We start from the raw sequence: 43,480 nt of genomic DNA on the forward strand, positions 1-43,480 counted from the left end.
GGGCCGGACCGGGTGCCGTCCGGCTGCCCGGTCCGGATGATCCGGATCATCGCGCGCACCGCCCGGTAGGCGAACACGACCGCGACGACCAGGAAGATCACGCTGATCGTCCCCAGGACGATCTGCAAGGGGCCCATCGAATTCCCTCCCGGACGCCGGTCGACGTCCGTTTGATCCGCCGCCCGCCGGCAGGGCGGGAGGGCGCTTCCCGCGGTTGGCACCATAGCTGCCGCGACGGCAGGCTACTCGCCGGTAACCCGCCCCGTCGGGGTCGCTCGCCCGCTGCCTCGGGCGCGGCCGGTCCGGGCGCTCCCGACGCCGGCCCCGCGTGCGCGGGGTCGCCGTGAACCCGCGGTCGGAGGGGCCGCGGACCACAGCAGCGCGCCGTCGGTCCTCGATCCGTGCCCACCTGCCGCCGAGGTCCGCCTCGACGACCCGCACGACCCGGATGCCGAGCGCCCGCAAGTCGTCCTCGAGTCGCTCCTCGTCCCAGAGGACGCGCTCCGGCGTGCGCCCGCCCCAGGGGTCCCGGTACTCGACCTGCCATCGAACTCCACCGCGACGGCGGCGTCCTCGAACCAGGCGTCGCCGACGGCCAGCAGCCGCCCGTCGGCGCAGATCTCGACCTGCAGCTCCGGGGTCGGCAGCCCGGTGCCGGCGTTGCACAGCCGGCCCCGGGTCTCCAGTGACGACCCGGCCCGCGGCAGTGGGCGCGGTCCCGTCGGCGGATCTGTGGACGGCGGCGCCTCCTTCGCGCTGTGGCAGCCATCCGCGTGCTGTGCGGCGGGGGTGGCTGCAACGACCCGAGGGAGGTCCGCGGGACGGCGGGGCAGCCGGATGTCATCCGGGGGCCCGGGAACACTCCGGGCGGGGCTGCCGTTAGGCTGGGCAGGAAAGTTGAGTGCACCCCGCGCAAGTCGGGTACTCGACTCCCCGAGACACCACGGAACACCCCGGCACACAGGAAGAGAGGCCAGCCCCATGGCTCGAGCGGTCGGTATCGACCTCGGCACCACCAACTCCGTCGTCACCGTCCTCGAGGGCGGCGAGCCGACGGTCATCGCCAACTCCGAGGGCTCCCGCACCACTCCCTCGGTCGTCGCCTTCGCCAAGAATGGCGAGGTCCTCGTCGGCCAGTCGGCGAAGAACCAGGCGGTCACCAACGTCGACCGCACCATCCGCTCCGTGAAGCGGCACATGGGCACCGACTGGAAGTCGCCGGAGATCGACGGCAAGCGTTACACGCCCCAGGAGATCAGCGCCCGCATCCTGCAGAAGCTCAAGCGGGACGCCGAGACCTACCTGGGTGAGACCGTGACCGACGCGGTCATCACCGTCCCGGCCTACTTCGAGGACGCCCAGCGCCAGGCCACGAAGGAGGCCGGCGAGATCGCGGGCCTCAACGTCCTGCGCATCGTCAACGAGCCGACCGCGGCCGCGCTGGCCTACGGCCTGGACAAGGGCGAGACCGAGCAGACGATCCTCGTCTTCGACCTCGGTGGTGGCACCTTCGACGTCTCCCTGCTGGAGATCGGTGAGGGCGTCATCGAGGTGAAGGCCACCGCCGGTGACAACCACCTCGGCGGCGACGACTGGGACGAGCGGATCGTCAAGCACCTGGTGCAGACGTTCAACGCGTCCAACGGCATCGACCTGTCCAAGGACAAGCTGGCCATGCAGCGGCTCCGCGAGGCTGCTGAGAAGGCCAAGATCGAGCTGTCCGGCGCGCAGTCGACCAACGTCAACCTGCCCTACATCACCGCCGGCGCCGAGGGCCCGCTGCACCTCGACGTCACGATGACCCGCGCCGAGTTCCAGCGGATGACCCAGGACCTGCTCGACCGCACCAAGGCGCCGTTCAACCAGGTCATCCGGGACGCCGGCATCACCGTCGGCCAGATCGACCACGTCGTCCTCGTCGGCGGCTCGACCCGCATGCCGGCCGTCACCGACCTGGTCCGCGAGCTGACCGGCGGCAAGGAGCCCAACAAGGGCGTCAACCCCGACGAGGTCGTCGCCGTCGGCGCCGCGCTGCAGGCCGGCGTCCTCAAGGGCGAGGTCAAGGACGTCCTGCTGCTCGACGTCACCCCGCTGTCCCTGGGCATCGAGACCAAGGGCGGGATCATGACCAAGCTCATCGAGCGCAACACCACGATCCCGACCAAGCGCTCCGAGATCTTCACGACGGCCGACGACAACCAGCCGTCGGTGCAGATCCAGGTCTTCCAGGGCGAGCGCGAGATGGCCGCCTACAACAAGAAGCTCGGCATGTTCGAGCTGACGGGTCTGCCGCCGGCGCCGCGCGGCGTGCCGCAGATCGAGGTCGGCTTCGACATCGACGCCAACGGCATCGTGCACGTCACCGCCAAGGACCTCGGCACGGGCAAGGAGCAGTCGATGACCATCACCGGTGGCTCGGCCCTCCCCAAGGACGACATCGAGCGGATGATGCGCGACGCCGAGGCCCACGCCGAGGAGGACAAGCGCCGCCGCGAGGAGGCCGAGACCCGCAACCTGGCCGAGTCGCTGCAGTACCAGACCGAGAAGTTCCTGGCCGAGAACGGCGAGAAGATCCCGGCCGACAAGAAGGAGGAGCTCGGCGAGGCCCTCACCGAGCTGCGCTCGGCTCTCGGCGGCTCGGACATCGCGGCGATCAAGGCCGCGCAGGAGAAGGTCGCCCGCGTCTCGCAGGAGGTCGGCGGGGCGCTGTACGCGCAGCAGGCCGAGGCGCAGAACGCGGCCGGCGCGGCCGGTGCGACCGGCGCGGGAACCCCGGGTGACGCCGGTGCGTCCGGTACGACGACGGGTGACGACGACGTCGTCGACGCCGAGATCGTCGACGAGGACAACGACCGCCGATGACATCGACGACCGACGCTCGCGGAGGTCGACAGTGACACAGAGGGAAGAGGAGCCGCGGGTCGTCATCCGTGACAAGCGGCGCATCGACCCGATCAGCGGCACCGTACGGGAGCCGGCCGGCGAGCAGCCGGCCGGCGCCCGCACGGGCGCACCCGGACCGACCTCGACCGCGCCGGGCCCGGCGCAAGGGGAGCAGATGAGCGAGCAGGAGACCGTCGCCGGCCAGCAGCCGGCCCCGGCGGACGACGACCTTCCCCGCCAGCTGGCGGAGCGGACGGAGGACCTCCAGCGGGTCACCGCCGAGTACGCCAACTACCGCCGGCGGGTGGACCGCGACCGTCAGCTCGTGGTCGACCAGGCCGCCGAGCGGTTCGCCACGCAGCTGTTCCCGATCGTCGACGACATCGAGCGGGCGCGGGACCACGGCGACCTGACCGGTGCCTTCAAGGTGGTCGCCGACCGCGTCCTGGGCCTGCTCGACGGCCTGGGCGTGGAGGCGTTCGGCAAGGCAGGCGACCCGTTCGACCCCTCGCTGCACGAGGCGGTCATGCACGACACCTCGGCCGACGTCGACGTCCCCACGGCCACCACCGTGCTGCGGCAGGGCTTCCGCCGTGGCGACCGGGTGCTGCGGACGGCGATGGTCGCGGTCACCGACCCCGAGCACCCGGGACCCGCCGTCTCGCCCGACGGTGCGGCGGCCGAGGCGGCCGAGGCGGCCCCGGCGCAGCCGGGCGACGGCGCACCGGCGTCCGACTGATGCAGGAAGGGGGCGCCCGATGAGCACCCGGGACTTCATCGAGAAGGACTACTACGCCGCTCTCGGCGTCTCCCAGGACGCCGACGCGGCAGCGATCAAGAAGGCCTACCGCCAGCTGGCGCGCGACCTCCACCCGGACAAGAACCCCGGCAACGCCGAGGCCGAGTCCCGGTTCAAGGAGGTCTCGGAGGCCTACGACGTGCTCTCCGACCCGAAGCGGCGGGCCGAGTACGACGAGGCCCGCCGGCTGTTCGGTGCGGGTGGGGCCGGTGCGCGGGCCGGCTTCCCCGGGGGCTTCCCCGGCGGGGGCGGCGGCGGTCAGCCGTTCGACCTGGGCGACCTGTTCGGCTCCTCCGGCGGCGGGCGCTCGGGCACCGGCGGTCTCGGCGACCTGTTCGGCGGGCTGTTCGGCGGCGGCGGGGGAGCGGGCTCGGCGCGGGCCCGCAGCCAGGCCGCGTCCGGGCCGGCCCGCGGACAGGACGTCGAGACCGAGGCGACGCTGTCGTTCGAGGAGGCCGTCCTCGGCGTGACCGTGCCGCTGCGCATGCAGAGCCCCGGCACGTGCCCGACGTGCGCCGGCAGCGGCGCGCGGCCGGGCACCTCGCCGCACACCTGCCCGGTGTGCCAGGGGGCCGGGGTCACCAGCCGCAGCCAGGGCGCGTTCGCGTTCTCCGAGCCGTGCCGCAACTGCCGCGGCACCGGCACGGTGATCGACGACCCGTGCCCGACCTGCGCCGGCAACGGCGTGACCACGCAGACCCGCACCATCACGGTGCGGATCCCGGCCGGGGTCAAGGACGGCCAGCGCATCCGGCTGGCCGGCAAGGGTGCGCCCGGGCGGCGCGGCGGGCCGGCGGGCGACCTGTTCGTCGTCGTCCACGTGTCCGACCACGACCTGTTCGGCCGCAAGGGCAACGACCTCACGATCACCGTGCCGATCACCTTCCCCGAGGCGACCCTCGGCACCACGCTGACCGTGCCCACGCTGGACGGGAACGTCTCGCTGAAGGTCCCGCCGGGCACGGCCAGCGGTCAGACGCTGCGCGTGCGCGGCCGGGGCGTGCACGGCAAGGGCCGGGCCGGCGACCTGCTGGTGACCGTCGAGGTGGCCGTGCCCAAGCGGCTGTCGCCGGCGGCCGAGGACGCGGTCAAGGTGCTCGACGCCGAGCTCGGTGACCCGCGGCCGCAGATCACCGCGGCGGTCAAGGGGGGTGCCCGGTGACCGCGCCGCCGAACGGGGGCCGCGAGCGGCAGGAGACCGGCCGGTCCGTGGCCGAGGACGCGCCGGTGTTCGTCATCTCCGTGGCCGCCGAGCTCGCCGGCATGCACGCGCAGACCCTGCGTCAGTACGACCGGCTGGGGCTGGTCCGCCCCGGGCGCACCCCCGGTGGCGGCCGGCGGTACAGCCCGCGCGACGTCGCCCTCCTGCGGGAGGTCCAGCGCCTCTCGCAGGAGGACGGCGTCAACCTGGCCGGCATCAAGCGGATCATCGACCTCGAGTCGCAGGTGGAGGCGCTCCAGCAGCGGGTGCAGGAGCTGCTCACCGAACTCGAGCTCGCCGAGGCCCGGCGGATCGCCGCGGAGGCCGCCGTCCAGGCCGGATACGGTCGTGACCTGGTGCCGCTGCGGCCCTCGACCTCGGCGCTGGTCGTCTGGCGCCCCCGGGAGGAACGGTGACCTCACTGGACCCGCACGACGCGATCGTGCGCGTGGAGCGGGAGATCGGCCTCCTGCTGCGCCGCTCCCGGGCCATCTCCGCCCGACTCTCCCGGGAGCTGCACCCCGACCTGGACGGCGCGGCCTACGGCCTGCTCGCCCTCCTGTACGACACCGGCCCCCTGAGGGCCAGTGACCTGGTGGCCCGGCTCGGGCTGGACAAGAGCACGGTGAGCCGTCAGGTCGCCTCGCTGGTCGACCTGGGGCTGGTGACCCGCGAGGCCGACCCGGCCGACGGCCGCGCGCAGGTGCTGCGCACCTCGGAGGAGGGCACGGCGCGGCTCACCCGCATCCGGGAGGCGCGCCGGGCTCGCTGGGAGGCCGACCTGGCCCACTGGCCGAGCGAGGACATCGCGCTGCTCGGCGACCTCCTGGCGCGCCTCAACCGCCTCGGCGAGGCGCGGGACGACGCCGAGACCCGGGAGAGCGCCGTCCGGCGCTGACCGCGTCCCCCTCCCACCCCGGACCCGCGGGTCGGCCTCGCCGCCGACCGCGGGTCCGTGTCGTTCGCGTCGGTGTTCCGTTCGTCACGAGAAGTTGCTGGAAGCAACCATCTAATCGTATGGTTGCAGTCTGCACATACTTCCCGTGGCGAGGAACCCCGTGCCCATCACCCCCGAGACCTGCGACCGGCTGACCGCCGGCGTGTCGCGCATCGTCCGCAGCGGCCGTCACCTGAGCGCCCGCGCCGTCGACGGCGCCCACGGCGACCTGCCGTCCTCCGGCTGGGCGCTGCTCGCGCCCCTGGAGCAGGACGGCGAGCAGCGCTGCAGCGCCCTCGCCGCGCGTGCCGGCATCGACGTCTCCGTGGCCAGCCGGCAACTGGCCGCCCTGGAGCGCGCCGGCTGCGTCGAGCGCCGTCCCGACCCCGACGACGGGCGGGCGAGCCTGCTGCACCTGACCGACGCCGGTGCCGCCGCCCTCGCCGGCAGCCGCGCGGTGCGCTCGCAGTGGGCGACGACCGCGCTGGCCGGCTGGGACGAGGACGACGCGCAGCGGCTCACCGACCTCCTCGACCGCCTCGCGACCGAGCTCGAGCGGTCGGTCGCCGCGTCCTCGGGCCGGGTGGCGTCGTGACCGTCCCCCTCGCCGGCGCCTCGCCCTCCCTCCCCGCCCTCGAACCGTCCAGGAGAAGCGTGACCACCACCCTCGAGCCCTCGGCGGCCGTCCGTCCCGCCGTCGCGACGGCTCCCGTCGAGCAGCAGGGGCGGATGTCCCACCGGCAGATCCTCGAGGCGCTCTCGGGGATGTTGCTGGCGATGTTCGTGGCGTTCCTGTCCTCGACCGTCGTCTCCAACGCGCTGCCGACGATCATCACCGACCTGCGCGGCACCCAGGGGCAGTACACCTGGGTGGTCACGGCGACCCTGCTGGCGAGCACCGCGAGCACGCCGATCTGGGGCAAGCTCAGCGACCTGTTCAGCAAGAAGCTGCTGATCCAGATCTCGATCGTGGTCTTCATCGTCGGCTCGATGCTGGCCGGGCTGGCGCAGTCGGTGGACACGCTCATCGCCTGGCGGGTGCTGCAGGGTCTCGGGCTCGGCGGCATCCAGGCGCTCGTGCAGATCGCGATGGCCGCGATGATCAGCCCCCGGGAGCGCGGCCGGTACTCGGGCCTCATCGGCGCGGTGATGGCGGTGGCCACCGTCGGCGGTCCGCTGATCGGCGGCGTCCTCGTCGACACCGAGTGGCTGGGCTGGCGGTCGGTGTTCTACGTCGGCGTCCCGTTCGCCGTCGTCGCCCTGGTCCTGCTGCAGCGGACCCTGCACCTGCCGGTCACCAAGCGCGCGGTCCGCATCGACTACCTCGGCGCGACCTTCCTGACCGCCGGCGTCTCCGCGCTGTTGATCTGGGTCACCCTGGCGGGCGGGAGCTTCGCCTGGTGGTCGGGCGAGTCGGCGCTGCTCGTGGCCGGCGGGCTGCTGGCCATCGCGGCCTTCGTCGTGACCGAGCTGCGCGCCGCGGAGCCGATCGTCCCGCTCCGGCTGTTCCGCGACCGGACGACGACGCTGGCGATCGTCGCCAGCATCGCGATCGGTGTGGCGATGTTCGGCTCGTCGGTCTTCCTCGGGCAGTACCTGCAGATCTCCCGCGGCCATTCGCCCACGGCGGCCGGCCTGCTGACCATCCCGATGGTGGCCGGGCTGCTGCTCTCCTCGACCGTCTCGGGCCTCCTCATCACCCGCTCCGGGCGGTGGAAGCGCTTCCTGGTCGCCGGCTCGCTGCTGGTGGTCGGCGGGTTCGGGCTGCTGGCGACGGTCGACCACGAGACCGACATGGTGCTGCTCGGCGTCTTCCTCTTCGTGCTCGGCGTCGGCATCGGCATGACGATGCAGAATCTCGTGCTGGCGGTGCAGAACACCGTCGCGGCCCGCGACCTCGGCGCGGCCAGCTCGGCGGTGGCCTTCTTCCGCAGCCTGGGCGGCACGATCGGCGTCTCGGTCCTCGGTGCGGTGCTCAGCTCCCGCGTCGGTGACCTGATCGCACAGGGCCTGGCCGGCGTCCCCGGCGCCGCGCAGGCCGCCGGGTCCGGCGACGTCGGGCTGGCCGACCTCGCCGACGCCCCGCCGGCGATCCGCTCGCTGATCCAGGTCTCCTACGGCGACGCGACCGGTCGGGTGTTCCTCATCTCCGCCGTCATCTCGGTCGTGGCGGTGCTGGCCATCCTCTTCATCCGCGAGGTGGCACTGCGCACCGAGAGCGGCGACGAGCGGCTGCGCGGCGGCCGCTGAAGACCGCGCACGCACGTCGACGGCCCGCCCCTCACGCAGAGGGGCGGGCCGCCAGGCCCCCTGCAGGGCCCGCCGCGAGCGTGCGAGCGGTGGGGGCAGGGGGTCCTTCTACTACTCGAGCGCCGCGTCGAGGGTGACCTCGTCGACGCCGGCCAGCGCCTTGCTCACCGGGCAGCCGACCTTGGCGGCCTGGGCGGCCTTCTCGAAGCCGGCGGCGTCGAGGCCCTCCACCTCACCGCGGACGGTGAGGGCGATCTTCGTGATGTGCGGTCCGCCGTCCTTCTGGCCCAGCGTGACCTCGGCGGTGATCTCCAGGGCCTGCGGGGTGCCGCCGGCCTTGCCGATCTCGTTGGACAGCGCCATCGCGAAGCAGGACGAGTGGGCCGCGGCGATCAGCTCCTCGGGGCTGGTCGTGCCGCCGGCGTCCTCGGCCGCGCGCTTCGGGAACGAGACCTCGTAGGTGCCGACCTTCGAGCTGGACAGCTCGACCTGGCCGGACCCCTCCTGCAGGGTGCCGTTCCAGGCGGTGCGAGCGGTGCGGGCGGGCATGTCGTCCCTCCTCCTCGTGCGGGTCGTCGAGGAGCGGCTACCCGGGTCGGTCGGGCGCAACCACCCTGGTCAGTTGGTGCTGACGCGCTCGGTGACCAGGTTGAGCTTGGCCCGCAGGTCGGCGAACTCCTCGCGGTCGAGGTCGAGCGCACAGATGATCTCCCCGGAGATCGACTCGGCGCGGTCCCGCAGGGTCCGGCCGGCGTCGGTCAGGGCGATGGAGACCGAGCGCTCGTCCTCCACCCGCCGGTGACGGGTCACCAGGCCGGCGGCGGTGAGCCGCTTGAGCAGGGGGGAGAGCGTGCCGCTGTCGAGGGACAGGCGCGCGCCGAGCTGCCCGACGGTCTGGTTGTCGGTCTCCCAGAGCAGCATCATGACGAGGTACTGGGGGTAGGTCAGCCCGATCGCGTCGAGGAGCGGGCGGTAACGCGCCGTCATCGCCCGGGAGGCGGCGTAGAGCGCGAAACACAGCTGGTCCTCGAGGACAGCGCTCGGTGCCGGCAGTCGGGTCACGCCGGCGAGTCTAGGCCGTCCACCGAGGTCGCTACCCAGGGTTGCCCCCGGGATGACCTCGGCGGAGGGGAGCCGCCCGGCTCCTGCGGTGAGGACGCGCAGCGAGGTTGAGTGGAACAGACTCAACTCCGCGTACGTTGGACGAGGCGACAACCCCGGCCGGGACCACCGGCCCCTCCCGGAGAGGACCGTCCCCACCGACCATGCAGAGCAAGCTCACCACCCGTTCGCAGGAGGCGATCGCGGCCGCCCAGCGGCTGGCGGTCGACCGCGGCCAGGCGGCCCTCGAGCCGCTGCACCTGCTCGTCGCCCTCCTCGAGCAGTCCGACGGCATCGCCGGCCCGCTGCTCAAGGCCGTGGGAGCCGACGCTGCCGACGTCCGCGCCAAGGCCGAGGCCGCCATCCGGCGGCTGCCCAGCGTCAGCGGTGCGACCGTGCCCGCGCCCTCGCCGTCCCGCGAGCTGCTGCGGGTGCTCAACGCCGCCGGTGAGCAGGCCAGCGCCCTGGGCGACGAGTACGTCTCCACCGAGCACCTCCTGGTCGGCCTCGCCGAGGTCGAGGGGGAGGCCGCCATGGTGCTGAAGAGCGCCGGCGCCACCCGCGACGCGCTCCTGGCCGCCTTCCGCACCGTGCGCGGCAACCGCAGGGTCACCTCGCCCGATCCGGAGGGCACCTTCCAGGCGCTGGAGAAGTACGCCGTCGACCTGACCGCGCGGGCTCGCGAGGGCAAGATCGACCCGGTCGTCGGCCGCGACACCGAGATCCGCCGGGTCGTGCAGGTGCTGTCCCGGCGCACCAAGAACAACCCGGTGCTCATCGGCGAGCCCGGCGTCGGCAAGACGGCGATCGTCGAGGGCCTCGCGCAGCGGATCGTGGCCGGCGACGTCCCCGAGAGCCTCAAGGGCAAGCGACTCATGGCGCTGGACCTGGCCTCGATGGTCGCCGGCGCGAAGTACCGCGGTGAGTTCGAGGAGCGGCTGAAGGCCGTCCTCCAGGAGATCACCGAGTCCGAGGGCGAGATCGTCACGTTCATCGACGAGCTGCACACGATCGTCGGTGCGGGCGCGACCGGCGACTCCGCGATGGACGCCGGCAACATGATCAAGCCGATGCTGGCCCGCGGCGAGCTCCGGATGGTCGGCGCGACCACGCTCGACGAGTACCGCGAGCACATCGAGAAGGACCCGGCGCTCGAGCGGCGCTTCCAGCAGGTCTTCGTCGGCGAGCCGAGCGTCGAGGACACCATCGGCATCCTCCGCGGCCTCAAGGAGCGCTACGAGGTGCACCACGGTGTCCGGATCACCGACGCCGCCATCGTCGCCGCCGCCACCCTGTCGGACCGGTACGTCACGGCCCGGTTCCTGCCGGACAAGGCGATCGACCTGGTCGACGAGGCCGCCAGCCGGCTGCGGATGGAGATCGACAGCCGGCCGGTCGAGGTCGACGAGGTGGAGCGCGCCGTCCGCCGGCTGGAGATCGAGGAGATGGCGCTGGCCAAGGAGGACGACCCGTCGTCCGTCCAGCGGCTGGCGGCGCTGCGCGCCGACCTGGCCGACAAGCGCCAGCAGCTCGACGAGCTGACCGCCCGCTGGCAGCAGGACAAGAACGCGATCGTCCGCATCCAGCAGATCAAGGAGGAGCTGGAGCGGGCGCGCCTGGAGGCCGAGCGGGCCGAGCGGGACGGCGAGCTGGCCAAGGCCGCCGAGCTGCGCTACGGCCGGCTGCCGCAGCTGGAGAAGGCGCTGGCCGACGCCGAGGCGTCGGTCGCGAGCGGCGACTCGATGCTCAAGGAGGAGGTCGGCCCCGACGACATCGCCGAGGTCGTCCAGGCCTGGACCGGCATCCCCGCGGGCCGGCTGCTCGAGGGGGAGACCCAGAAGCTGCTGCGGATGGAGGAGGAGCTCGGCCGGCGGGTCGTCGGCCAGCCCGACGCCGTCCGGGCGGTCTCCGACGCCGTCCGGCGCGCGCGGTCCGGGGTGTCCGACCCCGACCGGCCCACCGGCTCGTTCCTGTTCCTCGGCCCCACCGGCGTCGGCAAGACCGAGCTGGCCAAGGCGCTGGCGGAGTTCCTGTTCGACGACGAGCGGGCGATGGTCCGCATCGACATGAGCGAGTACTCCGAGAAGCACTCGGTGGCCCGGCTGGTCGGTGCCCCGCCCGGCTACGTGGGCTACGAGGCCGGCGGTCAGCTGACCGAGGCGGTGCGGCGGCGGCCCTACACGGTCGTCCTGCTCGACGAGGTGGAGAAGGCCCACCCGGACGTCTTCGACGTGCTGCTGCAGGTCCTGGACGACGGCCGGCTCACCGACGGCCAGGGGCGGACGGTGGACTTCCGCAACACCATCCTGATCCTGACGTCGAACCTGGGGTCGCAGATCATCGCCGACCAGGCGCTCCCCGAGGAGCGGCGGCGGGAGGGCGTGCTCGACGTCGTGCGGGTGCACTTCAAGCCGGAGTTCCTCAACCGGCTCGACGACGTCGTGGTCTTCCGCGCGCTGGGCAGCGAGGAGCTGGCCGGCATCGTCGACATCCAGGTCGGCGTGCTCGCCCGCCGGCTGGCGGCCCGCCGGCTGGCCCTGCGGGTCACCGACGCCGCCCGAGAGTGGCTGGCGATCAACGGGTTCGACCCGGTCTACGGCGCCCGGCCGCTGCGGCGGCTGGTCCAGTCGGCCATCGGCGACCAGCTGGCCAAGGCCCTGCTGGCCGGCGACATACGGGACGGCGACGAGGTCGTCGTCGACGCGCCGGAGGACCTCTCCGTCGACGGGCTGACCGTCTCCCGCGGCTAGTACGGACCGCACCACGGGCCCGCCGTCCCTCCCCGGGACGGCGGGCCCTGCGTCGTTCCGGTCTCGATGGGCGCCGGAGCCTGGCCCCGTCCGGCCGCGTGGGTGATCATTCCGCCGACACAGCGGACGGACAGGGAGCGCAGGAGATGACCTCAGGTCAGGGCGGCCAGGGTGGCTCGGCTGGTGAGGGCGGGTCGGCCGGCCAGGAGCCGCAGCAGGGCTGGCAGCCGCCGCAGCAGGGCTGGCCGACGCCGCCCCCGCAGGGCTGGCAGACGCCGCCCCCGCAGGGGTGGCAGGCCCCGCCCCCGCCGCAGTACGGCTACGCGCCGGCTCCGCCCGCCCCCGGGCACACACCCCAGGCGGCCCCGCCGCGGCCGGACTCGGTGCGCTTCGGCGTCGGCGCCTTCATCGCCAACCTGCTGCTCGGCCTGGTCGGCTCGGTGGTGGTGTTCTCGACCATCGACTCGCTGATCGACGACGAGTTGGCGAACTCCGGCGTCGAGGTGTCGGCGGACGCCGTCCAGGGGGTGCTGGTCGTGAGCGCGGTCATCGGGCTGCTCTTCGTCGCGCTCGAGGCGCTGTTCATCTGGTTCGCGTGGAACGGCCGCAACTGGGCGCGGATCGTGCTGTTCGTCCTCGGCGCGCTCGGCATCATCAGCGGGCTGTCGGCGCTGGCCCAGCCCACGACCGGCTTCCTCACCGCGCTCTCGGTCTTCCAGATGCTGCTGGCGATCGTCGGCATCGTGCTGCTGGCCCGGCCGCAGTCCACCGAGTGGTACCGCACCATGGGCTGGCGCCGGGCCGCGGGACTGCGCTGACCGACGCGCCGCCCCCAGGCGGGCGGCGGGGCCGCACCGCCCCCGCCGCCCTCGCCGGCCTGCTGGCCGCTGCGGTGGCCCTCGGGGTCGGCGAGCTGGCGGCGGGGCTGGTCGGCCCGCAGGCCTCGCCCGTGGTCGCGGTCGGGGACCGGGTCGTCACCCTGGTGCCACAGCCGGTCACCCGGTTCGCGATCGAGACCTTCGGGAACCGGGACAAGGCCGTCCTCGTCGGCGGCACCCTGCTCGTGATCGCCGCCGTGGCCGCGGGGCTGGGCGTCGCCGCGCTCCACCGCCGGTCGGTCGGGGAGGCCGGCATCGCGCTGCTCGGCGTCCTGGGAGCGCTCGCCGCGGCCACCGGCCCCGCGGGCGGACCGCTCGACGCCCTGCCGTCGCTGGTGGGCGCCGCGGCCGGGATCGGCGCGCTGCGGCTCCTGCTGGCCGCGCTGACCGGCCCCACCGGAGGCGAGCGCACGGGCGAGGGGCTGGACCGGCGCAGCTTCGTCCTCACCGGCGCGGCCGCGCTCGGGGCCGCCGTCGTCGCGGGGGGCGTCGGGCGGCTGCTGCTTCGCCGCCTGGACGTCGGCGACGCCCGCGCCGACCTCGTCCTCCCCGACCCCGCCTCCCCGGCCGCCCCGCTGCCCCCGGGTGCCGACCTGGCCCGGCAGGTCGAGGGCCTGACCGCGCTGGTCACCGCGAACCGCGACTTCTACCGGATCGACACCGCGCTGACCGTGCCGCAGGTCCGCCCGGCCGACCACGTACTGACGGTCACCGGCATGGTCGACGCCCCGCGCACGCACACGCTCGACGAACTGCTCGGCCGCGGCGACCTGATCGAGCGCGACGTCACGCTGACCTGCGTCTCCAACGAGGTCGGCGGCGGCCTGGCCGGGACGGCGCGCTGGCTCGGCGTCCCGCTCGGCGCCTTCCTCCGCGAGCACGGCGTCTCGCCGCGGTCGGACCAGCTGCTCTGCCGGTCGGCCGACGGCATGACCATCGGCGCCCCGACACGGTCGGCGCTCGCCGTCGAGGACGCGATGCTCGCCGTCGGGATGAACGGCGAGCCGCTGCCGGTCGAGCACGGCTTCCCGGTGCGGATGCTCATCCCCGGCCTCTACGGCTACGTCTCCGCCTGCAAGTGGCTGACCGGCATGGAGGCGACCACCTTCGCCGCGTCCGCCGCGTACTGGGTGCAGCGCGGCTGGGCCGCCGAGGGGCCGATCCGGGTGGCCTCACGCATCGACACCCCGGTGCCGCTGCGCGGCTTCCCGGCCGGGCGCCGGGCGATCGCGGGGGTCGCCTGGGCGCAGACGCGCGGGATCGCCGCCGTCGAGGTCCGGGTGGACGACGGCGAGTGGCTGCCCGCGCGGCTCTCCCCGCAGGTGGACGCCGACGTCTGGCGCCAGTGGGTGCTGCCGTACGACTTCGCGCCGGGGTCCCACCAGCTGACCGTGCGCGCGACCACGGCCGACGGCGAGGTGCAGACCGCCGACCGGGCCGACCCGTTCCCCTCCGGCGCCACCGGCCTGCACTCGATCCGGGTGGTCGTCACCTGATCGCCGGGCGGGCGTGGTGCCCGGCGCCTCCGCAGCGGGCGGGGATGATGACGGGCGTCCAGGACGAAGGAGCTCCATCCCCGTGAAGCGCACCCCCTCCCGCCGCGCCCTGCTCGCCGCCGTCGCGGCCCTGGCGGTCCCGCTGGGCGCCTGCGGCTCGGGCGACTCCGCTCCGGCCGACGACCCCGCCGCGGAGCGGCCCCCCGCCCCGGTGGCGACCACCACGGCGGCGCCGGTGACCGGGCCCATCGGTGCGGCCTGTGCGGCGCTTCCCGCCGAGGGGGAGAGCAGCGTCGCCGGCATGGCCGACGACCCGCTGGCCACCGCGGCCGGCAACAACCCGCTGCTGACGCACCTGACCACCTCCGTGCAGACCGCCATGCTGGTCGACTCGCTCAACACGACGGAGGACATCACCGTGCTGGCCCCGCTGAACGAGGCGTTCGAGGCGGTGCCGCCGGAGGAGATCGCCGCGCTGCAGAGCGACACCGCCCGACTGACCGCCGTCCTCACCCACCACGTCATCGCGGGCCGGCTCGGTCCGGAGGAGCTCGCCGGCACGCACGCGACGCTGGCCGGTGACGAGGTGACGGTGGAGGGCTCGGGCGAGCTCTTCACCGTCTCCGCCGACCAGACGCTCGTCGGCGCCGAGGACGCCACGGTCCTGTGCGGCAACCTCCAGACGGCGAACGCGACCGTCTACCTGGTCGACGAGGTGCTCGCCCCGGCCGACTGAGCCGCGGACCGCCCGCCGTCAGTTGCGTCGGGCGACGGCGGTGTTCAACGCGGTCGCGAACGCCGTCCACGCCGCGTAGGGCGCGAGGGCGGTCGCGGCCGGGCCGCTGACCGCGGCCGCGCGACGGACCAGGTCCGCGGTGGAGGCGGTGAGGACGGCGCACTCCGCTGCGGCGGCCCACGGCCGGTGCGCCCGGAAGAACAGCGGCGTCCACCCCGCGTTGAGGACCAGGTTCAGCGCGTACGCGCGGGCGAAGGGACGGCGTCCCTCCCCGGCGGAGGTGAGCACCTCGCCGGCGGCCCAGGCCATCGCGGCGTAGAGGGCGGTCCACACGATGCCGAAGGTCTGCGGCGGTGGGTACCAGGACGGCTTGTCCAGGCGGCGGAACCACCGGCTGCCGGGGTCGGTGGCCAGCCCGCCCAGCACGGCGGCGGCCAGCGGGCCGGCAGCGGCGGCGAGTCGCGTCCGGGAGAGCGCCATGTCCCATCGTGGTCCCTCAGTAGGGTCGGGCGCATGAGAAAGGACCCCGTCCCTCCCCACCCCTCGTCCCTCGGGGCGGGCCCCTGGGGCGGGGCCACCACGCCCGACCGCGACCGGCTGCTCGAGCTCATCGTCGAACTCGCCGTGGTGCACGGGCGGGTCACCCTCTCCTCGGGGCGCGAGGCCGACTGGTACATCGACATGCGCCGGCTGACCCTCCACCACGAGGGCGCCCCGCTGGTCGGGCGGGTGATGCGCCAGCTCACCGGCGACCTGCGCTACGACGCCGTCGGAGGGCTCACCCTCGGCGCGGACCCGGTCGCGACCGCCATGCTGCACGCGGCGGCCGCCGGCGAGGGCTTCCTCGACGCGTTCGTCGTCCGCAAGGCGGGCAAGGCGCATGGGCTGCAGCGGCGGATCGAGGGGCCGGACGTCGAGGGCCGCGCCGTCCTGGTCGTGGAGGACGTCTCCACCACCGGCTCCAGCCCGCTGACCGCGGTCGAGGCGCTCCGGGAGGCCGGGGCGGAGCCGATCGCGGTCGCCGTGATCGTCGACCGGGGCGGGCGGGCCGCGGTCGAGGAGGCCGGCCTGGAGTACCGCGCCGCCTTCACCCTCGCGGACCTCGGCCTGCGGTGACGGGGCTCCGGCCTCGGCCGGCGGTGGGCGGGCGGCGGGGCCGTACGGTGTGGCGATGACCACGGTGACGACGGCGTGGGTGGCCGAGCTGGCCGACGCGCTGGGCTCCGACAGCGTCCTGACCGACCCCGACGTCACCGCCTCCTACGCCCGCGACCAGGCCATGCTCGCCGAGTCCGGGACGCCCGCGGCGGTCGTCTTCCCCCGCAGCACCGCCGAGGTGGCCGCGGTCATGCAGGTGGCCTCGCGGCACGGCGTCCCGGTCGTCCCGCGCGGCGCCGGGTCGGGCCTGGCCGGGGCCGGCAACGCCGTCGACGGCGCGATCACGCTGGTGACGACCCGCATGGACGCCGTGCTGGAGGTGTCCCCGGGCGACCGGCTGGCCGTCGTCCAGCCCGGGGTGGTGAACAAGCAGCTGCGCGACGCGGTGGCCGGCTCCGGGCTCTTCTACCCGCCGGACCCCTCCAGCTACGACTGGTGCACCATCGGCGGCAACCTCTCCACGAACTCCGGCGGGCTGTGCTGCGTCAAGTACGGCGTCACCACCGACTACGTGCTCGGCCTGGAGGTCGTCCTCGCCGACGGGCGGGTGCTGCGCACCGGGCGGCGCACCGTCAAGGGCGTCGCAGGCTACGACCTGGCCCGGCTGTTCGTCGGCTCGGAGGGCACCCTCGGCGTCATCACCGAGGCCACGCTCGCGCTGCGCCCGGCCCCGCAGCAGCCGGTCACCCTGGCCGCCACCTTCGCCACCACCGCCCGGACCGGGCAGGTCGTCGAGCGGGTGGTCACCAGCGGCCTGGTGCCCAGCCTGCTGGAGGTCATGGACAACACCTGCATCTGCGCCGTCGACGACCTGCTGCGCGCCGACCTCGACCGCGACGCGCACGCACTGCTGGTCGCCCAGTCCGACACCGGCGGGGAGGCCGCCGTCCGGGAGATCGAGGCGCTCGCGCAGCTGTGCCGCGACGCCGGGGCCGACTTCGTGCACACCACTGACGACCCCGCCGAGGGCGACCTGCTGCTGGCCGCCCGCCGCATGGCGCTCCCGGCCCTGGAGCGGCTGGGCACCACGCTCATCGACGACGTCGCCGTGCCGCGCTCGCGGGTCGCCGCGTTCATCGACGGCTGCGACACGATCGCGGGCGAGCGCGGGCTGACCGTCGGCGTCGTCGGGCACGCCGGTGACGGCAACATGCACCCGACGATCTGCTTCGACCCGGCAGACACCGCCCAGCGCGACCGGGCGTTCGCCGCGTTCGACGACATCCTGGAGCTGGGCCTGTCCCTCGGCGGCACGATCACCGGGGAGCACGGCGTGGGCTCGCTCAAGGTCGACTGGCTGGAGCGGGAGGTCGGCCCGGTGTCGCTGGAGGTGCACCGGTCGATCAAGGACGCCCTCGACCCGGCCGGGCTGCTCAACCCCGGCAAGGTGCTGCGACGCCGCTGAGCGCCCCGGGTGACACGCTGACCCCATGAGCACAGAACGGCTGCTCGTCGTCGGCGGGGACGCCGCGGGGATGTCCGCGGCCGCGCAGGCCCGGCGGCTGCGCAGCCCCACCGACCTCGCGATCACCGTCCTCGAGCAGGGCGCGGAGGTCTCCTACTCCGCCTGCGGCATCCCCTACTGGGTGGGCGACGTGGTGCCGGACCGGGACCGGCTGATCGCGCGCACGCCGCACGAGTTCGCCGCGCACGACATCGAGGTGCGCACCGGCACGAGGGCCGCGGCGATCGACCTCGATGCCGGCACCGTGCGCACCGGCACCGGCGAGACGCTGGGCTACGACGCGCTGGTCGTCGCCACCGGCGGCCGGCCGCTGCGGCCGGGGGTCCCCGGGCTGGACGCCGACGGGGTGCACGGCGTGCACCGGCTGGCCGACGGCGCCGCCATCCGGGCCGCGGTCGCCGCAGGGGCCCGCCGTGCGGTGGTGCTCGGCGGCGGCTACATCGGCCTGGAGATGGCCGACGTCCTCTCCGCCCGCGGCCTCGCGGTCACCGTCGTCCTCGCCGACCCCCTGCCGATGGCGCTGCTGGACGCCGACATGGGGGAGCGGGTCTGCAAGGCCATGGGCGACATGGGCATCGACGTCCAGCCGAACCAGCCGGTGCGCGAGATCGAGACCGACGCCGACGGGGTGGTCCGGGCGGTGCGCACCGACGCCGGCAGCTACCCCTGCGACCTCGTCGTCCTCGGCCTGGGCATGGGCCCGGAGGTGGAGCTGGCCCGGGACGCCGGCCTGCGGCTGGGCCCGACGGGGGCGATCGACGTCGACCGCACGCAGCGCTCCCGCTCGCACCCGGAGGTGTTCGCCGCGGGCGACTGTGCGCAGACCTTCTCGCGGCTCACCGGCGACCCGGTGCACGTCGCGCTCGGCACGCACGCCAACAAGCAGGGCCGGGTCGCGGGCTCGGTGATCGGCGGCCGGCCGGCCCGGTTCGCCGGCGTCCTCGGCACCGCGCTGACGACGATCGGCGACCTGGAGATCGGCCGCACCGGCCTGTGCACGACCCAGGCCGAGCAGGCCGGCTACGACGTCCGCACCGAGACGATCGAGAGCACCACCCGCGCCGGCTACTACCCGGGGGCGGAGCCGATCGCGGTCAAGCTGGTCAGCGACCGCGACCCGGGCCGGCTGCTCGGCGCCCAGGTCGTCGGCGGGCCCGGCAGCGGCAAGCGGATCGACGTCCTGGCCACGGCCATCTGGGCGGGCCTGACGGCGGAGGAGTTCGCCGGCTCCGACCTGGCCTACGCGCCGCCGTTCTCCCCGGTCCACGACCCCGTGCTCGTCGCCGCCCGCGTGGCCAGCCGGTCGGAGCGGGGGTGACGACCGCCGAGGAGGTCCGGGGCGCCGACTGGTACGGCGAGGACCTCTCCGGCCGGGTGCACACCGGCGTGGTCTTGAGCGACGTCGACCTGTCCGAGACCACCGGCGAGGGGGCGGCCTTCACCGACTGCGTGTTCCGCGACTGCCGGTTCAACGTCGCCGACCTCACCGACGCGGCGTTCGTGAACTGCACGTTCACCGGCTGCTCGTTCTTCGACGCCACCCTCACCGACTGCAAGCTCGTCGGCTCGCGGTTCGAGCGGTGCACCTTCGACCTGCTCACCGTGACCGGCGGCGACTGGTCGTTCGTCGCCCTGCCGGAGGCGGACCTCCGCCGCGCCGGCCTCACCGGCGCCCGCATGCGGGAGGCCGACCTGACCGGGCTGCGCGCCGCCGGGGCGACGCTGACGCACCTGGACCTCTCCGCCGCCGACCTCGACGGCGCCGACCTCTCCGGCGCGGACCTGCGCGGCAGCGACCTGTCCGCGGTCGACCCCCGGCGGGTGGAGCTGACCGGTGCGCGGGTCGACGTCGTCGGCGCGGTCACGCTGGTGACCGCGCTCGGCCTGCGCGTGGAGCCCGCCGCGGACGAGTAGCGGGTGTCGCCGCGCGCAGCGGCGGCGGGATACTGGCCGCCGAGCAAGCGCCGTCCCCGACGCAGAGGAGTGCCTCGCATGCCCATCGCGACCCCAGAGGTCTACGCCGACATGATCCGCCGGGCCAAGGAGGGCGGCTTCGCCTATCCGGCGATCAACTGCACCTCCTCGGAAACGGTCAACGCGGCCCTGCGCGGCTTCGCCGACGCCGGGAGCGACGGCATCATCCAGTTCTCGACCGGCGGCGCGGAGTTCGCCTCCGGCACGCGGGTGAAGGACATGGTCACCGGTGCGGTCGCCATGGCCGAGTTCGCGCACGTCGTGGCCGAGAAGTACCCGGTCAACGTCGCGCTGCACACCGACCACTGCCCCAAGGACAAGCTCGACGCCTACGTACGGCCGCTCATCGCGCTGTCGAAGGACCGGGTGGACGCCGGCCAGGCGCCGCTGTTCCAGTCGCACATGTGGGACGGCTCGGCCATCGACCTGCACGAGAACCTGCACATCGCCGAGGAGCTGATCGACAAGGCCGCCGCGGCCAAGATCGTGCTCGAGCTGGAGATCGGCGTCGTCGGCGGCGAGGAGGACGGCGTCGCGCACGACATCAACGAGAAGCTCTACACCGCCCCCGGCGACTTCGTCGCCACCGCCAAGGCGCTCGGCCTCGGCGAGCGCGGCGTCTACCTGCTCGCGGCCACCTTCGGCAACGTGCACGGCGTCTACAAGCCGGGCAACGTCAAGCTCCGCCCGGAGATCCTCAAGCAGGGCCAGGACGTCGTGGCCCAGGAGTTCGGCCTCGGCGACGGCGCCAAGCCCTTCAACTTCGTCTTCCACGGCGGCTCGGGCTCGCTGCAGTCGGAGATCCGCGAGGCGCTGTCCTACGGCGTGGTGAAGATGAACGTCGACACCGACACCCAGTACGCCTTCACCCGCCCCATCGCAGGGCACGTGTTCACCAACTACGACGGCGTCCTGAAGGTCGACGGCGAGGTCGGCAACAAGAAGGCCTACGACCCGCGCACCTACATGAAGCTGGCGGAGACCAACATGGCCGCGCGCGTCGTCGAGGCGTGCGAGGACCTGCTGTCGGCCGGCCAGTCGCAGGGCGCCTGATGGTGCACCCGCACGTCAACCTGCTGGGCGAGCCCCCGGCGACGCTGCTGCCGGCGAACCCGGAGGCCGACGCCGAGCTGGCCGAGGGCACCCCGGCGGCCGAGGTCGCGTCCCGGCACCCGACGGTGAGCGCGGCGTGGGCGGCGCTGGCCGAGGAGGCGCTCGACCGCCCGGAGCGCGAGTTGCGGGACACGATCGAGGCGTACGCCTACGCCCGCACCGGTTACCACCGCGGGCTGGACGCGCTGCGCCGCAACGGCTGGAAGGGGCACGGCCCGGTGCCGTGGTCGCACGAGCCCAACCGGGGCTTCCTGCGCTGCGTGACGGCGCTGGCCCGGGCCGCGGAGGCCATCGGCGAGACCGCGGAGCAGGAGCGGCTGACCGAGCTGTTGCGCGACAGCGACCCGAACCTCGCGCCCTGAGCCCGGGGGCCCGGAGGGGCGGAGACGGGAGTCTCCGCCCCTCCGGGGCGGACTCAGCCCTGCAGCAGCTGCCAGCCCAGCCGGACGATGAGGACCCCGACGACGGCGAGGAACACGACCCGGACGAAGCCGCTGCCCGCGCCGACGGCCGTCCTGGCCCCGAGGTAGCCGCCGGCGAGGTTGGCCACGCCCATGACCAGGCCCAGCGCCCACAGCACCGACCCGTCGATCGCGAAGACGACGAGCGCGCCGACGTTGGTGGCCAGGTTGACGATCTTGGCGGTGGCGCTGGCCTCGAGGAACGCGAAGCCGAGCAGCCCCACCAGGGCGAAGACGAGGAACGCGCCGGTGCCGGGGCCGGCGATGCCGTCGTAGAACCCGATCACCGCCCCCACCAGGCCCGCGACCACCGTGTGCCGGTGACCGCTGAACCGCAGCGCGGTGACGTCGCCGACGCTCGGCCGCAGCAGGGTGTAGACGGCCACGACCACGAGGGCGAGCAGCACGATCGGCTCGAGCACGCCGTCGGGCACCGCCGCTGCCGACAGCGCACCCGCGGCGGAGCCGATCGCCGCCACCGCGGCCATGGGCAACGCCGTCGCCAGCCCCGGCCGGACCCGCCGGTAGTAGGTGGCCGCACTCGTCGCGGTGCCCATCGCGCTGGAGATCTTGTTGGTGGCCAGCGCCTGGACCGTCTCCAGCCCGGGCACCAGCAGCAGCGCGGGCAGCTGGATGAGTCCTCCGCCGCCGACCACCGCGTCGATCCAGCCGGCGGCGAACGCGGCGAGGACCAGGAGGACCACGGTGACCGCACTCAGCGAGCCGAGGGTGGTCACCTCCGCAGCCTCTCATCCGCCGTCCCGCCGTCCGCCGCGCGGAGGACGCCCCCCGGCTCCCGCGGGGCGGGCACGGGACCCCGGCGTCGTCCGGTAGGACGACGGCATGACCCCGGACCACTCGCCCCGCGCCGTCGTCGACCGGCTGCGGCCGCTGCTGCTGGCCGTGCACCAGGCGCTGTCCGCAGGCGTCCGGGTCAGCGCGGCGATCCACGCCGAGCGTGGCTGGAACCCGTCGGCCGACCGCCACCTCGACCACCAGCTGGTCCGGCGCGAGGCGATGGAGCGGCTCAAGCCCTGGGGTGCCCGGCCCGAGGACGACGAGCCCTCCGACCCCCTGCTGACCCGGCAGCTGGAGTTCGTCGACACCAGCACCGACAACCTCGGCCTGCCGATGAGCGGGCTCATCCTGCGCACCCCCACCGACGTGGTCCGGGTCTGGCGGTCCGACGACGGGGAGCTGCCCGCGGCGGCCACCGACGGCCTGCGCGCCTTCTACCGGCAGGCGCCGAGCCGGCAGCTGCAACTCCACCTCGACGACCGGCCCGACGAGACCCGCCCGGCGCCCGGCCACCTCGCGCTGCTGTGGGCCGACGCCGGTGCCGTCCTCACCCGCTTCGACCTGGTGCGACCCGGTGGGCACGCCGGCCGGCGGGTCCAGGTCGACTGGCACGTCGACCTGCTGCAGCGGCTGCTCCCCGCTGCCTGAGGGGTCAGGCGGCGTCCCGGACGGCCTCGTCGGCGTGCGCGATGTGCGCCAGCTCCCGCCAGATCAGCGCCAGGACGACCGCGGAGCCGACGAAGGCGAACCAGAAGGGGCCCGTGACGCCCCAGGCGCGGGCGAGGACGCCGCCGAGCGCCTGGCCCACCACCAGCCCGCCGAACAGGCCGATCGAGTACAGGCTGCCGACGCGGCCCTGCAGCTCGGTCGGCACCGCGCGCATGCGGACGGTGCGCGAGGTCGTCCCCCAGACGAACGCGTGCGCGCCGAAGACGAAGAGGATCGCCATCGCCACCCAGGCGGTCGTGGTGACGGCGAGTGCCAGGTGCGTGAGGGTCTCCAGCAGCAGCCCCACCCGCATGATCGCCGCGAGGCTGGCGTGCCGCTCGAGCCAGTCGTAGGACGCCGTCCCAGCCAGCCCGCCGAGGGCGAACACGGTGGTGAGCAGCCCGAACCCGACGGGCCCCAGGTCCAGGCGCTCGGCCGCGTAGAGCACCAGGACCGACCACGCCGCACCCCATGTGACGTTGAAGCCGACGATCGTGAGGGTCAGCGTGCGGACGGCGGCGTTCTGCCACGTCCAGCGCAGCCCCTCGACGACGTCCCGGCGCAGGTGCGGGCGGGCGCCCGGTCGCTCGACCGGCGGCAACCGCAGGCGAGCGACCAGCACCGCGCCGAGCGCGACGCACGCCGCCTGGGTGGCGAAGGGCCAGGCCGCCCCGGCCGCGAACAGGGCCGCGCCGACGGCAGGGCCGACCAGCTGATTGGCCGTCAGCGCGCCGGCGGACAGCCGGGCGTTGCCGATGCCCAGGTCGGCCTGCGCCACGACCATCGGCAGCAGCGTGCCGGCGGTGGTGTCGGCGAACACCTCCGCCGTCCCGTGCAGGAACATCGCGGTGAGCACGACCGGGACGTTCACCGTGCCGGTGACCAGGGTGACCGTGAGGACGGCGAGGACCGCGGCGCGCGCCAGGTCGACGGCGACCACCAGGCGCCGCCGGTCCACTCGGTCGGCCAAGGCGCCGGCGTGGAGCCCGAACAGCAGCCACGGCAGCGACTGCAGGAGGGCGGCGAGGGCGACGAGGACGGGGTCGCGGGTCGCGGAGGCCACCAGCAGCGGCCCCGCCGCCAGGCCGATGCCGTCCCCCAGGTTGCTGGTCCAGGACGAGGCGACCAACCACCGGAACGAGCGACCCATCCGGGCCGGGAACACCGCCTCGACCAGTCGGCCCACGAGGAGCAGACCCTAGGCGCCGGCGTCCGCCGTGCTGCCGAGCCGCGCCGCCGCCCGGCCCGGTGCTCCGGGCGGGCGGTGCGGAGGCGGGTGTGCATCGAGACTCCTCGAGGTCTCGGGCCAGCCGGTCGACGACCGGCCGCTGGAGGGTTGGTCGACCCGCCCGCGCCCGGGTTCCGCGGCCCCGCCCCCTCAGAGCTGGGGGTGCGGCCCGACGGTGGCGCGGTTTCACGCACAGTGATCGTTCGACGTGCGCTTTCTCCGGCGCGTGCTTACGCTCTGTTGACGGCGTCCACGAGGGACGCCCGTCACCGGAGGTGCTGCATGGCCACGCTTCTCTGGATCCTCGCCGTGATCCTCGTCGTCGCCGGCATCGTCGCGATCCTGCGGCGGCAGTTGCTGTGGGGCATCGTGCTCATCGTCGTCGGCCTGCTCATCGGGCCCGGCGGGGTGAGCGTCTTCACCTGAGAGAGGCCCCGTCCTCCTGCCCCTCGCATGCTCGGGGCGAGCCTCGGGACGGGGTCGACTAGCGGTCGTCGAGCTCGGGGTGCAGCTGACGCAGGCGTGAGGTGAGCGAGTTCAGCTCGTCGCCCCCGGCCATCAGACGCGTGAGGACGTCGGCGTCGACGTCCTCACGCGTCAGGTCGCCGGCCACGTGGCCGTGCGCCAGCAGCAGGAAGCGGTCGCCGATGAGGTGCGCGTAGCGCGGGTTGCTGGTCACCGCCACGATGGCCAGCCCCTGCGCGCGGGCCGACAGCACCGCCTGCCCGATCAGGGTGTGCTGCCCGATCGTCATCGGCGCCGACGGCTCGTCGATCACCAGCACGCGCGCGCCGAAGTGGACCGCCCGGGCGATCGCCAGGCTCTGCCGCTCCCCGGCGCGCAGCGCGGCCGCGGGCAGGTCCGGGTCGATGCCGGGCGCACCGACCCGCGCCATCGCCTGCACGGTGGTCTCCCGCGCGGTGGCCAGGTCCAGCCGGCGCAGCGGCCACGCCCCGCGGGTGGGCTCGGCGCCGAGGAAGAAGTTCCGCCACACCGAGAGCAGCGGCGCGACCGCGAGGTCCTGCCAGACGGTGGCGATGCCGGCCGCACGGGCGGCCTTGGGCGAGCGGAACCGCACCGGCCGGCCGTCGAGCAGCAGCTCGCCCTCGTCGGGCCGGACCAGCCCGGAGAGCACCGAGACCAGCGTCGACTTGCCCGACCCGTTCTCCCCGAGCACGCAGGTGATCTCGCCGGGCCGGAAGGCGGCGGTCACCCGCGCCAGCGCCGCCACGCTGCCGTGGTGCACGCTCAGCGCGCGCAGCTGGAGCACCGGGGGACGGACCGTCTCGCTCACGACCGGGGCACCGCCCGCAACCGGCCCCGGACGACGCTGTTGGCCAGCAGCGCCACGAGCAGCAGCACGCCGAGGAACGCCTCGAACCAGCGCGGGTCCCAGCCGGCCAGGGTGACCCCCTGCTCGGCCACGGCGTACACCAGAGCCCCCACGGCGGCGCCCACCGCGGAGCCGTAGCCGCCGGTCAGCAGGCAGCCGCCGATGACCGCGACGACGACGAAGTCGACCGCCGTCCCCAGTCCCGTGGTGGCCTGGACGCCGCCGAGCCGGACCAGGCTCAGCGTGCCGATGAGCCAGCCGGCCGCCGCGGTGCAGCAGTACAGGACGGTCGTCGTCCGCCGGTCGGCGACGCCGAGTTCCTGCGCCGCCCGCCGGGCTCCGCCGACGGCGAAGACCGCGTTGCCGAAGCGGGTCCGCCAGAGCACCCACGTCGCCCACGCGGTGAGCAGCAGCCACCACACCAGCGAGATGCGGAAGCGGCCGTCCCCCAGCTGCGCGGTGGAGCCGAACACCGCCGTCGCCGACGACCAGCCCGGGGCGTCGGCGAGCCCCTCGATGCGCACCGAACCGGTGAGCGCCCGGGAACCGGCCAGGGCGACGCCCTGCAGCACGAGGAAGGTCGCGAGCGTCACCAGGAAGCTGGGCAACCCGGAGGCCGCGACCAGCCCGCCGTTGACCACACCCACCAGCAGCGCGGCGGCCAGCGAGGCGGCCAGCGCCGGCCAGGCACCCCAGCCGGCCTGGTCGACCAGCAGCCCGGTCAGCAGCGCGCTGCCCACGGCCACCATGCCGATCGACAGGTCGAAGTGGCCGGAGATCAGGAGCATCGCGACCGCGACCCCGCCGATGCCCAGCAGCGCCGCCGAGTCCAGCACGCTGGCCAGCCCGCCGCTGCTGAGCAGTCCGGGGGCCAGCGAGCCGAAGAGCAGCACGACGGCGGCCAGTCCGACGAAGGCCGCCAGGCTGGGGCGGGCCAGCGCCCGGCCGAGCAGCCGCCGTCCCCGGGCAGGGGCCAGCGTGGCCGGCTGGGGCCCGAAGGAGGGCAGGCCGGAGACGGTCACGGTCGGGTGCGGGACGTCGGCAGCGGGGCCTCCTCCGGGCGGCGGTGGTCCCAGTGTCCACGACCGGTGCAGCCCCCGGGTCGCACCTCAGGGGCGCAGCCGCCAGCGGACGCGGTCGTCGGCGTACCAGGTCCACCGGCTCACCGGCCGCGGGTGGACGACGCCGTCCCGGATGACCCGGGCCGGGTCGCAGGCGATCTGCACCGCCCGGCCGGTGGTGCGCCGGGCCGGCCGCAGCGGCAGCGTCACCACGACCACGCCGAGGGTGTCCACGGCCCGCCAGTCGGGCCGGACGTCGATCCGGGTGATGTCGCCGTCGGCGACCTTCACCGCGTCGTTGTGGGCCTGGGCCCCGAACCGCCGGCCGAGGATCCCGCGCCGGTCGTCGCCGGCCGCCTCGACCCGGCCGTGGTGCAGCAGCACCCCGCCGTGGTCGTCGCGGACCAGGCTCAGCTCCCGCTCCTCGCCCGTCCCCACGCCCAGCGCCCGGGCCAGCCCGACCGACGGGGTGTCGTCGGCCGGCTCCCAGGAGACCGGGACCTCGGCGGTGCGGCCCGCCTTGTGCAGCCTCGCCAGCACGGCCGCGAGCGCGGGCACCGGGCCGCGGACCAGCAGCGCCTCGGCCTCGGCGGCCGGGGCGACCGCCTCACGGGAGGGCGCCTGCCCCGGCTCCAGGCCGCGCAGGTCGAACTCGACGAGCGACATGCGGATACCCTGCCACCTGCCAGCCGGTCATCCGCCGGTGCCGAGGCGGAAGGGGATCGACAGCGAGATGCCGGCAGTCGTGCTGATCGGGGCCCAGTGGGGCGACGAGGGCAAGGGGAAGGCCACCGACCTGCTCGGGGGCCGTGTGCCCTTCGTGGTGCGCTACCAGGGCGGCAACAACGCCGGCCACACCGTGATCACCCCGGACGGGGAGCGGTACGCCCTGCACCTGATCCCCTCGGGCATCCTCACGCCGGGCTGCACGCCGGTCATCGGCAACGGCGTCGTGGTCGACCCGCAGGTGCTCATCGGCGAGCTCGCCGGGCTCGAGGACCGCGGCGTGGACACCTCGCGCCTGGTCATCTCCGCCGACGCGCACCTGATCATGCCGCACCACCGCGCCCTGGACCGGGTCACCGAGCGGTTCCTGGGCAAGCGCCGGATCGGCACGACCGGCCGCGGCATCGGCCCCGCCTACGGCGACAAGGTGGCCCGCACCGGCATCCGGGTGGCCGACCTGCTGGACCTGTCGATCCTCCGGCAGAAGCTCGAGGGCACGCTCCAGGAGAAGAACCAGGTCCTGGTCAAGGTCTACAACCGCAAGGCGATCGACGTCGACGAGGTCGTCGAGGAGTACGCCGGGTACGCCGAGCAGCTCAAGGACCGCATCGCCGACACCCGGTTGCTGCTGGGCAACGCCCTCGACGCCGGCGACTGGGTCCTGCTGGAGGGCTCGCAGGGCACCCTGCTCGACGTCGACCACGGCACCTATCCGTTCGTGACGTCGTCCAACCCGACCGCGGGCGGCGCGGCCACCGGCTCGGGCATCGGGCCCACCCGCATCGAGCGGGTGGTCGGGATCCTCAAGGCGTACACGACCCGGGTCGGCTCGGGGCCGTTCCCGACCGAGCTGTTCGACGCCAACGGCGAGTACCTGCGCAAGCAGGGCGGCGAGGTGGGCGTCACCACCGGCCGCGACCGCCGCTGCGGCTGGTTCGACGCCGTCGTCGCGCGCTACGCCAGCCGGGTCAACGGCATCACCGACTACTTCCTCACCAAGCTCGACGTCCTGTCGGGCCTGGAGACGGTCCCGGTCTGCGTCGCCTACGACGTCGACGGCGTCCGGCACGACGAGATGCCGATGACGCAGACCGACTTCCACCACGCCAAGCCGGTCTACGAGGAGATGCCCGGCTGGTTCGAAGACATCCGGCACTGCCGCCGCTTCGACGAGCTCCCGGCCAACGCGCAGGCCTACGTGCGCCGGCTGGAGGAGCTCTCCGGGGCGCGGATCAGCGTGATCGGTGTCGGCCCGGGCCGCGACGAGAACGTCGTCGTCCACGACCTCATCGGCTGAGGACCCCTCCGCCCCCACCGCTCGCGGGCTCGCGGCGGGACCCTGCAGAGGGGCCGGGACCGTCCCCGGCGTTCGCTGACCCCTCCCCCGCGTCTCGGTGTGCTCGTGCCCTGCCCACGGTGGTGGGCAGGGCACGAGCATCGAGGGAAGGTGTCCTGCGGGGCTCGTGGACGCGAGCCCGCCGGCGGGCTCGGGGTGGCCCGGACGACCGGGGTGTCAACCCCGGCGGATCGGGACGGCGGCGGCGGACTCCAGCTCGGCCCGGGCGCGGACGGCGATCTCGGGGGCGTCGCTGATGACGCCGTCGACGCCGAGCGCCATCAGCAGGCGGGCCTCGCTCTGCGCGTCGCCGGGGGCAGCGGGGTCCTCCCCGCGGCGCAGGTGCCTCGGCAGAAAGGCGTTCTCCGGGCGCAGCGTCCACGGCACCACCAGCAGGCCGGCACGGTGCGCCTGCGCGACGAGGTCCGAGACGCCGGTGAGGGCCTGGTCCTCGTCGCGCAGCAGGATGCGGTGCCGGCTCGGGGCGATGCCCTGCGCGTAGGTGCTGACCTCGCGCAGCCCCACGGGGGTGACCAGCCGGTCGTCGGAGGCGGCGTCGTCCACCAGTTGCAGCATCGTCGGCCCCTCGGGCCCCAGGTCCGCGCGCAGCCGGCGCAGCGCCGCGGCGTCGAAGGACTGCACCACGACGGTCCCGTCCGGACCGGCCGACCCGAGGCGCCGCAGCTCGGCGGCGACCAGGTCGGTCATCGGCACGGCGTGCGCCTCGAACCAGCTCGGCTTCTTCAGCTCGGCCAGCACGCGGATCTGCCGGCCACCGGTCGAGCGCCGGCGGGCGATCTCCACGACCTCGGCGAGGGTCAGGATGCCGAAGCGCCCGTCGTAGGTGGTGTTGAGCGGCCGCAGCGCCGGCATGCGCTCGACGGCGCGCAGGGTGCGCAGCTCCGCGAGGGTGAAGTCCTCGGCGAACCAGCCGGTGCGCTCGCGGCCGTCGACCTCGCGGGTGGTCCGCCGGTCGGCGAACTCCGGGTGGGTGGCGACGTCGGTGGAGTGCGAGAGCTCGCTCTCGTGCCGGGCGATCAGCGCGCCGTCGCGGCTGACCACCACGTCGGGCTCGATGAGGTCGGCGCCGAGGTCGATGGCCAGCTCGTAGCTCGCCGCGGTGTGCTCGGGACGGTAGGTCGGGGCGCCGCGGTGGCCCACGACGACGGGACGGCGGACGACGGCCGCTGGTCGGACTGCCAGCGACTCACTCGCGTGCATGTCCCTCACGACACCGCAGCCACCTGAACGGAACGCGAACGTCGCCCGGTGGTTCGCTGACAATTCGGACGACAAGCGGCTGACCTGCACGGGACCATGCCGCCGTGACCGAACTCCCACTCCTCGGGTGGACGCCGGAGAGGGCGGCCGAGCTCCCGCCGGACGCCGTCCCCGGGCGGGTGGCCCGCGTCGACCGCGGCCGCCTCACCGTGCTCACCGCCGGCGGGGAGGTGCGCGCCGCCCTCGGGGCACGGGTGCACGAGGACACCGGGCCGACCGTGGGCGACTGGGTGGCCCTGCGCGGGGAGCTGGCGGTGGCGGTGCTGCCGCGGCGGACGGCGTTCACCCGCGTCGTGGCCGGACGCGCCTCGGCCGAGCAGGTGGTCGCCGCGAACCTGGACACGGTCCTCGTGGTCGACGCCCTGGCCGAGGCCCCGCGGCTGCGGCGGGTCGAGCGGTACCTCGCGGTGGCGTGGGGGAGCGGGGCCGCGCCGGTCGTCGTCCTCACCAAGGCCGACCTCTGCGACGACGTCCCGGCCGCGGTGCGGGCCGTGGCCGAGGACGCCCTCGGGGTCGAGGTCCTCGCCGTGAGCGCGGTGACCGGGGAGGGCGTCGAGGCGGTCCGCGCGCTGGTCGGCCCGGGGCGGACCGCGGCCATGGTCGGGCCCTCCGGCGTGGGGAAGTCCAGCCTGGCCAACGCGCTGCTCGGGCAGGAGGTCATCGCCACCGGCGAGATCCGGGCGAGCGACGGCCGGGGCCGGCACACCACCACCGCCCGCGAGCTGCACCTGCTGCCCGGCGGGGGCCTGCTCGTCGACACCCCCGGCATGCGCGAGCTCGGCCTGGTGGACGACCAGGGCATCGACACCACCTACGCCGACGTCACCGAGCTCGCCGCCGGCTGCCGCTTCCGCGACTGTGCGCACCGCACCGAACCCGGCTGCGCGGTCGGGGCCGCCATCACCGACGGCCGGCTCGACCCCGCCCGCTACACCGCGTGGCGCAAGCTGCAAGCCGAGGCGCGGAGGCAGGAGCTCCGCGCCGACGCCCGGGCGCGGGCCGCCGAGCACGCCCGGGTCCGGGCCTTCGCCCGCGCCGTACGCGCTCAACCCAACCGTCCCCGACAGGCCCGGCCCCGTCGAGGGCTCGGGGAGGGCGGGGTCCCTCGACGGTAGGGTCGCCGTCCGTGCGCGTGCTCGTGATCGGCTCGGGAGCCCGGGAGCACGCCCTGTGCGTCGCTCTGCAGAACGACCCGGGGGTGACCGCTCTGGCCTGCGCGCCGGGCAACGCCGGCACGCGGGCGGTCGCGGAGCCCCTCCCGGTCGACGTCGGCGACCCGGTCGCGGTGGCCGCCACGGCCACCGGCTGGGGCGCCGACCTCGTCGTGATCGGACCGGAGGTGCCGCTGGTCGCCGGGGCCGCCGACGCCGTCCGCGACGCCGGCATCGCCTGCTTCGGCCCGTCGGCGGAGGCCGCGCAGCTCGAGGGCAGCAAGTCCTTCGCCAAGCACGTGATGGCCGCCGCGGGGGTGCCGACCGCGCGCTCCTGGCCGGTCGGCGGCCGGGCCGAGCTGGAGACGGCGCTCGACGAGGCCGGCGGTGTGGGCGGGGGACCGTTCGTGGTCAAGGACGACGGGCTGGCCGCGGGCAAGGGCGTCGTCGTCACGTCCGACCGGGACGCCGCCGTCGCCCACGGCCACCGCGTGCTCGACGCCGGCGGGGCGGTGCTGGTCGAGGAGTACCTCGACGGTCCCGAGGTGTCGCTGTTCGCCGTCACCGACGGGACGACGGTCCTGCCGCTCGTGCCCGCGCAGGACTTCAAGCGGCGCGACGACGGCGACGCCGGCCCCAACACCGGCGGGATGGGCGCCTACGCCCCGCTGCCGTGGGCGCCGGCCGGCCTGGTCGACGAGGTGCTGGCCACGGTCCTGCAGCCGACGGTCGACGAGATGCGCCGCCGCGGCGAGCCGTTCGCCGGCCTGCTCTACGCGGGCCTGGCGCTGACCTCGCGCGGCGTGCGGGTGGTCGAGTTCAACGCCCGCTTCGGCGACCCGGAGACCCAGGTGGTGCTGCCGCTGCTGGAGACCCCGCTGGGCGGGCTGCTGCACGCCGCGGCCACCGGCACCCTGGCCGACCACCCGCCGCTGCGCTGGCGACCCGGCGCCGCGGTCACGGTCGTCGTGGCCGCCGAGGGGTACCCCGGGCGGCCGCGCACCGGCGACCCGATCACCGGCGCCGGCGCCGAGGGCGTGCTGCACGCGGGCACCGCCGTCGACGCGGACGGGACGGTCCGGTCCGCCGGCGGGCGGGTGCTGGCCGTGACCGCCGTCGGTGAGGACCTCGCCGCGGCCCGGCAGCGGGCCTACGAGCGGGTCGCCGGCGTCCGGCTGGCCGGCGCCCACTGGCGCACCGACATCGCGCTGGCGGCGGTCGAGGGCCGGGTCGCCCCTCCGGCTACTCGGCCGTGACCACCGGCCGCGCCCGCTCCGGGCGCGGCTCGGGCGGCCGCGGCCCGTCATGCCGCCGCGACAGATAGGTCCCGGCCACGTTCGCGCAGGCCACCAGCGGAACGGCGATCAGCGCCCCGAAGATGCCGGCGACGAGCAGGCCGGCGGCGATCGCGAGGACGACGGCCAGCGGGTGCACCCGCACCGCCCGGCCCAGCAGCAGCGGCTGCAGGACGTGCCCCTCCAGCTGCATGACCAGGACGACGATGGCCAGCGCGATCAGCGCGGTGACCGGCCCCTTGGTCACCAGCGCGACGAGCACCGCCACCGAGCCGGCGAGGAACGACCCGATGATCGGGATGAACGCGCCGAGGAACACCAGCGCGGCCAGCGGGATGACGAACTCGACCTGCAGGACCGCCAGCCCGATGCCGATGCCGATCGCGTCGACCAGGGCCACCGCGACCGTTGCCCGGACGTAGGAGATGAGGGTGCGCCACGAGCGGCGGGCCGCCTCGTCGACGTAGGCGCGGGCGCCGGCCGGGCACAGGCCGACCAGCCACAGCCAGATCGACCGGCCGTCCTTGAGGAAGAAGAACAGCGTGAACAGCGCCAGGACGATGCCGGTGAAGACCTCGCCGACGGTGGCGGCGGTGGTCAGCGCGCCCGTGGTCAGCGTGTCCCGGTTGGCGACCAGCGCGTCCTGCGCGGCGGTCAGCGCCTCGTCGATCTGCCGCTCGGACACCGGGAACGTGTCCACGACGAAGTCGCGGATCTGGGTGAGGCCCTGGCTGACCTGGTCGGCGAGGTCGGGGAAGCCGGCGATGAACTGGTTGACGACCAGCGTGATGATCCCGGCGACCACGCCCAGGCCGACGATGAGCATGGCCAGGGCCGCGAGCGACCGCGGCCACCCGTGCCGGACCAGCGCGGCGGCGCCGGGCTGCAGCAGCGCGGCCAGCAGCAGCGCCACGAACACCGGCACCACCACGACGGCGACGTAGGCGGCCGCGTAGAGCAGCGCGTAGACGCCGGCGATGACGACGATGAGCCGCCAGGACCAGGAGGCGGCGACGCGCAGCGCCGTCGGGACGGCGTCGTCGGCGGGACGGCGCGTGACCCCGGTGAGCCGTCGGGCGTTGGGGCCCGTGCGGCCCGGCCGCCCGCCCGACGGCGGGCCACTGACCCCGCCGGGGCCGATCGGGCCGTCCAGGTCGGGGGCGCCCGGCTCCGGGCTGCCCAGCGGCGGCTCGCCGTCCTCGGCGGGCTCGAGGTCGGGGTCGGCCGGGTCGTCGTCGTGGACGAGGATCGCGCGGTCGTCGTCCCGCTCGGGCCAGCCGTGCGGGTCGTGCTCGGCGGCGGCCCGGATGCGCTCGCGCGCCCGCGTCACGAGAGCGCCCGCTCGTCGCAGCATGCCCACCTCCGCCCGCGTCCTGGGGGCCGTCCATGATCACGCTAGTCCTGCGGGACACTGTCCCCGTGGTGCGACGAGCTGACCGGGTGCGGGCGGTACCCGCATGATCGAGCGGTACACCCTGCCCGAGATGGGGCGGGTCTGGAGCGACCAGCACAAGTACGAGCTGTGGTGCCGGGTCGAGACCCTCGTCCTCGAGGCACACGCGGCCGCGGGCCGGGTGCCGGCGGACGTGGTGGAGCCGGTCCGCAACGCGCTCCCGCCGGCGCCGGAGCGGGTCGCCGAGATCGAGGAGACGACGCAGCACGACGTCATCGCCTTCCTCACCGCGTGGGCCGACAACACCACCCCGCGGTCGGCGGCGGCCTACGTGCACCACGGCATGACGTCGTCCGACCTGCTGGACACCGCGCTCGCCGTCCAGCTGACCGAGGCCACCGACCTGCTGCTGGAACGGCTCGACCGGTTCGTGGCGGTGGTGCGCGACCACGCGCTGGCCCACCGGCACACCATCAAGGTCGGCCGCACGCACGGCGTGCACGCCGAGCCCGACGTCTGGGGCCACCGGGTGGCCGACATCGCCTTCGCCGCGGCCCGCTCCCGCGACCGGCTGCGCGCCGCCCGCGAGCGGGTCGGCGTGGTCGCCATCTCCGGCGCCGTCGGCACCTACTCCCTCATCGACCCGTCGGTGGAGGTCGCGGTGGCCGAGGCCCTCGGCCTGCGGCCGGCCGACGCCTCCACGCAGGTCGTCCTGCGCGACTCGGTCAGCGAGTGGGTCGCCGCGCTGGCGATCGTCGCGACGGTCTGCGAGACGGTCGCGCTCGAGGTGCGGCACGGCCAGCGGACCGAGGTGCGGGAGCTGTCGGAGGCCTTCGGCTCGGGCCAGAAGGGTTCGAGCGCGATGCCGCACAAGAAGAACCCGATCCGCTCCGAGCGCATCGCCGGCCTGGCCCGGGTGGTGCGCGCCGCCGTCGTCCCGGTGATGGAGGGCATCCCGCTGTGGCACGAGCGGGACATCTCGCACTCCTCGACCGAGCGGGTGTTCCTGCCCGACGCCGCGATCGCCACCGACTACCTGCTGCACCTGACCACCGGCCTGGTGGAGAACCTGGTCGTGGACGCCGACCGGATGCGCGCGAACCTGGAGTCCACCGGCGGGCTGATCTACACCTCCTCGGTGCTGCTCGAGGTGGTGGAGAGCGGCCTGTCGCGCGAGGACGCCTACGCGCTGGTGCAGTCGGCCGCGATGGAGACGTGGAACACCGGGACGCCGTTCCGGGAGACGCTGCGGGCGCGGGCCGCGGCGTCCGACGTGCAGCTGGACGAGGCGCGGCTGGACGAGATCTGCCGGCCGGAGCGGTACGTGGCCAACCTGGACGCGCTGTTCGAGCGGCTGGCCGCGCTGAAGTGAGCGTGGACCTGCCCCTGGTCGCCCGCGGCAAGGTGCGGGAGGTCTACGACGCCTCCACCCCCGCCGCCCCCGACCGCCTCCTGCTGGTCGCCTCCGACCGCATCTCCGCCTACGACCACGTGCTGCCCACCCCGATCCCCGACAAGGGGCGGGTGCTCACCGCGCTGTCGGTGTGGTGGTTCGAGCAGCTGACGCCGGTGCTGTCGTCGTTCGGCGCCGCCCACCACCTGCTCTCGGCGGACGACGTGCCCGATCCCGTGGCGGGGCGGGCGATGCTGGTGCGCCGGCTGTCGATGTTCCCGGTCGAGTGCGTCGCCCGCGGCTACCTGTCGGGATCGGGCACCGCGGAGTACCGGCGCACCGGGTCCATCCGGGACGTCGCGCTGCCGGCCGGCCTGGTCGAGGGCTCCCAGCTGCCCGAGCCGGTGTTCACGCCGTCCACCAAGGCCGAGGCCGGGGAGCACGACGAGGCGATCGACTTCGCCGCGGTGGAGGCGGCCGTGGGCGCGGAGCGGGCTGCCGAGCTGCGGGAGCTGACCCTGGCCCTGTACCGGCGCGGCGCGGAGCTGGCGCGAGAGGCCGGGATCATCCTCGCCGACACCAAGTTCGAGTTCGGGCTGGACGCCGACGGTCGGCTGACCCTGGGCGACGAGGTGCTCACCCCCGACTCCTCGCGGTTCTGGCCGGCGATCACCTGGTCGCCCGGCGCGCCGCAGCCGTCGTTCGACAAGCAGTACGTGCGCGACTGGCTGACGTCGTCCGGCTGGGACCGCACCTCCCCGCCGCCGGAGCTGCCCGCGGACGTCGTCGAGGCCACCCGCGAGCGGTACGTGACCGCGTACGAGACGCTCACCGGCAGCACCTTCCGGTGATGCGAACGCGTTCGGGCATCGCGTACCGCTCCGGGGGTTCCGGGGACTCGCTGCTCCTCCTGCTGCACGGCCTCGGCGCCACCGGCGCGGTGTGGGACCGGTTGCTGCCACTGGTCGAGCGCTCCTGGCCGGGGTCGTGGGCCGTGCCGGACCTGCGCGGCCACGGCCGGTCGGTCGCCGAGCCGCCGTACGGCTACGCCGTGCACGCCGCGGACGTCGCGGAGCTGGCCGTGGCGCTCGGCGCCGCGCGGGTGACCGCGCTCGGCCACTCGTTCGGCGGCGTGGTCGGCGCGGTGCTGGCCGGTGGCTGGTACGGGGTCGAGGTCGAGCGGGTCGTCGCCGTCGGCGTCAAGATCGACTGGACGGACGACGAGGTGGCCCGCGCCCGGTCGCTCGCCGTCCGCCCGCCCTCGGTGTTCGGCACCGCCGGCGAGGCCGCCGAGCGGCACCTGCGCCTGGCCGGGCTCAGCGGGCTGGTGACGCCGGACGACCCGGTCGCGCTGGCCGGGGTCCGGGAGGTGGACGGCGGGTTCACGCCCGCCCTGGACCCGCGGGCGTTCGGCGCGGTCGGCCCCCCGGTGCAGGAGGTGCTGTCGCGGGCGGTCGCCCCGCTGCGCCTGGCCGCCGGCTCCGCGGACCCCATGGTGGGCCTGCCCGCGATGCGGCGCGTGGACCCGGGCGCGGTGCTGCTCGAGGGCGCCGGCCACAACGCCCACTGGGAGGCGCCCGACGCGGTCTGGTCCCTGCTGGACGGCTGAACAGGCCCTCGCCCTCCACCGTCGAGATCCCGTGATCTCACACGCTCTCGCCCGCCGGTAGATACGAGATCACGGATCTCGACGGACCTGTGGACGGCGGCAGCGGGAGGGTCCGCGGTCACGGCAGGGTGCCCCGGTGCCGAGCCGACCGCGTCGCCAGATCACCGGACCCATGACCCGGGCCGTCGCTCGCGCCGCAGGGCTCACCGACCCCCACCTCCGGCAGCCCGGGATGCTCCGGCTGTCCCGAGACACCTACCTGCCCCTGTCGATGGGCGACGACGTGCGCGCCCGGCTGGCCGCCGTCCTGTTGACCGCCCCGCCCGGGGCTGTCGCCAGTCATCGGACGGCTGCCGCCCTGTGGGGTGTCGAGATCCCACTCGACGACCGGGACGACCGCCGCGTCGATCTCACCGTGCCGCCGACCGCGCGGGTGGAGAGCCGACGCGACCGGCGGGTCCACCGCGTGGCGCTGGATGATGCGGACGTGACCCACCGCGGGGCGGCGCTGGTGACCTCGCCCGCCCGCACCTGGCGTGACCTGGCCGGGGTGCTCCAGCCACCCGCGCTCCTCGCCGTGACCGACCAACTGCTCGACGGGCGGTGCTCCCGCGCGGACCTGGCTCAGCAACTGGCCAGCCGTCCCACCGGCCGTGGGTCCGCGCGTGCGCGGGAGGTGCTGCCTGTCGGAGATCCTCGTGCCGAGTCACCGATGGAGTCGGTCCTGCGGTGGCTGGTCCACGCGGCGCGACTGCCGACGCCGGAGATCCAGAACGTCGTGCGGGACGCAGAGGGCGGCTGGCTCGGTCGCGCCGATCTCGCCTGGCCGGAGCACCGGGTGATCGTGGAGTTCGACGGCGACGTCCACCGGGAGCGGGACGTCTTCGTCAACGACGTCCGTCGCCAGAACCGGTTGGTCGCGGCCGGTTGGACCGTCCTGCGGTTCACGTCCGCTGACGTCCTGGGCCGTCCCGACGAGGTGATCGCCGAGATCCGTCGTGCCCTCCGCTGACGAGAACCCGTGATCTCGTACGCGCGGCGGCCCCGAAACGTACGAGATCACGCGATCTCGACGGGGGAGGGGTGCCTCGGAGCGTGGGGAGCGTCACCGGCTTCCCCGCCAGTGGGCTGCGCCACCCCGGTACCCTCGTCCGCGTGCCCCAGGTGGTCGTCGACGTCGTCCTGAAGCCGGAGATCTCCGACCCCCAGGGTCAGGCGGTCCTGGGAGCGCTGGGCCGGCTCGGCCACGGCAGCGTGACCAGCGTCCGCCAGGGCAAGCACTTCGTCCTCGAGGTCGAGGGCACTCCTGACGAGGCCGAGCTCAAGCAGATCGCGGAGACGCTCCTGGCCAACCCGGTCATCGAGGACGTCGAGCTCCACCTGCCGACCGACTGAGAGAGAACCCCTCCCGTGCGCATCGGTGTCATCACCTTCCCGGGCTCCCTGGACGACGTCGACGCCGCACGCGCGGTGCGGCTCGCCGGTGCCGAGCCGGTCGCGCTCTGGCACGCCGAGCACGACCTCAAGGACGTCGACGCCGTCGTCCTCCCCGGCGGCTTCTCGTACGGCGACTACCTGCGGGCCGGGGCGATCGCGGCGCGGGCGCCGATGATGCAGGACGTCGTCGACCGGGCGCGGAGGGGCATGCCGGTCCTCGGCATCTGCAACGGGTTCCAGGTCCTCTGCGAGGCCGGCCTGCTGCCCGGCGCGCTGACCCGCAACAGCCACCTGCACTTCCGCAACCGCGACCAGGCGCTGCGCATCGAGCGCGCCGACACCGCCTGGACGGCGTCCTACGAGCAGGGCGAGCGGATCGTCGTCCCGGTGAAGAACGGGGAGGGGCGCTACGTCGCCGCCCCGGCCGACCTCGAGCGGCTGGAGGCCGAGGGGCGGGTCGCCGTCCGCTACGTCGAGGGCAACCCCAACGGCAGCTCCAACGACATCGCCGGGGTGACCAGCGAGGACGGCCGCGTGGTCGGCCTCATGCCGCACCCCGAGCACGCCGTCGAGGAGCTCACCGGGCCGTCGACCGACGGCCTGGGCTTCTTCACCTCCGTGCTGAAGGCGGTCGTCGCAGCGTGAGCCAGGACAGCGCGACCCAGGGGCTCTCCGACCTCGACACCGGGCCCGGCCCGCTGCACACCCGGCTCGACACCGTCGAGCTCGCGGCCCGGACGCCGGACGTCGAGCAGCCCTACAGCGAGCTGGGCCTCAAGTCGGACGAGTACGCCCGCATCACCGGCATCCTCGGCCGCCGGCCCACCACCGCCGAGCTGGCGATGTACTCGGTGATGTGGAGCGAGCACTGCTCCTACAAGTCCTCGAAGGTGCACCTGCGCCGGTTCGGCGACCTGCCGCGCAGCGAGGCGCTGCTGGTCGGCATCGGCGAGAACGCCGGAGTGGTCGACGTCGGCGACGGCTACGCGGTCACCTTCAAGGTCGAGTCGCACAACCACCCGAGCTACGTCGAGCCCTACCAGGGCGCGGCCACCGGGGTGGGCGGCATCGTCCGGGACATCCTCACCATGGGCGCCCGGCCGGTCGCCGTCATGGACTCGCTGCGCTTCGGCCGCGCCGACGCTCCCGACACCGCGCGGGTGCTGCCCGGCGTCGTCGCCGGCGTGGGCGGCTACGGCAACTGCCTGGGCCTGCCCAACATCGGCGGCGAGCTGCTCTTCGACGACTGCTACGCCGGCAACCCGCTGGTCAACGCGCTGTGCGTCGGCGTCATGCGGCACGAGGACGTCCGGCTGGCCAAGGCCGAGGGCGTCGGCAACAAGGTCATCCTGTTCGGCGCGCGCACCGGCGGCGACGGCATCGGCGGCGTCAGCGTGCTGGCCAGCGAGACCTTCGACGCCGAAGGCCCGGCGAAGCGACCGAGCGTGCAGGTGGGCGACCCGTTCACCGAGAAGCTGCTCATCGAGGCCTGCCTGGAGATCTTCGCCGCCGACCTGGTCACCGGCATCCAGGACCTCGGCGGCGCAGGCCTGTCCTGCGCGACGTCCGAGCTGGCCAGCGCCGGCACCGGCGGCATGCACGTCGACCTCGACCGGGTGCCGCTGCGGGACAGCACGCTCACCCCGGCCGAGATCCTGATGAGCGAGTCGCAGGAGCGGATGTGCGCGATCGTCGAGCCGGGCAAGGTGGACGCGTTCCTCGCCGTCTGCCGCAAGTGGGACGTGCTGGCCACCGTCATCGGTGAGGTCACCGACGGCGACCGGCTCACCGTCGACTGGCACGGCGAGCGGATCGTCGACGTCCCGCCGCGGACCGTCGCGCACGAGGGCCCGGTCTACGAGCGGCCCACGCAGCGCCCCGTGGACCTCGACGACCTGCAGGCCGACGACCCCGCCGCGCTGCCCCGCCCGCGGACGCCGGAGGAGCTGCAGGCGCACTGGCTCGCCGTCGTCGCGAGCCCGGACGGCGCCGAGAAGACCTGGGTCACCGAGCAGTACGACCGCTACGTGCGCGGCAACACCGTGCTGGCCCAGCCCGACGACGCCGGCGTGCTGCGCATCGACGAGCGGACGCACCGGGGCATCGCGCTCGCCCTCGACGGCAACGGCCGCTACGCCCGGCTGGACCCCTACACGGGCACGCAGCTCAACCTCGCCGAGGCCTACCGCAACGTCGCCGTCTCCGGCGCCCGCCCGCTGGCGGTCACCAACTGCCTCAACTTCGGCTCACCGGAGGAGCCGGAGGTGATGTGGCAGTTCGCCGAGGCCGTCCGCGGGCTGGCCGACGCCTGCCGCGACCTGGGCCTGCCGGTCACCGGCGGCAACGTCAGCCTCTACAACCAGACCGGCGACGTCGCGATCAACCCGACCCCGGTCATCGGCGTCCTCGGGGTGCACGAGGACGTCCGCCGGCGGGTCCCGACCGGCTGGCGGACGGCGGGGGAGACGGTGCTCCTCCTCGGTGAGACGAAGCCGGAGTTCGGCGGCTCGGCGTGGGCGTCGGTGGTGCACGGCCACCTCGGCGGCCGCCCGCCGGCGGTCGACCTGGCGGCAGAGCGGTCGCTCGGCGAGCTGCTGGCCGCGCTCGGCCGGGACGGGCTGGTCGGCTCCGCGCACGACCTCGCCGACGGCGGCCTGGCCCAGGCCCTGGCCGAGTCGGCGCTGCGGTACGGCACCGGCGCCCGCCTCGCGCTCGGGGACGACCCGTTCACCGCGCTGTTCAGCGAGACGGCCGCGCGCGTGGTGGTCACGACGTCCGACCACGAGGCGGTCCGGCGGGCCGCCTCGGAGGCGGGTGTGGCCGTCACCGAGCTCGGGACGACGGGCGGCGACGCCCTGACGGTGGAGGGTGTCGCCGAGCTGTCGCTGACCGAGCTGCGGGCCGCCTGGAGCGCGACGCTGCCGGCGCTGTTCGGCACGCCCGAGGCCACGGTGGGCAGCGTGCCCGCGGGGACCGTCCCGACCAGCTGATGGCCGCCCCCATCTCCGCCGAGGAGCTGCGGGCGGCGGTCGAGCCGGTGCTGGCCTGGCTGGCCGGGGAGGAGGAGCAGCCCGGCCGCGCGGTCGTCGGCGCCGCGGTGAAGACCAGCGCCCGGTGGCTGGCCCAGCAGGTGCCCGGCCGGTCGGTGGAGCTGCGGGTGCCGCCGCACGTCGCCGTCCAGTGCGTGCCCGGACCGCGGCACACGCGCGGGACGCCGCCCAACGTCGTCGAGACCGACGCGGCGACGTGGCTGCGGCTGGCGAGCGGCCGGCTGGACTGGGCCACCGCGGTCGCCGAGGGGCGCCTGTCCGCCAGCGGCAACCGCGCCGACCTGGGCCCCCACCTCCCCTTGCCGCCCCTGCGCCGGCGCTAGCCGGGCGCCTCCGGACGCGACAGGGCCCCGGCTGCTCGAGAGCAGCCGGGGCCCGGAGTTCTCGCTCAGCCCCCGGTGAAGAGCGTGATCGCGGTCTTCACCGTCTGGTAGAGCCCGTAGACCAACGGGACACCGACCAGCGTCCAGGCGAACGCGATCAGCCCCGTCGGGGTGTGGGTGGGCTGCTCGTTGCGCGGGGTGCTCATCAGGCGGCGCTCCGTTCGCGGTCGGCTCGTGCGGTGGCGGGGGTGGTCCGCTGCGGCTCGTGCCACTTGCTGGCGACCGGCCGGACCAGCAGGTTCGCCACGAACCCGACGGCGAGCAGCCCGACCATGATGAGCAGCGCGGGCCGGTAGTTGGCCGCGACCAGCTGGCCCGGCGTGCCCTGGGTGTCCAGGACGCTGTTGACGATGAGCGGCCCGGCCACGCCCGCCGCCGACCACGCCGTCAGCAGCCGGCCGTGGATCGCACCCACCTGGTAGGTGCCGAACAGGTCGCGCAGGTAGGCCGGGACGGTCGCGAACCCACCGCCGTAGAAGGAGATGATCACCGCGGCGAGGATGACGAACACCCAGGTCGCGCTGCTGCCGATGGTCGCCAGCAAGACGTAGAGCACCAGCCCGACGCCCAGGTAGACCATGTAGATCGGCTTGCGCCCGATGAAGTCCGACGTGGACGACCACACGAACCGGCCGGCCATGTTGAACAGCGACAGCAGGCCGACGAAGCCGGCCGCTGCGGCCGTCGCCACGGTGGAGGTCTCACCGGTGCGGAAGAAGTCCTGGATCATCGGGCTGGCCTGCTCGAGGATCCCGATGCCCGCGGTCACGTTGCAGAACAGCACCACCCACAGCAGCCAGAACTGCGGGGTCTTGATCGAGTTGGCGGCCGAGACGCTCTCCGTGGTGACCAGCGCCTTCTGCTTGACCGACGAGGGGTCGAAGCCCGCGGGCTCCCAGTCGTCGGCCGGGACCCGCACGATGAAGGCCCCGAACATCATGAACACCAGGTAGACCGCGGCGAAGGTGAAGAACAGCGCCGAGACGGCGCCCCCGTTGGGCACCGACCCGGAGACCGAGGGGTCGTACCCCGGGTCGTACCAGCTCATCAGCTGGCGGGACAGCGGTGAGGCGATCAGCGCACCGCCACCGAAGCCCATGATCGCCATGCCGGTGGCCAGGCCCGGGCGGTCCGGGAACCACTTGATCAGGGTGGAGACCGGCGAGATGTAGCCGATGCCCAGGCCGATGCCACCGATGACGCCGTAGCCCAGGTACAGCAGCCACAGCTGGCGGGTCTCGATGCCCAGCCCGCCGACGAGGAAGCCGGTCACCCAGAAGCACGCCGAGGTGAACATCGCCGCGCGCGGCCCGTTGCGGTCGACCCAGGTCCCGAAGAGGGCGGCGGAGAGGCCCAGCATCACGATGGCGATGGAGAAGACGATGCCGATCGCCGTCTGTGACGTGCCGAAGTCCTCGACCAGCGCGGTCTTGTAGACGCTGGTGGCGTAGGCCTGCCCGATGCACAGGTGGACCGCCAGCGCCGCCGGCGGGATCAGCCACCGGTTGAAGCCGGGACGGGCCACGATGCGTTCTCGGGCCAGGAAGTTCGGTACAGCCACGGGCGGACCTCCGGTTCGTGGGCGCCGGGTCGTCCCGGCGGGCGGGTTCGTGCCCCAGGTCACGGACCAGCGGGAACGCTACGTCCGGCTCGGGCGTACCGCGCGGCGAGCGTGACCGGATCGTTGCGCGATCAACCACCCGGGGTGCCGCTTCCGCCCGTCGGGAGCGGGCGTCGGAGCGCGCAGGCCCCGTTCTAGGCTCCCCGCATGGCCTATGAGGTGAAGGGCGTCGTCGCCCGCAGCAAGGGTGCTCCGGTCACCGTCGAGACGATCGTCGTCCCCGACCCCGGCCCGGGTGAGGCCGTCGTCGACGTCCAGGCGTGCGGGGTCTGCCACACCGACCTGCACTACCGCGAGGGCGGGATCAACGACGAGTTCCCGTTCCTGCTCGGCCACGAGGCCGCCGGCGTGGTCTCCGCCGTCGGCGCGGGCGTCACCAACGTCGCCGTCGGCGACTACGTGGTCCTCAACTGGCGCGCGGTCTGCGGCCAGTGCCGCGCCTGCCTCAAGGGCGCGCTGCAGTACTGCTTCAACA

Annotated in this window: 43 protein-coding genes; 31 read left to right on the forward strand and 12 right to left on the reverse strand. The window is 74.5% G+C overall.

Translation table 11 applies throughout. From position 1 onward, the window contains the following. Nucleotides 1–981 precede the first annotated feature (981 nt). From dnaK to ACI782_RS22990, 7 genes are all read left to right on the forward strand, one after another. Nucleotides 982–2,862: a molecular chaperone DnaK gene (dnaK, locus tag ACI782_RS22960; protein WP_456912421.1), complete on the forward strand. Its 1,881-nt coding sequence runs from the start codon at nt 982–984 to the stop codon at nt 2,860–2,862. 31 nt (nt 2,863–2,893) lie between these two features. Beyond that, a complete protein-coding gene (gene grpE / locus ACI782_RS22965) occupies nt 2,894–3,622 on the forward strand; it encodes a nucleotide exchange factor GrpE (RefSeq protein WP_456912422.1) in 729 nt (242 codons plus the stop codon). A 19-nt stretch (nt 3,623–3,641) separates the two neighbouring features. Beyond that, nucleotides 3,642–4,844: a molecular chaperone DnaJ gene (dnaJ, locus tag ACI782_RS22970; RefSeq protein WP_456912423.1), complete on the forward strand. Its 1,203-nt coding sequence runs from the start codon at nt 3,642–3,644 to the stop codon at nt 4,842–4,844. Then, nucleotides 4,841–5,299 carry a heat shock protein transcriptional repressor HspR gene (locus tag ACI782_RS22975; RefSeq protein ID WP_456912424.1) on the forward strand — a complete coding sequence of 153 codons (459 nt, stop codon included), beginning with the start codon at nt 4,841–4,843 and terminating at the stop codon, nt 5,297–5,299. Before dnaJ ends, ACI782_RS22975 begins: the two co-directional genes overlap by 4 nt. Beyond that, nucleotides 5,296–5,781 carry a MarR family winged helix-turn-helix transcriptional regulator gene (locus ACI782_RS22980; protein ID WP_456912425.1) on the forward strand — a complete coding sequence of 162 codons (486 nt, stop codon included), beginning with the start codon at nt 5,296–5,298 and terminating at the stop codon, nt 5,779–5,781. The genes ACI782_RS22975 and ACI782_RS22980 overlap by 4 nt, the downstream gene beginning before the upstream one ends. 160 nt (nt 5,782–5,941) lie before the next feature. Next, nucleotides 5,942–6,415, forward strand: coding sequence for a MarR family winged helix-turn-helix transcriptional regulator (locus ACI782_RS22985; protein WP_456912426.1), 474 nt, complete (start codon nt 5,942–5,944; stop codon nt 6,413–6,415). Between the two features lie 59 nt (nt 6,416–6,474). Next, nucleotides 6,475–8,070 carry an MDR family MFS transporter gene (locus ACI782_RS22990; protein WP_456912427.1) on the forward strand — a complete coding sequence of 532 codons (1,596 nt, stop codon included), beginning with the start codon at nt 6,475–6,477 and terminating at the stop codon, nt 8,068–8,070. Between the two features lie 111 nt (nt 8,071–8,181). Here ACI782_RS22990 and ACI782_RS22995 read toward each other — a convergent pair whose 3' ends face one another. Next, nucleotides 8,182–8,619 (reverse strand): OsmC family peroxiredoxin, encoded by a 438-nt coding sequence (locus ACI782_RS22995; RefSeq protein WP_456912428.1) that lies wholly within the window; start codon nt 8,617–8,619, stop codon nt 8,182–8,184. 69 nt (nt 8,620–8,688) lie between these two features. Further along, nucleotides 8,689–9,132 carry a MarR family winged helix-turn-helix transcriptional regulator gene (locus ACI782_RS23000; protein ID WP_456912429.1) on the reverse strand — a complete coding sequence of 148 codons (444 nt, stop codon included), beginning with the start codon at nt 9,130–9,132 and terminating at the stop codon, nt 8,689–8,691. Between the two features lie 203 nt (nt 9,133–9,335). Here ACI782_RS23000 and clpB point away from each other — a divergent pair, with 203 nt between their 5' ends. The 4 genes from clpB to ACI782_RS23020 all read left to right on the forward strand — a co-directional run bounded on the left by clpB (nt 9,336) and on the right by ACI782_RS23020 (nt 15,031). Then, nucleotides 9,336–11,921, forward strand: coding sequence for an ATP-dependent chaperone ClpB (gene clpB, locus ACI782_RS23005; RefSeq protein ID WP_456912430.1), 2,586 nt, complete (start codon nt 9,336–9,338; stop codon nt 11,919–11,921). Between the two features lie 146 nt (nt 11,922–12,067). Continuing rightward, on the forward strand, nt 12,068–12,739 hold the full coding sequence (locus tag ACI782_RS23010) for a hypothetical protein (RefSeq protein WP_456912431.1): 672 nt from the start codon (nt 12,068–12,070) through the stop codon (nt 12,737–12,739). Next, nucleotides 12,694–14,295, forward strand: a complete 1,602-nt coding sequence (locus tag ACI782_RS23015; protein ID WP_456912432.1) for a molybdopterin-dependent oxidoreductase — start codon at nt 12,694–12,696, stop codon at nt 14,293–14,295. The genes ACI782_RS23010 and ACI782_RS23015 overlap by 46 nt, the downstream gene beginning before the upstream one ends. Before the next feature lie 82 nt (nt 14,296–14,377). Further along, nucleotides 14,378–15,031, forward strand: a complete 654-nt coding sequence (locus ACI782_RS23020) for a fasciclin domain-containing protein (protein ID WP_456912433.1) — start codon at nt 14,378–14,380, stop codon at nt 15,029–15,031. A gap of 18 nt (nt 15,032–15,049) precedes the next feature. Here the strand turns inward: ACI782_RS23020 and ACI782_RS23025 are convergent, their stop codons facing one another. After that, entirely contained in the window at nt 15,050–15,511 is a 462-nt protein-coding gene (locus tag ACI782_RS23025) for a TspO/MBR family protein (protein WP_456912434.1), read from the reverse strand. 33 nt (nt 15,512–15,544) lie between these two features. On the opposite strand from ACI782_RS23025, the gene pyrE reads away from it, so the two are divergent. The 6 genes from pyrE (at nt 15,545) to ACI782_RS23055 (ending at nt 21,103) form a co-directional block, all read left to right on the forward strand. Next, a complete protein-coding gene (gene pyrE, locus ACI782_RS23030) occupies nt 15,545–16,147 on the forward strand; it encodes an orotate phosphoribosyltransferase (RefSeq protein WP_456912435.1) in 603 nt (200 codons plus the stop codon). Between the two features lie 55 nt (nt 16,148–16,202). Then, a complete protein-coding gene (locus ACI782_RS23035) occupies nt 16,203–17,594 on the forward strand; it encodes an FAD-binding oxidoreductase (protein WP_456912436.1) in 1,392 nt (463 codons plus the stop codon). A gap of 25 nt (nt 17,595–17,619) precedes the next feature. Continuing rightward, nucleotides 17,620–18,972 (forward strand): FAD-dependent oxidoreductase, encoded by a 1,353-nt coding sequence (locus ACI782_RS23040; protein WP_456912437.1) that lies wholly within the window; start codon nt 17,620–17,622, stop codon nt 18,970–18,972. After that, nucleotides 18,969–19,568 carry a pentapeptide repeat-containing protein gene (locus tag ACI782_RS23045; protein ID WP_456912438.1) on the forward strand — a complete coding sequence of 200 codons (600 nt, stop codon included), beginning with the start codon at nt 18,969–18,971 and terminating at the stop codon, nt 19,566–19,568. The genes ACI782_RS23040 and ACI782_RS23045 overlap by 4 nt, the downstream gene beginning before the upstream one ends. Before the next feature lie 78 nt (nt 19,569–19,646). Next, the gene (gene fbaA, locus ACI782_RS23050) at nt 19,647–20,681 is read left to right on the forward strand and encodes a class II fructose-bisphosphate aldolase (protein WP_456912439.1); all 1,035 of its coding nucleotides are present in this window, start codon (nt 19,647–19,649) and stop codon (nt 20,679–20,681) included. Then, nucleotides 20,681–21,103 carry a DUF3151 domain-containing protein gene (locus ACI782_RS23055; RefSeq protein ID WP_456912440.1) on the forward strand — a complete coding sequence of 141 codons (423 nt, stop codon included), beginning with the start codon at nt 20,681–20,683 and terminating at the stop codon, nt 21,101–21,103. Before fbaA ends, ACI782_RS23055 begins: the two co-directional genes overlap by 1 nt. A 53-nt stretch (nt 21,104–21,156) precedes the next feature. Here the strand turns inward: ACI782_RS23055 and ACI782_RS23060 are convergent, their stop codons facing one another. Then, a complete protein-coding gene (locus ACI782_RS23060; RefSeq protein WP_456912441.1) occupies nt 21,157–21,939 on the reverse strand; it encodes a TSUP family transporter in 783 nt (260 codons plus the stop codon). Between the two features lie 106 nt (nt 21,940–22,045). Here ACI782_RS23060 and ACI782_RS23065 point away from each other — a divergent pair, with 106 nt between their 5' ends. Next, nucleotides 22,046–22,648: a hypothetical protein gene (locus tag ACI782_RS23065; protein WP_456912442.1), complete on the forward strand. Its 603-nt coding sequence runs from the start codon at nt 22,046–22,048 to the stop codon at nt 22,646–22,648. Nucleotides 22,649–22,652: 4 nt separating this feature from the next. On the opposite strand, the gene ACI782_RS23070 is transcribed toward ACI782_RS23065, so the two are convergent. Next, the gene (locus ACI782_RS23070; protein WP_456912443.1) at nt 22,653–23,894 is read right to left on the reverse strand and encodes an MFS transporter; all 1,242 of its coding nucleotides are present in this window, start codon (nt 23,892–23,894) and stop codon (nt 22,653–22,655) included. Between the two features lie 324 nt (nt 23,895–24,218). Between ACI782_RS23070 and ACI782_RS23075 the strand changes: the two genes are divergently transcribed. Next, on the forward strand, nt 24,219–24,362 hold the full coding sequence (locus ACI782_RS23075) for a GPGG-motif small membrane protein (RefSeq protein WP_456912444.1): 144 nt from the start codon (nt 24,219–24,221) through the stop codon (nt 24,360–24,362). A 58-nt stretch (nt 24,363–24,420) separates the two neighbouring features. Here the strand turns inward: ACI782_RS23075 and ACI782_RS23080 are convergent, their stop codons facing one another. The 3 genes from ACI782_RS23080 to ACI782_RS23090 form a co-directional block, all read right to left on the reverse strand. Next, entirely contained in the window at nt 24,421–25,230 is an 810-nt protein-coding gene (locus ACI782_RS23080; protein ID WP_456912445.1) for an ATP-binding cassette domain-containing protein, read from the reverse strand. Continuing rightward, nucleotides 25,227–26,291 carry an ABC transporter permease gene (locus tag ACI782_RS23085; RefSeq protein ID WP_456912446.1) on the reverse strand — a complete coding sequence of 355 codons (1,065 nt, stop codon included), beginning with the start codon at nt 26,289–26,291 and terminating at the stop codon, nt 25,227–25,229. The genes ACI782_RS23080 and ACI782_RS23085 overlap by 4 nt, the downstream gene beginning before the upstream one ends. 87 nt (nt 26,292–26,378) lie before the next feature. Continuing rightward, the gene (locus ACI782_RS23090; protein ID WP_456912447.1) at nt 26,379–26,996 is read right to left on the reverse strand and encodes a hypothetical protein; all 618 of its coding nucleotides are present in this window, start codon (nt 26,994–26,996) and stop codon (nt 26,379–26,381) included. Between the two features lie 67 nt (nt 26,997–27,063). On the opposite strand from ACI782_RS23090, the gene ACI782_RS23095 reads away from it, so the two are divergent. After that, nucleotides 27,064–28,353 (forward strand): adenylosuccinate synthase, encoded by a 1,290-nt coding sequence (locus ACI782_RS23095; RefSeq protein ID WP_456912448.1) that lies wholly within the window; start codon nt 27,064–27,066, stop codon nt 28,351–28,353. Between the two features lie 216 nt (nt 28,354–28,569). On the opposite strand, the gene ACI782_RS23100 is transcribed toward ACI782_RS23095, so the two are convergent. Further along, nucleotides 28,570–29,613, reverse strand: coding sequence for a glycerophosphodiester phosphodiesterase family protein (locus tag ACI782_RS23100; protein ID WP_456912449.1), 1,044 nt, complete (start codon nt 29,611–29,613; stop codon nt 28,570–28,572). Between the two features lie 104 nt (nt 29,614–29,717). Here ACI782_RS23100 and rsgA point away from each other — a divergent pair, with 104 nt between their 5' ends. Next, complete coding sequence (rsgA, locus tag ACI782_RS23105; RefSeq protein WP_456912450.1) at nt 29,718–30,788, forward strand: ribosome small subunit-dependent GTPase A; 1,071 nt, start codon at nt 29,718–29,720, stop codon at nt 30,786–30,788. Between the two features lie 11 nt (nt 30,789–30,799). Next, nucleotides 30,800–32,080, forward strand: coding sequence for a phosphoribosylamine--glycine ligase (gene purD, locus ACI782_RS23110; protein ID WP_456912451.1), 1,281 nt, complete (start codon nt 30,800–30,802; stop codon nt 32,078–32,080). Here purD and ACI782_RS23115 read toward each other — a convergent pair. Continuing rightward, nucleotides 32,067–33,473 carry an AI-2E family transporter gene (locus ACI782_RS23115; RefSeq protein WP_456912452.1) on the reverse strand — a complete coding sequence of 469 codons (1,407 nt, stop codon included), beginning with the start codon at nt 33,471–33,473 and terminating at the stop codon, nt 32,067–32,069. The genes purD and ACI782_RS23115 overlap by 14 nt on opposite strands. A gap of 103 nt (nt 33,474–33,576) precedes the next feature. Here ACI782_RS23115 and purB point away from each other — a divergent pair, with 103 nt between their 5' ends. From purB to ACI782_RS23155, 8 genes are all read left to right on the forward strand, one after another. Further along, nucleotides 33,577–34,884 carry an adenylosuccinate lyase gene (gene purB / locus ACI782_RS23120; RefSeq protein WP_456912453.1) on the forward strand — a complete coding sequence of 436 codons (1,308 nt, stop codon included), beginning with the start codon at nt 33,577–33,579 and terminating at the stop codon, nt 34,882–34,884. Between the two features lie 2 nt (nt 34,885–34,886). Beyond that, nucleotides 34,887–35,756, forward strand: coding sequence for a phosphoribosylaminoimidazolesuccinocarboxamide synthase (locus tag ACI782_RS23125; protein ID WP_456912454.1), 870 nt, complete (start codon nt 34,887–34,889; stop codon nt 35,754–35,756). Continuing rightward, nucleotides 35,756–36,514, forward strand: coding sequence for an alpha/beta fold hydrolase (locus ACI782_RS23130; protein ID WP_456912455.1), 759 nt, complete (start codon nt 35,756–35,758; stop codon nt 36,512–36,514). Before ACI782_RS23125 ends, ACI782_RS23130 begins: the two co-directional genes overlap by 1 nt. A 172-nt stretch (nt 36,515–36,686) precedes the next feature. After that, the gene (locus tag ACI782_RS23135; protein ID WP_456912456.1) at nt 36,687–37,526 is read left to right on the forward strand and encodes an endonuclease domain-containing protein; all 840 of its coding nucleotides are present in this window, start codon (nt 36,687–36,689) and stop codon (nt 37,524–37,526) included. Nucleotides 37,527–37,669: 143 nt separating this feature from the next. Next, entirely contained in the window at nt 37,670–37,909 is a 240-nt protein-coding gene (purS, locus tag ACI782_RS23140) for a phosphoribosylformylglycinamidine synthase subunit PurS (RefSeq protein WP_456912457.1), read from the forward strand. A gap of 15 nt (nt 37,910–37,924) precedes the next feature. Beyond that, entirely contained in the window at nt 37,925–38,596 is a 672-nt protein-coding gene (gene purQ / locus ACI782_RS23145; RefSeq protein ID WP_456912458.1) for a phosphoribosylformylglycinamidine synthase subunit PurQ, read from the forward strand. Beyond that, complete coding sequence (gene purL / locus ACI782_RS23150) at nt 38,593–40,941, forward strand: phosphoribosylformylglycinamidine synthase subunit PurL (RefSeq protein WP_456912459.1); 2,349 nt, start codon at nt 38,593–38,595, stop codon at nt 40,939–40,941. The genes purQ and purL overlap by 4 nt, the downstream gene beginning before the upstream one ends. Beyond that, nucleotides 40,941–41,324 carry a sterol carrier family protein gene (locus ACI782_RS23155; protein WP_456912460.1) on the forward strand — a complete coding sequence of 128 codons (384 nt, stop codon included), beginning with the start codon at nt 40,941–40,943 and terminating at the stop codon, nt 41,322–41,324. The genes purL and ACI782_RS23155 overlap by 1 nt, the downstream gene beginning before the upstream one ends. A gap of 65 nt (nt 41,325–41,389) precedes the next feature. Here ACI782_RS23155 and ACI782_RS23160 read toward each other — a convergent pair whose 3' ends face one another. Together ACI782_RS23160 and ACI782_RS23165 are read right to left on the reverse strand one after the other, a co-directional pair. Beyond that, a complete protein-coding gene (locus tag ACI782_RS23160; RefSeq protein WP_456912461.1) occupies nt 41,390–41,530 on the reverse strand; it encodes an MFS transporter small subunit in 141 nt (46 codons plus the stop codon). Further along, nucleotides 41,530–42,945 carry an OFA family MFS transporter gene (locus tag ACI782_RS23165; protein WP_456912462.1) on the reverse strand — a complete coding sequence of 472 codons (1,416 nt, stop codon included), beginning with the start codon at nt 42,943–42,945 and terminating at the stop codon, nt 41,530–41,532. Before ACI782_RS23165 ends, ACI782_RS23160 begins: the two co-directional genes overlap by 1 nt. A 207-nt stretch (nt 42,946–43,152) precedes the next feature. Here ACI782_RS23165 and ACI782_RS23170 point away from each other — a divergent pair. Beyond that, on the forward strand, nt 43,153–43,480 hold a 328-nt coding region (locus ACI782_RS23170), incomplete at its 3' end, for an alcohol dehydrogenase catalytic domain-containing protein (RefSeq protein ID WP_456912463.1).

It is taken from the genome of Geodermatophilus sp. SYSU D00703 (assembly GCF_054050155.1).

Excerpts from the sequence above, each read along its gene's own strand:
- dnaK (WP_456912421.1), top strand. The coding sequence starts at position 982 with ATGGCTCGAGCGGTCGGTATCGACCTCGGCACCACCAACTCCGTCGTC.
- dnaJ (WP_456912423.1), top strand. The coding sequence starts at position 3,642 with ATGAGCACCCGGGACTTCATCGAGAAGGACTACTACGCCGCTCTCGGC.
- ACI782_RS22995 (WP_456912428.1), bottom strand. The coding sequence starts at position 8,619 with ATGCCCGCCCGCACCGCTCGCACCGCCTGGAACGGCACCCTGCAGGAG.
- clpB (WP_456912430.1), top strand. The coding sequence starts at position 9,336 with ATGCAGAGCAAGCTCACCACCCGTTCGCAGGAGGCGATCGCGGCCGCC.
- ACI782_RS23010 (WP_456912431.1), top strand. The coding sequence starts at position 12,068 with ATGACCTCAGGTCAGGGCGGCCAGGGTGGCTCGGCTGGTGAGGGCGGG.
- ACI782_RS23025 (WP_456912434.1), bottom strand. The coding sequence starts at position 15,511 with ATGGCGCTCTCCCGGACGCGACTCGCCGCCGCTGCCGGCCCGCTGGCC.
- pyrE (WP_456912435.1), top strand. The coding sequence starts at position 15,545 with ATGAGAAAGGACCCCGTCCCTCCCCACCCCTCGTCCCTCGGGGCGGGC.
- ACI782_RS23035 (WP_456912436.1), top strand. The coding sequence starts at position 16,203 with ATGACCACGGTGACGACGGCGTGGGTGGCCGAGCTGGCCGACGCGCTG.
- ACI782_RS23040 (WP_456912437.1), top strand. The coding sequence starts at position 17,620 with ATGAGCACAGAACGGCTGCTCGTCGTCGGCGGGGACGCCGCGGGGATG.
- fbaA (WP_456912439.1), top strand. The coding sequence starts at position 19,647 with ATGCCCATCGCGACCCCAGAGGTCTACGCCGACATGATCCGCCGGGCC.
- ACI782_RS23055 (WP_456912440.1), top strand. The coding sequence starts at position 20,681 with ATGGTGCACCCGCACGTCAACCTGCTGGGCGAGCCCCCGGCGACGCTG.
- ACI782_RS23065 (WP_456912442.1), top strand. The coding sequence starts at position 22,046 with ATGACCCCGGACCACTCGCCCCGCGCCGTCGTCGACCGGCTGCGGCCG.
- ACI782_RS23075 (WP_456912444.1), top strand. The coding sequence starts at position 24,219 with ATGGCCACGCTTCTCTGGATCCTCGCCGTGATCCTCGTCGTCGCCGGC.
- ACI782_RS23090 (WP_456912447.1), bottom strand. The coding sequence starts at position 26,996 with ATGTCGCTCGTCGAGTTCGACCTGCGCGGCCTGGAGCCGGGGCAGGCG.
- ACI782_RS23095 (WP_456912448.1), top strand. The coding sequence starts at position 27,064 with ATGCCGGCAGTCGTGCTGATCGGGGCCCAGTGGGGCGACGAGGGCAAG.
- ACI782_RS23100 (WP_456912449.1), bottom strand. The coding sequence starts at position 29,613 with ATGCACGCGAGTGAGTCGCTGGCAGTCCGACCAGCGGCCGTCGTCCGC.
- ACI782_RS23115 (WP_456912452.1), bottom strand. The coding sequence starts at position 33,473 with ATGCTGCGACGAGCGGGCGCTCTCGTGACGCGGGCGCGCGAGCGCATC.
- purB (WP_456912453.1), top strand. The coding sequence starts at position 33,577 with ATGATCGAGCGGTACACCCTGCCCGAGATGGGGCGGGTCTGGAGCGAC.
- ACI782_RS23130 (WP_456912455.1), top strand. The coding sequence starts at position 35,756 with ATGCGAACGCGTTCGGGCATCGCGTACCGCTCCGGGGGTTCCGGGGAC.
- ACI782_RS23135 (WP_456912456.1), top strand. The coding sequence starts at position 36,687 with ATGACCCGGGCCGTCGCTCGCGCCGCAGGGCTCACCGACCCCCACCTC.
- ACI782_RS23155 (WP_456912460.1), top strand. The coding sequence starts at position 40,941 with ATGGCCGCCCCCATCTCCGCCGAGGAGCTGCGGGCGGCGGTCGAGCCG.
- ACI782_RS23160 (WP_456912461.1), bottom strand. The coding sequence starts at position 41,530 with ATGAGCACCCCGCGCAACGAGCAGCCCACCCACACCCCGACGGGGCTG.